The organism is Jeotgalibaca porci (genome assembly GCF_011299095.1).
GTDB classification, from domain to species: domain Bacteria; phylum Bacillota; class Bacilli; order Lactobacillales; family Aerococcaceae; genus Jeotgalibaca; species Jeotgalibaca porci.
This window is the reverse complement of sequence record NZ_CP049889.1, coordinates 337,843-395,513: the sequence shown is the minus strand read 5'-3', so window position 1 is coordinate 395,513 and position 57,671 is coordinate 337,843. Positions and strand designations below refer to the sequence as shown.

Below are 57,671 nucleotides of genomic sequence, written 5' to 3'. Positions count from 1 at the left end.
CTGTCATCGCGCTTGTAGCAACCATTTTAGGCGGCTATCAAGGTGCCTTTATGGTTCCAACCGAAATACTTGCAGAGCAACATTTTCAAACCATTGAAGCGTTCTTCGCAGATACCGATTATTCAGTGGCTTTGTTGACCGGAAGTACGAAGACGAAGGCACGAAGAGAAATTCTCGAACAGTTGGCGGAGGGCTCTTTGGATTTAGTGATTGGAACGCATGCTTTAATTCAAGATGACGTGGTTTTTAATCATTTAGGACTGGTCATTACGGATGAGCAGCACCGTTTTGGTGTCAACCAACGCCAAAAATTGAATGAAAAAGGGACAAACCCGAATGTCTTATACATGACAGCGACGCCTATTCCACGAACCTTGGCCATTACGTTGATGGGTGAGATGGACGTTTCTATTTTGGCGCAAATGCCGGACGGCCGTATTCCGATACGAACAGTTTGGAGTAAGTCCGATCAATTGCTGCAAGCCTTAACCTTTATCGAGAAAGAACTGAGAAAAGGGCGTCAAGCTTATATCATTACACCTTTAATAGAGAAATCAGAACTGATTGACCTAAAAAATGCTGAAGAAATGCATCAGAAGGTGGTCGACTTTTATAAAGGTGAGTGGGAAATCGGTCTTCTTCATGGGAGACAGAAAGCTGAAGAGAAGGATGCTATTATGCATGCCTTCAAAGATAACCGCTATCAGGTACTCGTCTCGACAACCGTTATTGAGGTTGGATTAAACGTCCCGAATGCTACCGTAATGGTTATACAAGATGCTGAAAGATTCGGATTGGCACAACTGCATCAGTTGCGCGGACGGGTTGGACGTGGGAGTGCAGAATCGTATTGTCTATTATTGGCGAATCCTAAAACGGAAATCGGTAAAGAACGGATGCAGATTATGACAGAGTCGACAGATGGCTTCTATTTGAGTCAGAAAGATTTGGAATTAAGAGGTTCAGGTGATGTCTTCGGTGTCAAACAAGCGGGTATGCCGGAGTTTAAATATGCAGATGTCATCAAACATGCGGAAGTGTTAGAAACGGCTAACCGTGACGTTATCCTCATGCTGAGCGATCAGACCTTTTTCGAGGATTCAGACTTTACTTCTTTAAGGAACTACTTAGATTCAGAAGGAAATCTTGCAAAAAAATTTCAATAAAATAACGGAAAAAGATGACATTCACGTGTCGCTTCTCTAAAATAGATTTTAGTGATAAAAGAAAGAAGGTAGGATAATGAAAATAGCAGTCGATGCCATGGGCGGAGATCACGCACCACAAGCAATCGTAGAAGGTATTCTTCTCGCTGCCAAAGAGTATTCAGATGTAGAATTTATTCTGTATGGCGATGGTGAACAGATTAAACCTATTTTGGGAGAGTCATATAATACCGATAAAATTAAAATTGTTCATACAAACGAAAAAATTAACAGTGACGACGAACCTGTCCGTGCTATCCGTTCGAAAAGGGATGCCTCAATGGTCTTAGCTGCGCGTGCCGTTAAAGAAGGAGAAGCAGACGCACTTTTCTCAGCTGGGAATACAGGCGCATTGCTAGCTGCAGGCTTATTAATTATCGGACGTATTAAAGGAATTGATCGACCAGGCTTAATGCCAATCTTACCTGTTATTGGTAAGGATGATCAATTCGTTTTTATGGATGTCGGTGCCAACTCGGACTCTAAACCGGAAAATCTCTTGCAATTTGGTATCTTGGGTTCTTATTACGCACAATTTGTATTAGGAAAAGAGAAACCAAAAGTTGCTTTGTTGAATAATGGTGCGGAAGCAAGTAAGGGAAGCGACCTATCTAAAAAGACTTACGAACTACTAGAAGCAGAAGAATCCTTGCACTTTATCGGAAATATCGAAGCGCGTGAGTTATTATCCGGGGACGCTGATGTTATCGTAACAGATGGCTTTACCGGAAATGCCGTGCTTAAGACAATCGAAGGAACGGCATTTGGCTTGATGAAGCTCATGAAGAGCAGCATTATGTCAGGGGGCGTGAAATCGAAGTTGGGCGGCTTACTAATTAAGGATGCATTGGGTAGTGTGAAAGACACGATGGACTATTCGAAACATGGTGGTGCAGTTTTATTTGGATTACGCGCCCCGGTCGTGAAGACACACGGTTCAGCAGATAAGGTTGCAGTCTACTATACGATTAAGCAAATCAGAAAAATCATCTCATCGCACGTTATTCCTGATTTAGTTACACATTTCGAAACGCACCCGAAAGAGAGCAATTTGAAATAGTATTGGACAAAATATTAGCATAACGGTAAAATAGCTTATGTGAAATTCAAACAGATGTTTTTTTGTTAATCAATGAAACGTATTGGGTAGGAGGTGCTATTTTGTCAGAGAATACAACACTAGAAAGAATTTCTTCAATGATTATTGAACGATTTGGTGTGGACGCGGAGAAAATCTCTCGTGACCTTACATTCCAAGAAGATTTGGGAGCCGACTCACTTGACGTTGTAGAGTTAATTATGGAATTAGAAGACGTATTTTCAATCCAAATTTCCGATGAAGACGCAGAAAAGATTATTACAGTCGGAGATGCAGTTGATTACATCGATTCAGCAAATAACTAAATTCTTTATAAGAGCAACAGGACCTGTTAAGTTTTGGTAATGTTGCTCTTTCTCAAACTATTGTTCGAAAACGGCACTATTTTGAGGTTAAGTTAAGAAATGATGAAAAAAGGGTTGTCTTTCTAATTTTTAGTCAGTATAATGAGAAATATTAATAAACACACTGATGAGTTCAAAATAAACAAGTTATTAAGTCGTTTTTTTGTTAAATAAACAAAAAAATAATTTAAAAGCTTGAAAAAACGAATGTTCATTAGTTAGGAGGAGGGTATCCCATGCAGACAGGGAAACCACTACTGGAGATAAATCATCTCCATACAGCGTTCAGAATAAAAGACGACTATTACGATGCTGTTGACGATGTTTCTTTCACACTAGAGAAGAATGAAATATTAGCAATTGTGGGTGAATCCGGATCAGGTAAGAGTACATTAGCTACTACAATAGTAGGTTTACACAATAAGGCTAATACACGTATCTCCGGTGAAGTTGTGTACCAAGATTTAAATTTAATTGATTTAAACGAAACACTTTACAACCGTATTCGTGGTAACGACATCGGTATGATTTTCCAAGATCCACTGGGAGCATTGAACCCATTGATGACTGTGTCCGATCAAATTGAGGAAGCACTTATTCATCATACAAAAATGGATTCAGCAGCTCGCAAAGCACGTGTTCTTGAATTATTAGACCAAGTGGGAATTCCAAAACCACAACGTGTCGCAAGACAATATCCCCATGAGTTATCCGGTGGGATGCGTCAACGTGTTGTAATCGCTATTGCTTTATCATGTAAGCCACCGATTTTAATCGCTGATGAGCCTACGACAGCGCTTGACGTTACAATCCAAGCACAAATCTTAGATTTAATGAAAGAATTACAAGACGAAATGGAAACAGGAATTATCCTGATTACCCATGACCTTGGTGTTGTTGCTGAAACAGCGGACCGAGTTGCAGTTATGTATGCAGGACAAATTGTTGAAATGGCGACTGCAGAGGAATTATTCACGAATCCGAAGCATCCCTATACGCGTTCATTATTGAAGTCTATTCCGCAATCTGAAGAACTACAAGGTGAGTCACAAGACTTACACGTTATTCAAGGAACTGTTCCTTCATTGAAGAACCTACCGCGAGTAGGCTGTCGTTTTGCAAGCCGTATTCCTTGGATACCGGCTGAAGATCACGAAGAAAATCCAACATTACATGAAATTGCTCCTAATCATTTTGTGAGATGTACATGTCATGAACATTTCCATTTCGAAGGGGAGGCTGAATAATTTGGGTTTTATGCAAATTAAAGATTTAAAAGTACATTATCCGATCAGAAGTGGTTTCTGGAACCGCGTTACAGACCATGTTAACGCTGTTGACGGTGTAAGTATGGAAATCGAAGAAGGAAAAACTTACGGTTTGGTTGGTGAGTCCGGTTCTGGTAAATCTACAATCGGTAAAGCAATCATTGGCTTGGAAAGAATTACAAGTGGACAAGTTATTTATGAAGGCGAAGACGTGACAAACAAAGCGCGTAAACGGACGTCTCCATATAACAGAAACGTTCAAATGATTTTCCAAGACTCCATCTCAAGTTTGAACCCGAGAAAACGTGTTCTGGATATCATCTCAGAGCCGCTTGATAACTTTGAGCGCTTCTCACCGGCTGAAACGAAACGTCGCGTTATTGAATTATTGGATATTGTTGGGTTACCAGAAGATGCTTTATATAAATACTCACATGAGTTCTCTGGTGGACAAAGACAACGTATTGGGGTTGCCCGTGCTGTTGCCACAAATCCAAAATTAATCATCGCTGACGAACCAACCTCTGCACTTGACTTATCTGTACAAGCGCAAGTTTTAAACTTTATGAAACGTATTCAAGAAGAATACAATGTGTCTTACTTATTTATTTCCCATGACTTGGGTGTTGTGAAACACATGTGTGAAGATTTAGCAATTATGTACCGTGGTCGTTTTGTTGAGTTTGGTAATAAACAAGATATTTATTCTAATCCACAGCATATTTATACAAAACGTTTGTTGTCAGCTATTCCAGTTATGGATCCTGTCAACCGTGCGCACCATAGAGCAGCACGTATTGCTGTTGAGCAAGAATATACACAAAATCAAGAGAAATATTATGACGAAAATGGTCGTGTTTACGATCTGACTTCTCTATCCGATACACATAAAGTTGCCATCCGACCAAGCGATATTAAGGGAGGTGCCTAGATTATGTGGAAAACGATATTAAGACGTATTTTAGTTATGATTCCGCAAATTTTTATTTTGAGCTTGCTTGTATTCTTGATGGCACAAATCATGCCGGGAGATCCGTTTACGGGTCTGATTACACCAGACATGGATCCTGCTACAATCGAAAAACTACGTGAAGCAGCCGGATTAAACAATCCGTGGTATGTGCAATATTGGGATTGGATTACGAATGCTATCCAAGGAGACTTTGGAAAGAGCTACACGTACAAAATTCCAGTTGCCGAATTAATTGGCCAACGTGTTGGTAATACAATTTGGTTATCTATCGTATCTTTAATCTTTACATATTTAATCGCACTGCCTTTAGGTATGTATGCAGGCCGTCGTAACGGTTCATGGGGAGACAAAGCAATCAGTTTCTATAACTATGTGAGTTTTGCTATTCCTACTTTCGTTTTTGCACTTTTATTAATCTGGATCTTCGGTTTCACTTTGGGCTGGTTCCCAACAAGAGGAACTGTTGGATCAGGACTTGAAAAAGGTACGTTGGAATACATCTGGAGTCGTTTCTACCACTTGATTCTTCCGGCACTTTCATATGCATTATTAGCAACAACGAGTACGATTCAATATCTGCGTACCGGAGTTATTGATGCGAAGCAAGAAGATTATGTAAAAACTGCCCGTGCAAAAGGTGTTCCAGAAAAAGTTGTTTATAACAAACATATTTTCCGTAACTCTATTTTACCAATCGCTTCATTTTTAGGTTATGACATCACTGGTTTAATTGGTGGATCTATCTTTATCGAACGGATTTTCTCATTCCCTGGGATGGGTCGTCTATTTATCGATTCACTTGGAGCCAGAGACTACAGTGTCATCACCGCTTTAATTCTACTATTTGGATTAACTGCGTTATTCGGTACGTTACTATCTGATATCATCATGAGTATCGTCGATCCGCGTATCCGTATTGAGTAGAAATTAAGAAAGAAATGGAGGTTATAAAATGCTACCTGAAGAAGAAAAAAAACAAGCAAGTGCCGAAGATGTAAATGCGCACTTGGATACATTAGTTGAATCTGCTGAAGAGCAAGGTGCTGTCGTTGGTTTTGCAGTTATCGCTCGTGAGTTTAAAAAAGACAAATTAGCCATGTTCTCCTTAGGCTTATTAATTACTTTGCTGTTAGTTATTTTTATTGGATCATTTGCTTTCTTTGATCAAGATCAAGTGATGCGTGTTCATATCTTGAACCGCTACGAAGCACCGGGGGTTGAATATCTCCTTGGAGCTGACGAAGGTGGTCGTGATGTATTTGGACAGTTGTTTATTGGTGCCCGTAACTCAATTATCATCGGTTTCAGTGTAACGATTATCACTGGTGTCATTGGAATTGGACTAGGAATTATTTCTGGTTACTACGGTGGAATTATCGATAACATTTTGATGCGTATCGTAGACTTTATTATGGTTTTACCTACTAATATGATTATTATTGTTTTTGTATCAATGGTAAGTGAATATAACATTGTGACGTTTGTATTAATCATGAGTGCGTTCAGTTGGGTTGGTAAGGCGCGGATTTTCCGAAGCCGTACGCTATCCGAATCAGAACGAGATTATGTAAATGCATCGAAAACATTGGGTACCAGTGATTTCAAAATAATGTTCCGTGAAGTAATGCCAAACTTGAGTTCATTGATTATCGTTAACTCGACATTGAACTTTGCAGGGAATATCGGTATCGAAACAGGTCTAAGTTTCTTAGGCTTCGGATTACCGCCATCTGTTCCAAGTTTAGGTACACTTATTGGGTTTGCGACATCCCCAGATGTCATCGAGAATAAAACATGGGTTTGGCTGCCAGCATCAATGCTAATTTTAGTGTTAATGTTGAGCATAAACTATGTCGGCCAAGCGTTGCAGCGTGCGGCAGACTCTAAACAAAGATTAGGTTAGGAAAAGGGAGGAAATACAATGTTCAAGAAAAAATTAGGTCTTGTTTCTTTAGCGGCATTTGCGCTAACTCTAGCTGCTTGTACTGGCGGCGAAGGTGAAGAAACGTCATCAACAGATACTTCGGTATCAGAAACAGAATCAACAGCAAACGGTGAGGAAAGCGGTGTTGTTGAGTTCGAAACAGTTATGTCAAACGACGAAGATGCAATCGAAGGTGGAACGTTACGCTATGCAATGGTAGCTAGTTCACCATTCCAAGGTATCTTCAGTCCAGAGTTCTACGAAGATGGGTACGACTCAGAATTAATGGGATTCACACATGAATCACTATTCTCAGTTGACGAAAGCTTCATGTTGTCTCAAGACGGTATGGCTACTTTCGAATTTGACGAAGAAGCTAAAACAATTGCAATCACTTTGAAAGACGATCTTAAATGGTCTGACGGCGAGCCTTTGACAACTGAAGACGTATTGTTCTCGTACGAAGTTATTGGTAGCCCAGAATATACTGGTGTACGTTACGGTGCAGATTTTGAAAACATCGTAGGTATGGCAGAATATAAAGCTGGCGAAGCTGATACAATTTCAGGTATTACAATCACAGACGACCAAAACCTAACAATTGAATACATTGAGGTTAACCCATCAATCCTTCAATCAGGTGGTGGTATCTGGGGTTACCCAATGCCGAAACACCAATTGGAAAACGTAGCAATTGCTGATATGGCAGCTGCACCAGAAGTTCGTAATACGCCAGTAGGAGCAGGTCCATTCCGTGTTAAATCAATTACACCGGGTGAGTCTGTTGAATACGAAGCGAACGAACATTACTGGAAAGGCGCTCCTAAATTGGACGGCGTTATTGTAGATGTTATTGCTCCTGAAACAATCGTTTCAGAAATGAACAATGGTAACTATGACGTAGCTTCTATGCCTACAGATCAATATGACACTTATAAAGATGCTGAGAACTTCAGTCTTCTAGGTCGTCAACAATTGGCTTATACATACTTAGGATTCAAACTGGGTAACTGGGATGCAGAAGCGTCTAAAAACGTTTATAACCCAGATGCTAAAATGGCTGATGTAAACTTGCGTCAAGCAATGGCTTATGCAATTGATAACAATGCAATTGCTGCTGAGTTCTACCAAGGACTACGTGAAAACGCAAAAGGTATGATTCCACCAGTATTCGGTGATTATGTTAACACTGAAATTGAAGGATACTACCAAGATACTGAAAAAGCTGAGCAAATCCTTGATGATGCTGGCTATGTTGATACTGACGGAGACGGCTTCCGTGAAACACCAGAAGGCGAAGAATTAGTAATCAAATTCGCTTCTATGTCAGGTGGTGCTACTGCTGAGCCAATCGCACAGTACTACATCCAAGAATGGGAAAACATCGGATTGAAAGTAGAGTTATCAACTGGTCGTCTAATCGAGTTCCAAGCATTCTACGATATGCTTGAAGCTGATAACGAAGAAATTGATGTTTACCAAGGAGCTTGGGGAACTGGACATGATCCAAACCCAACTGGTCTATACGGCGAAACAGCAGCGTTTAACTACACACGTTATGTGAATGAAGAAAACACTGCAATCTTGAACAAAATCAATTCTCAAGACGCATTTGATCCAGATTTCAAATTTGATGCGTTCAACGAATGGCAAGAGCATATGTTCGAAAACGTTCCTGTAATTCCTACATTGTGGAGATCAGAAGTATTCGCAGTTAATAACCGCGTTAAAAACTATGACATCACTTACGGAACTACAGACGGATGGGAAGTAGTAGAACTTACATCTGAAGCAGCATACTAACATAACCGAACCTAATCTTATGGACTGAGAGAAATCTCAGTCCTTTTTTAATTGGATAGTAGCCAGTCGTACGTGATTATATTCGCCATCTTTTAATGAAAAATGGCTTAATTTGGCGTATAATGAAAAGGTACGGATTTTTAATGACATGGGAGGAGGATACAGAATGAAAGAATTAATAAAAATGATTGAGGATGAGTATGGGATTCAGTTTAAGAATGAAATGTTGTTAGTAGAGGCATTTACCCATTCATCATATGTGAATGAGCATCGTCACCAGAGAATGAAACACAATGAGCGTTTGGAATTTTTAGGGGATGCTGTTTTGGAGATTGCGGTATCGGAATTTCTATTCCATCATTATTCGAATTGGCCAGAAGGAAAGCTGACACGTCTGCGTGCGCAAATTGTATGTGAGCCGAGTTTAGCTCATTTTGCACATGAATGCCGCTTCGATAATTATATTCGCCTTGGAAAAGGGGAAGAGAATATGAATGGTCGGAAGAGACCCGCACTTTTGTGTGATTTGTTTGAAGCCTTTATTGGTGCTTTATTCTTGGACCAAGGAATGAATGCCGCCCAAAAATTTATCAAACAAGTGGTTCTCGACTCCATAAAAGAGGATGCTTTTTCACATGCGATGGATTTCAAAACATTGTTGCAAGAAGAATTACAAAAAAATGGAGATATTTCAATCAAATATGTTCTATTACTAGAAGATGGCCCTTCGCATGCCAAGCGCTTTGAAGTGGCAGTAGAGGCCGACGGAAAAGAATTAGGAAAAGGTGCAGGTACGAGCAAAAAAGCTGCTGAGCAGGCTGCGGCACGGGTTGCTTACCAAGCATTGACGAATAAAGGATAAACACAGCTGGAAAGGATGTTTTATTTGCATTTAGAGAGAATTGAAATGACGGGATTTAAGTCCTTTGCAGATAAAACCGTTATCGAATTTGATAAGGGCGTGACAGCTATTGTCGGCCCAAACGGTAGCGGGAAGAGTAATCTTTCTGAAGCAGTCCGTTGGGTATTGGGAGAACAGTCAGCAAAAAATCTACGTGGTAAAAAAATGAATGACATTGTTTTTGCGGGCTCCCAGTCACGTAAGCCAATTAATATCGCAGAAGTAACCCTCATTTTTAACAATGAAGATCGGACGTTACCGCTCGACTTTTCAGAAGTGAGTCTAACCAGACGGATTAATCGCAATGGTGATTCTGATTGCTTTATTAATCGGAAGCCGTGTCGTCTCAAAGACATCACGGACTTACTTATGGACTCTGGAGTAGGCAAGGACTCTTTCTCAATGATTTCACAAGGGAAAGTAGAGCAGATATTCCAAAATAAACCGGAAGAACGTCGCGCTATATTTGAGGATGCTGCTGGTGTTGCCAAGTATAAAAACCGTAAAACAAGTGCAGAAAGAAAATTATCCGAAACGATGGATCATTTGGACCGCGTTCAGGATATCTTACATGAAATCGAAAATCAAATGGCTCCGTTAGAGAAGCAACGAGATACAGCGGTTTCTTATCAAGAGAAGAAAAAACAATTGAGTGATATAGAAATTGCTTTATTGGCAGTGGAAATCACCGGTTTGAATGAACAGTGGCAAACAGCGAAAAAAGATATCGAAGAATCTGAGAAGGAAATCAGTGCAAAAGAGAAGCGTCAGATTAGCTTGAAGGAAGATTTGAGCGCTCTTAAGCATAATAGCTCCTTGTTTGAACGTGAGTTGAATCTTCTGCAAGACGAGTATGTTGCAACTGTTCGTAAAATTGAGCAGTTGGAGGGACAAAAAAACATACTCGCTCAAAAAGCGGATTTCTCTGCCAAGAATAAAGAAGAACAAGGCCGCGTTCTTGATGAGAAACAACGGTTTATTGAGACAGAAAAAAAACGTGTGAGCGAGCTGTCAGAGCTATTAAAAGAAAAAACGACGCTTCGTAAAGCATTGCAAAAAGAAGTAAGCAGTTTACAAGGGAAAGAAAACCATCTGTCTCAAGATAAAAATAAATGGTTGCAAGAATTACGAGATACGTATATCGAGAAACTACAAGCCCAATCAACGAACCGTAATATAATTGTTCAGAATGAACGTGAAGAGTCCCATTTGGCGGAGCGTTCCGCAGTCTTGTTAAGACGTTTTCGTGAGCGTGAAGAAAAAATCAAGCTCACTCAAGCAGCTGTTGAAGCTTATACGCATACTGTAACGGAAAAGACGAACGAGAAAATACTGACCGGAAAAAGCTTAAGTCAATTGGTTCAAAATTTGGAGAATTCAGAAAATACTTTTTTGGATTATAATCGCCAATTAAATGAGCTGGCGCGTGGGATTCAACAAGCAGAAGCAAGACGTGAGGGCCAACAAGAGTTGGAAGATTCATATGCAAGCTATTTCCAAGGCGTTAAAGAAATTCTAAAACGTAAAGACATGCTTCCCGGTATACATGGTCCGGTTGGTGAGTTGTTCCACGTTCCGGAAGCCTACACGTTAGCTGTGGACACGGCTTTAGGAAATGCCATTCAAAATATCGTTGTAGATAACCCTCAGACAGCCTCCAAAGCGATTCAAGTATTGAAGGCGAATCGTCTTGGACGTGCGACTTTTTATCCATTGACCGTTATTAAAGGCCGTCAAATTCCAGATTATGTCCAACATGATTTGAAAAGTGAGTCAGGTTTTATCGGGATTGCTTCGGATTTAGTTGGCTACGATGAAGTGTATAAGGGAATTGCACAAAACTTATTGGGTACAACCATTATCTCTGAAAACTTGACGGCAGGTTTGGCCATTGCCAAAAAACTCGATAACCGTTACCGGATTGTGTCTCTTGAAGGAGACGTTATCCATGCGGGAGGTTCGATGACTGGTGGAGCTTCCAAACGCCAACAAGGAAGTTCTGTTTTTAGCCGTAAAAACAACATTGAAAAACTGACTGCGTATATCGACGAAAAAACAACAGTCTATAAAAAATTGGAACAACAGCATCATGCGCTTCAAGCTGACGTGAGCGGCTTCCAAAAGAAAAAAGAGCAGCTTCAAGAAACAGCACGTCAAAGTGCTTTTGAACTTGAGAAAGCACAAGAAAGTTTAACGCGGGAACAAGGCGTTTTGGCTTTGCTTAAAAAAGAACATACAGCTGAAGAATTTGATTTAAAAGAAATTAAGCAACAACAAGAAGAAGTAACGAAACTCTTGCGTGAAGCCCGTGACACCAGGGACGTGTTGGCGGAGCAAGTAGTGCGCTTGAAACAGGATATGTCTGATTCGACCTTAAACGAAGAAGAACGTCAGAAATTGTTACAAGGCATTCAGGCCGAGCTCGGACTGAAACAGCAAGAACTTGCGGTCTTGAAAGAACAAGAGAAACAGTTGCATCGTGAAATTGAAACGGTACAAACCAGTATCGAAAAAGAGCAAAACACGATAAAAGCTATCGAAGAAAACATCCAACTCGTCTCGCAACAAGAATCCAGTGAGTTCCAAACGGTTGAAGATGTGCTACATAGTTTAGAAGAAGCACAAGCGACTAAAGCAAAACTTGACACAATCACGGCAGAAAAACGTGCGAATAAACACGATTTGGACGAGCACTCTGAAGAGAAAACAGAAGAGTTGAATGCTCTTTCTGAAATGATTCAAAATGCTCTGGAGAAATTAGCGAAGTTAGAAAGTAATTCCGGGCGACTAGAATCTTCTATCGATCACCATTTGAACCGCCTACTTGAAGCATACGGGATGAATTATGAGTCTGCTATTGCCAATCATTCGCTAAGTTTGCCGATTGCCGAAGCAAAACAAGCCGTCAATATGTTGAAAGTTGAGATTGAAGCACTCGGGCCGATTAATATGGCTGCGATTGAAGAGTATGAACGTATTTCTGAACGTCATGGCTTCCTGAGTGAGCAACAAACGGACTTATTGACTGCCAGACAGTCCTTGTTGACGACAATGGAAGATATGGATGAAGAAGTATCGCAACGCTTCATGACGACATTCAATGCGATTAAAGAACAGTTTGAAAAGACCTTTCCTAAATTATTTGGTGGAGGCAAGGCAACGATTACCATGTCGGATGCATCCAACATTCTTGAGACCGGGATCGATATCATTGCTCAGCCACCAGGCAAGAAGTTACAACATCTGAGTTTATTATCAGGTGGAGAAAAGGCCTTTACAGCCATTGCTTTATTATTTGCGATTATCGAAGTTTCACCGGTACCGTTTTGTATTTTGGATGAGGTTGAAGCTGCACTTGACGAAGCAAACGTGGTTCGTTTTGGGAAGTATTTAGCTTCATTTGAAAATGAGACCCAATTTATCGTCATTACCCATAGAAAAGGAACCATGGAAGAAGCGGACGTTTTATATGGTGTTACGATGCAAGATTCTGGCGTTTCGCGCTTGGCATCGGTTAAATTTGGAGAGTATGAAGAAGAATAGGAGCATTTCCATGATTAAATTAATTGCGCTTGATTTAGATGGCACATTATTAGACAGCCAAAAAAATATCAGCGAAATGAATAAACAAGCCATTCATAAAGCCCTAGCTAAAGGGGTTAAAGTCGTTCTGTGTACCGGTCGACCATTAGGCGGAATTAAACGTTATGTAGATGAACTGGATTTGTTGGGAGAAGAAGATTTCTCAATCACGTATAACGGTGGTCTTGTTCAACGTAACCATGATTCAAAGGTATTATCAGAAAAAACATTATCCTATCAAGATATTCAAACGATTTATCAATTAAGTCAAGATCTTGGTTTACCAATGAATATGTTGGATTTGGAATATGTATATGAACCGGAATATCCAACGGGAAGAGATTCGCTGTATCCCTCATTGATGAGTGCGAGTCTCCCTTTCGTAAAACGCGAAATCGCAAGTTTTGAAGCGGATCACCAATTCAATAAAGTTGTTTTTTGTACAGATCCTGCTTATTTGGATGACGCAATTACCCGCATTCCAGCTGCATTTCACGAGCAGTTTTCTACCATGAAATCACGACCTTTGCTGTATGAAATCATGCATCCAGAAGTTGACAAAGGCAGCGGTATCGCACGTTTGTGTGAATTGATGGGCTTTAGTGCCGACGAAGTAATGGTTTGTGGTGATGAAGAAAATGATGCCGCTATGTTTGATTATGCCGGCGTTGCGGTTGCGATGGAAAATGCGACAGAAGCGATTAAATCCAAAGCAACATATATTACCAAAACGAACGATGAAGATGGCGTTGCACACGCGATTCATAAGTTTGTACTATAATAGTAAAAAGGATGTGAGAGTATGGGATTATTTGATCGCATTAAACGTGCCTTCACTGGTGAGGATGTTGTCCAAGAACCAGTAAACGAAGAGAAACGAATAGTCATTGATAAATTTGACAAAGGCATGGAAAAAACGCGTAAGAGTTTTTCAGACAAACTGAATGAACTTTTTGCCGGTTTCCGTGAAGTTGACGAAGATTTCTTTGACGATTTAGAAGAAGTTTTAATTTCAGCCGATGTCGGATTCGATATGACTATTGCGATCTCTGATGTATTGCGTGAGGAAATGCGTCTGAAACCAGCACGTACCGGAGAGCAAGTGAAGAACTTAATTGTTGAGACATTGGTTGATATTTATGAAAAAGGCCAAATAGGCTTGCCGACAATTAAAGAAAACCCAGATGGCCTTACTGTTGTTTTATTTGTTGGTGTGAATGGTGTCGGTAAGACGACAACAATCGGTAAGTACGCACATAAACTTAAGAGTGAAGGTAAGAAGGTTCTCTTGGCTGCAGGGGATACTTTCCGGGCTGGAGCAATTGAACAGTTGGAAGTATGGGGCGAACGCGTGGGCGTGGATGTCGTAACATCTGATGCCAAGTCTGATCCCGCATCTGTTGTTTTTGACGCTTTGAAAAAAGGATCCACAGAACACTACGACTATTTATTGGTTGATACAGCAGGACGTCTGCAAAACAAAGTAAACTTGATGAAAGAGCTTGAAAAAATCAATCGGATTATTCACAGAGAGATTCCGGGTGGTGCAGCGGAAACATTATTGGTCTTGGACGCAACTACAGGGCAAAATGCACTGATACAAGCGAAGCAATTCAAGGAAACAACCGATGTAACAGGCTTAATTCTGACGAAATTGGATGGAACTGCCAAAGGTGGGGTTATTCTGGCGATTCGTCAAGAAATGGAAATCCCAGTAAAATTTGTAGGTTTGGGTGAAGGAATGAACGATCTGCAAGTGTTCGATCCGGAACAATATATCTACGGCTTGGTAAAAGATTTAGTAGAGAAGAAAGCATAGAATAAAAACCGAGGTTGGGAATGGCAAAACTGCTCCCAACCTCTTCTTTTTGATTATTTATATTGACTTTATGCGGTATAATCGGTATTCTAAAAAGTGATGTAAAGTTCTTTCCTTGACAAGTTTCAAGGGGATAGGAGGCCGAAAGTGGAAATAGAAAAAACAAATTATATGAATACTTTGTTTGAATTTTATGGTGATCTACTGACATCAAAGCAAAAAGGCTACCTCTCGCTTTACTACGGAGATGATTATTCACTCGGTGAAATTGCAGAAGACTTCGAAGTAAGTCGACAAGCTGTTTATGATAATATCAAGCGTACGGAAAAGATATTAACGGATTATGAGGAAAAACTACAGTTGGTTGGAAGCTTTATGTTGCGCAGTGAATTACTGAGTCAATTAAAAGAGTACACAACTGAAAAGTACGCCAGCGACAACGAATTGAGCAGAATCATTCATCAATTAGAATCAATTGACGATTAAATAAAAGGATGTGAACGATAATATGGCATTTGAAGGTCTATCAGAGCGTCTACAAGGCGCCATGACGAAAATCGGTAAAAAAGGTAAAATTACCGAAGCTGATTTAAAAGAAATGATGCGTGAAGTCCGTCTTGCTTTACTCGAAGCCGACGTTAACTTCAAAGTAGTAAAAGATTTCGTTCGTAAAGTTAATGACCGTGCATTGGGCTCTGATGTATTAGAATCACTGTCTCCAGCACAACAAGTTGTTAAAATTGTAAACGAAGAATTAACAGAATTAATGGGTGGCGAACAAGAGCCGTTTGTATTCGCTAAGAAGCCGCCAACAGTTGTTATGATGGTTGGTTTGCAAGGTGCGGGTAAAACTACCACTGCTGGTAAATTAGCTAACTACATGAAGAAACGTGAAAATAAACGTCCTATGTTGGCCGCGGCTGACGTCTACCGTCCAGCAGCAATTGACCAATTGCAAACAATTGGGAAACAATTAGATTTCCCGGTTTATGCAAAAGGAACAGAGGCAAATCCAGTTGACATCGCACGCGAAGCAGTTGAAGAAGCACGCCTAAATGGCCGTGACTTGGTTATCATCGATACGGCTGGTCGTCTGCACGTTGATGAAGTCTTGATGACAGAGCTGAAAAATATTAAAGCAGCTGTCCAACCGGATGAAATCCTCTTTACAGTGGATGCTATGACGGGTCAAGATGCAGTTAATGTGGCAAAAGCCTTTAACGAACAGTTGGGAATTACCGGTGTTATTTTAACCAAACTTGATGGTGATACGCGTGGTGGTTCTGCACTGTCTATTCGCTCCGTAACGGGCAAACCTATTAAGTTTACCGGACAAGGCGAGAAGTTAGATGATATCGAACCGTTCTACCCAGAACGTATGGCTTCCCGTATTTTAGGTATGGGGGACATGTTGACGCTGATTGAAAAAGCACAACAAGACTTCGATGAAGATAAAGCCAAAGAAATGGCTGACAAAATCCGCGAAAATACGTTTGATTTCAATGACTTCATTGATCAAATGGATCAAGTGACCAGTATGGGGCCTTTGGAAGATCTATTGAAGATGATTCCAGGAATGAGTCAAGTACCAGGCCTTGACCAAATGAAGATTGATCCAAAAGATATGGCGCATATGAAAGCCATTGTTCTTTCAATGACGAAACAAGAACGTGAGAATCCTGAATTGTTATCTCAAAGTCGTCGTCGTCGTATTGCGAAAGGTTCCGGTCGTAACTTGGCTGAGGTAAACCGTCTAATTAAACAGTTTAACGAATCGCGCAGCATGATGAATAAGATGTCTAAAGGGAATTTTGCTGGCTTAGAAGGCTTAATGGGCAGCGGTCCAAAAGGCAAATTAAACCAAATTGCGATGAAACAAATGGCGCGCAAAATGAACAAGAAAAAGAAGAAGAAAAAAAAGTAAGCCTGTAAAGAAAAAATACTTTACAAGCACTTATTTAACTGGTATTATATCATTTGTGAGATTTAGAAATTGGAGGTGTATTTAAGAATGGCAGTTAAAATTCGTCTAAAACGTATGGGATCTAAAAGAAATCCTTTTTACCGTGTAGTTGTAGCAGATTCACGTGCTCCTCGTGACGGTCGTTTCATCGAAAAAGTTGGTACTTATAACCCAGTTGTTGAACCAGCTGAAGTAAAATTTGATGAAGAACTAGTCTTGAAATGGTTAGCTGATGGTGCTCAACCGTCTGATACAGTTAGAAACTTACTTTCACAAGAAGGTATCATGAAAAAATTCCACGATTCCAAATCAGCTAAATAAGCTTTTTAGGAAGTAGTCAGTAGCATTGAAATTACCAAAAGGATGGTGGATTACATGCCTGATATTCAAGAATTGATTCTAACCATGATTAAGCCACTCGTTGAATTCAAGGATGAAGTTTCAATTGAGATTAAAGAAACAAATGAGTTTTTTGAATATCATTTGAAGGTTAACCCTGAAGATGTTGGCCGCGTCATCGGTAAACAAGGCCGTGTTGCGAAAGCAATCCGGACAATCGTCTATAGTGTACGAACAAAACAATCAAAGCGTGTGCGTCTTGTCATCGATGGTGGCAACGGCTAACACCGATTGTAAAACACTCAATAATAACAAAACAAAGCGGACATTCAATTGTATAGTTGATCTGTCCCTTTTTTTGTATCAAAATAACTGGAAAGAGGTGGAGGCATGGAACACTATTTTGATGTCGGCACTATCGTTAATACACAAGGACTGAAAGGTGAAGTTCGTGTTATATCTGTAACAGATTTCGCTGAAGAGAGATATAAAAAAGGTTCCAGCTTGATGCTGTTCCAAGACGGCAAAGCTCCGATTGAACTCATCGTTAAAAGCCACCGCAAACATAAGAACTTCGATTTACTAACTTTTGATGGTAAAAATCGAATTGAAGATGTAGAAATTTATAAAGGCGGTACGCTAAAAATAAACGCTGAAGCGCAACACGAACTTGATGAAGAAGAGTTCTATTTCCACGAGATTATCGGAATAGAAATGAAATTGGAATCAGGCGAATCACTAGGTAAGGTGAAAGAAATTCTACCTTTAGGCTCAAATGACGTGTGGGTTGTGCAACGTAAAGGTAAGAAAGACTTATTATTGCCGTATATCAAGGATGTTATCCAAGAAGTAAATATTGCTGAAGGCTACGCGATTGTAACACCATTGGAAGGAATGCTGGAAGAATGAGAATTGATGTATTGACTCTATTTCCGAATATGTTTGAAGGGCCAATGACAGATTCAATTATCGGTAAAGCAGCAGAGAAAGAAATCGTGACGATTACAACGACGAATTTCCGTGAGTTTGCCGACAATAAACATAAAACAGTGGATGACTATCCATTTGGCGGTGGAGCAGGTATGCTTCTAAAAGCACAACCGATTGTGGACGCCATCGGAAATATTGAAACAAATTATCCGGAAACGAAGAAACGTATTATTCTAATGGATCCAGCTGGTAAAAAATATGATCAGGCTTTGGCTGAAGAATTGGCTGAGGAAGAGCATCTTGTTTTTATTTGCGGGCATTATGAAGGTTACGACGAACGCATCAAAGAATTCATCACCGATGAAATTTCCATTGGGGACTTTATCCTGACCGGTGGCGAATTAAGCGCAATGGTTATTATTGATAGTGTGGTGCGTTTACTGCCTGAAACATTAGGAAACACGTTATCCAGTCAAACTGATTCGTTTTCAACCGGTCTATTGGAACACCCGCAATATACACGCCCGCGCGATTTCCGAGGAATGGAAGTTCCAGATGTTTTGGTAAGCGGGAATCATGCCAAGATTGAAGAATGGCAAGAAAAAGAATCCTTGCGGAAAACGTGGCAGAAACGGCCAGATTTGCTGGATGCTCTGACATTAACGAAGCAACAAGAAGCTTGGTTAGAAGAGTTTAAGAAAGCCGAAAAAAAATAAGTTTGTCAATGTAATACCCTTTACAGGCATATTTAATTATGATAAACTCTTACGAGTGGGCAGATAACTGTCCAGAGAAAACGATATTCCGCTGGTAGATATGTCTATGTATGAATATTTGTTGGAAGGAGAAAAAAACATGAACTTAATCGAATCAATTACTCAAGATCAACTACGCAATGACATTCCTGATTTCCGTCCTGGAGATACAGTACGTGTCCATGCTCGTGTTGTTGAGGGCGAGAGAGAACGTATCCAACTTTTCGAAGGCGTTGTAATCAAACGTCGCGGAACAGGCATCAGCGAAACTTACACAGTTCGTAAGATTTCTAACGGTGTTGGTGTTGAGCGTACTTTCCCAATCCACACACCACGTGTTGCTAAACTTGAAGTTGTCCGCTTTGGTAAAGTACGTCGTGCAAAATTGTACTACCTACGCGAACTTCACGGAAAAGCAGCTCGTATTCCAGAGCGTCGTCGTTAATACGAATGCAACAAGAAAGAGCCAGTTTACTGGCTCTTTTTGTTTTATTCTGATTATGATATACTGGAAGAGTATCAACGAAGGGAGCCAGTATATTGAAAATTTTAGAAGAAATTGAAAAGTTATTTGCTGAAAAGAAATTACCCTTAAAAAGACAAGAAATACCAAATAATCAGTCACTTTACCAAGGGACATTCCAAATTGCACCAGGTAAATCAATACCATTTGGAGTCGTTATTGTAAATGGTGAAGAGATGGCTGATTTCCAGATTAGCTTCAAGCGTCTTGCGTATTTATCAAATTATGCAGACAAAGAAAAAATCTTGGATTTGATAAATGATTTGAACAACTCTAAAACATTCTATTACCGCGTATGTTTAGCTGGTGATGGCGAAATTTATATGAAGGCAATGGGTAAAACAACCGAAGATGTCCGTGCAATGTACGAACAATTGGTGATTGGCTCAAGTATTGCCAAACGCGTAATTGAAGAAGTAGAAAAAATTATCGTACCCCCAGCTGAATAACCAACTACCTCCTAAAGTTAAACTTTGGGGGATTTTTTATAGTGAAATCACGTAGGGTGCTAACTCAAAAGCAAAACCAGTTTGAGTTAGCATTTTTCAAAATAAAAAACTGCTCGCACATGTAGGCGGGCAGTTTGAATTTATTTTTTATGGAATAAGAAAGATGTGTCTTCAGCTTCGTCATAGAAAGAGAGCGTCGTATCATCGGATTTGGTAATGGTAATATTATAGCCAAAGCGGTCCTGCAGTGTAATCATATTTTGCTGTGCTTCGACATTATGCAAAGCGATTGGCACAGTATTGAGATAAACAGCCCCTTGGTCGTCAATCTTCAAAACCGTTTCTTCTTCAGCTACCCATTCGCCAATCAAGTCAAAAAGGGACAATGGTTTAAGAGGAATCGTTTTTGATTTTTTACTACTGATTTTCGTTAGCAAGGGCATGATACCAATAAAAAGAGAAAATAAAACAAATAGCTGTTTGCGCACCATTTTAATATTCAAGTCATAGTCATCCTTTTCAATTCATTCTAGCTAAGTATATCTTTTTTTTTCGAAAATACTAGATGTGAAATAATACAAAATGATTACAGATTAAATAAATGTTTCCGTTGCAGTTCCTTAGGGTGCATGCTATCCTAACTATAATGCAAATGAGAAAAAGATTAAAAAGACAAGGTGAAGAGGTAATCGACATGAAAGTTGTGAAATTTGGTGGAAGCTCATTAGCGAGCGGGAAGCAATTAGAGAAGGTTATGAACATTATTAAAGCTGATTCTGACAGAAGAATTGTCATCGTATCAGCTCCAGGTAAAAGAAATGCTGATGATTCTAAAGTGACGGATCAACTGATTGCCTTTGCAAAAGCAGTCATTGCGGGTGATCCCTATGAATCTATTCAAGCAAGCATTTTGAGTCGCTATCAAGAGATTGCAGATGAACTGAATATCCAATCCGATGTGATGGAGAAAATTCATACGCATTTCCGTAAATTATTGGCGACCTCCTTCAGAAGTCCTGCTTTATTAGAAGATGCATTCAAAGCGAGTGGGGAAGATAACCATGCAAAATTGATTGCCGCTTATTTTAATGAATCGGGCTTACCGGCGCGGTATGTCAGCCCGAAAGAAGCAGGAATATACGTGACCAGTCAACCAGGGAATGCGAGTATTTTGCCAGAGTCCTACAATTATCTTTTTCATTTACGAGATAATGAGGAAGTATTGGTGATTCCAGGCTTTTTTGGTTATAACGAAAATGAAGAAATTATTACCTTTTCTCGGGGCGGTTCTGACATCACTGGAGCCATCGTAGCGAACGGTGTCAAGGCAGAACTATATGAAAACTTTACTGACGTGGATGCTATCTACGCAGCCAATCCGAACCATATCGACAATCCTGAAAAGATATATCATTTAACTTACTCCGAAATGCGTGAGCTATCTTATTCTGGCTTCTCCGTATTCCATGATGAGGCTTTGCAGCCAGCATTTAGTGCCAGTGTTCCCGTTCATGTAAAAAATACAAATCGCCCGGATGGTAAAGGTACGCTAATCACGCGTACACGTCCAAAAACGAACCGTATTTTATCGGGCATCGCGAGTTCGTCTGGTTTTGCGAGCATCCATATTACGAAATATTTGATGAACCGAGAAGTCGGATTTATCCGTAAATTAGCGCAGATTTTTGAGGAGCTGGGTTTAAGCATCGAACACATTCCTTCAGGGGTCGATGATATGACGATTGTGATGCGTCGGAATCAACTAACTCCGGGTAAACAGGCAGCGTTGTTATATCGCCTCCAAAACGAATTAAAAGCGGACGATGTTCATATGGAAGCGAATCTCTGCTTAATTATGCTGGTCGGTGAAGGCATGGTTGCTTCTGTAGGTACAACAGCGCGCGCAACCCAAGCATTAGCTGATGCGGGCATTAACTTGAATATGATTACTCAGGGATCTTCGGAAATTAGTATTATGTTTGGGATTGAGGAAGAGAAAGAAGCAACGGCAGTCAAAGTTATTTATGATGCTTTCTTTAACGAATAATCATTAAGTTACTCTAATGATTATCCAGATAAATAGGAAATTAATAGTGATTATGGTATATTAAATGTATCAAACGAATCTTGTTTTAAGATTCAAATTTATCAAAGGTGGCGTTAAATATGTTCAACTTTTTTAAGAAAGATAAAAAGCAAGACCCAGTTTCTGAGAAGAAAAACCTATACGCAGTGGCAAATGGCCGTGTCGTTCCTGTAACAGAAGTTGCAGATCCAGTATTCTCACAAAAAATGATGGGTGACGGTTACGCGGTTATTCCAACTGATGGCGAGATTTATTCACCAGTTGAAGGTAAAGTACTTAGCGTATTCCCAACTAAACATGCAGTAGGCATTCAGTTGGATAACGGCTTGGAAATCTTGCTACATATGGGCTTGGATACGGTTGAATTAAACGGTAAGCCTTTTGACACACATGTTAAAGAGGGCGATGTTTTGACTGCAAGTACACACGTTGCAACTTGTGACTTAGATGCATTGGCTGAAGCAGGTAAAGACAACGCAATGGTTGTTGTAGTTACAAACATGGATAAAGTTCAAGAATTCGAATTAACAGCTTCTGGTGAAGTGACAGCACAAAGTGTTATCGGAACTGTTTTACACAAATAAGCAAAATAAAAACGAAAGAGTTCGGATATTCCGATTCTCTTTCGTTTTTTAGTAGGTTAATATTTAATACACACACATTCTGGCCCGTGGACATCTTTTTGTACAAGCGAAAGGGTACCGTTCTCTTCATTGCGTTTGAATAGCGTCAAGTTATCAGAATCTTGATGTCCAACGATAACATGTGCTTCGTCAGGTGATAAGTTGAAGTCACGTGGTGTGTTTCCTTCAGTTGGTACATATTCAACCAATGATAATGAAAAGTCTGCTTCTACTTTGTATACAACGATTGAATCGTGCCCGCGATTTGAAGCATAGACGAAACGGCCGTCCTTACTGATGCGAATTGCAGCCCCACTGTTAAAGTCGGTATGACTTTCAGGAAGCATAGAGATACGATTTTGGTAACGTAAGCTGCCATCAACTTCGTTATATTCCAAGACTTCTACTTCACAACTCAATTCACCCAATAGATAAACTGTTTTTCCGTTTGGATGGAAAACAAGGTGACGTGGACCTGTTCCAGGTTTAGCCGTATAACGAGAAACTTCAGTTAATGTCCCTTCATCTGAAACTGTGTAGCTGTAAACGCCGTCGGTACCTAAGTCACAAACCATTAAATACTTTTTATCCGGCGTATAATCTGTGTAATGAACATGAGGCGTCTTTTGGTTTTCATGGACACTGCTGCCTTCGTGCTGGACACGATCCGTCAGTTCAATACCGTTTTCTGTTTCTTTATAAACGGATACGTAACCTGCATGATAACTGGCAGTAAATAACAAGCTACGCTCTTCGTCCAAGGCAATGTAGCACGGTGCACTCATTTCAGAATCATTGGAAGCACGTTTCACGTATTGGCCATCTTCTTGGCGCGTAAATGCCGTTACACCACCGCCTTCATTCTCTTTGGAGATTGTATAGAGAGAAGATTTATCAGCATTAAATGTAATGTAAGTAGGGGAGTCTACTTCTGCAATTAGTTTGTAGTCCACTAATTCATTTTTATGTGTATCAAGAGTGATTTGGTGAACACCTTTGCTTTCGCGTTTGGTGTAAGAACCCAAGTATAAAGTGTGTGACATATTCACATTCCTCCAAAAAATATTTTCTTTACATAAGTATAACAAACAAAGCGCGTTTTGCAGCGTAGATATGCTAAAATGAAAGTATCATTTTTTATAAAGGAGCAGTTCAATGAAGAGTACAATTTTGCACATTGGTAAAGATGCAATTAGTATTGATGAACCAATTGTGATTTTATTTGGTGAAAATGCAACAGAAGCAATCCGTGACGTATCAGTCTTGCAAAGATTCGAAGATGCAATCGATTCCTTTGTTTTTCGTGTTGGTGACGCCGTTCATTTTGGAGACCAAGTATACCATGTGTCACATGTGGGTGAAAACGTTGGTGAGAACCTAGTGGAATTAGGACATGTGACGTTTGTATTTGATCCATTTGATCCAGACCATTTCATTGAAACGAGTGTTTATTTAACCCCTCATACCGTTCCGACTATTGAAGAAGGTATGACAATAAATTATCTATCAAAAAGTACAGATGCTTGAAGGGAATAGCCTATGCAAAAGAAAATAATGCGACAAAGACGTTTATCGTGGTTTGAAAAATGGATTCTTAATAATAAAATGGTAACCTCATTAATTATCATACTATTAGTTCTGTTAATCTTACTTGTTTTTTCAAAAGTCTCTTATATGTTGCAACCAATCGGTAGCTTTTTTAGTATTCTTGGATTTCCGCTTGTTTTAAGCGGGATTTTATATTACCTTATGAATCCTTTTGTTAAATGGGCAACTGGAAGAGGGATGAATCGTATTTTGGCGATTGCGATTGCCTTTATTGCCTTTATTATTCTCTTAATTTGGGGCATTGCGATTTTGGTTCCAGTTATTCGGGAACAGACGCTCGGTTTCATCGAGGACTTCCCGCAGTACTGGGTAACGATTAATAATATGTTGTTGAATCTATTTGAATATGACTGGTTTATCGACATTCAACAACAGTTTTCGGATATCAATACCGATATTTTGAACTATATTACCGAATGGGCAAATAATTTCTTAACCAATACAGGTACATGGTTAAGTAGTTTTGTAGGGATTGTAACCAATGTTTTTGTCGGATTAATTACGATGCCCATTATTTTGTATTATCTCTTAAAAGAAGGTGAAAAGTTTCCACAGGCGCTTCTCCAACTGATTCCCAACCGCCACCGGAACTCTTTTGGAACATTATTGGAAAAAATCAACTTACAAGTCAGTCAATATGTACGCGGACAAATTATTGTCGCAACATTTGTTGGGATTATGTTCGTTATTGGTTATTCCATCATTGACTTAAATTATGGTATTGCTTTGGGAATCATGGCCGGGTTCTTAAATATCATTCCTTACTTAGGTTCGTTTATGGCCATGGTTCCAGCGGTTATTGTGGCCTTGGTTGATTCACCTTGGATGCTCATACAAGTACTAATTGTTTTTAGTATTGAGCAGTTTATTGAAGGGCGCGTCATTTCACCGCAAGTACTGGGAAGTAACTTATCAGTCCATCCAGTGACAATCATGATTGTCCTTCTAACTGCAGGAAAACTCTTTGGTATTGTTGGTTTTGTACTGGGAATCCCGGGTTATGCCGTTTTTAAAGTAATTTTTATGCATCTTTTTGAGTGGTATAAATCAGAATCAGGTCTCTATCAAGAAGATGAACAAGAAATGTTTATTGAAACAGAGGATGTTTAAGTAGAAAAAGGGCAGTTCCGATAACGTCGGAATTGCCTTTTTTTGATGTATTACGATTTGTAAGTAAAAGGAATTGACATATATGACAGGTTGTCATATACTTGTAAAAGTCTAAATCGGTAATTTAATTATTACATGCAAAGTAGGTGAAAAAGTGCCAAAGCAAACTTTCTTTAATCTGCCTGATGAAAAGAAAGAAAGGTTATTGAAGGCAGCGTACAGTGAGTTCTCAAAATTCTCTTTGGATGAATCTTCAATAAATGCGATTATACATGAATCTGGTATTTCTCGAGGAAGTTTTTATCAATATTTCGAGGACAAAGAGGATTTGTATTTTTATTGTGCTCACTTGTTGAAAAAAGACGAGAAAGCACAAGTGGATAAATGTTTCGAAGTAGCAGAAGGAAACTTATTTGACGGATTAAAACGAACATTTGATATTTTGTATGATTCCTATACAACTGGTCCAAATAAAGATTTTTATCATCATTTCTTTGTAAATATGACTTATCGTAAGAGTCGAAATATCTATGATGAGAAAAATCAGCAGCCTGTAAAGCCGCATAAACATGAGTATCCGGATATTGTCAGAATGTTAGATCAGTCAACGTTGAACTTCTCATCGGAACAAGAGTTACAAGATTTTTTACAGTATACATTTCAGATAATACATTGGACCATTGCCCGTTCTTTTTTGAAAAAGTTATCCAAAGAAGAAGCGCATGAAGAAGTTAACCAACGTTTAACATGGTTAGAAAATGGGATTATCAAAAATAAAGGAGGCTAACGCATTGTTAAAGTTACTAAAACGCATATCTTGGAAAGCAGCAGTAGGATCAATCCTTTTCATTGTTATCCAAGTTTTTTCAGAATTAAATTTACCAAATATGACGTCTAACATTATCAATAAAGGAATTGCAACGGGAGACGTACAGTTTATCTGGCGCACAGGAGGAGTTATGCTCCTGTTAACACTTATTACCATTATTGCCGCTATTTGTGGTGTGTATATTTCTGCACGTGAATCACAAAGAGTAGGACGCGAATTGCGTTCAGAAATATATACGAAAGTTATGTCATTGTCGAAAGATAAAATTGATACAGTGGGTCAGGCATCCTTGATTACACGTTCAACGAACGACGTTGAACAAATTCAGTTTATCTTTATGATGTTACTGCGTATGATGATGTTCGCACCTATTATGGGTATCGGAGCAGCTGTATTGTCTTATACATTAAGTCCAGATTTGGCTAGTATTTTCTTCATCTCTGTACCGGTTTTAATTGTTCTTCTTGCAGTAATTATGGGATCTGCTATCCCGTTGTTCCGAAAAATGCAAGAAAAAACAGACCGTTTGAACCTAATTTTCCGTGAAGGTTTGACAGGTGTTCGTGTCATTCGAGCCTTTAATAAAAGTAATTACGAGGAATCACGCTTTAAAGATGCAAATGCCGATTACATGCAAAATAACGTGAAAGCAATGACAATTACAAGTTTATTGATGCCTGTTTTGACATTGGTGCTAAGTGCTACAAATATCGCGATTATTTTAATCGGTGGCGAGTATATTGCTATCGGTGCAATGCCGGTTGGTAACTTAGTAGCTTTTATTAACTACTCCGCCATGCTTTTGTTCAGCTTTATGATGCTGTCCATGATGTTGACGATGCTTCCACAAGCACAAGTTTCAGCAGCGCGTATTAATGAAGTATTGGATTTAGAAAGTACAATTGTAGATGGAACAGATCGCTTTAGCGAAGAAAGTATTAAACTAGAGCAGACACAATTACGTTTTGACAACGTTACGTACTCATTCCCCGAAGCGGAACGTCCAGTTCTTCAAGATTTGAATTTTGATATGAAAAAGGGACAAACGTTAGCTATTATCGGAGGAACGGGATCAGGTAAGTCTACGGTCGCAAACTTGATTATGCGTTTTTATGACGCATCAAAAGGCGGCGTGTATATTAATGGTAAAAACGTCCGCGATTTAACTCAACATGATGTTCATGAGCGTGTATCATACGTTCCTCAAAAAGCGAATTTATTCTCCGGAACAATTCGTTCGAATATGTTGGACGGTAAAGAAAATGCAACAGATGAAGAAATTTGGCATGCACTGGAAATTGCACAAGCTAAAGATTTCGTAGAAAGTTTAGAAGCCGGTTTGGATCACGTTGTAGAACAAGGTGGGACGAACTTCTCAGGTGGACAAAGACAACGTCTATGTATTGCAAGAGCAGTTGTAAAAGAACCATCCATCTATGTATTTGACGATTCATTCTCAGCCTTGGATTTTAAAACGGATGCTGCATTGCGTAAAGCATTATTAAATGAAATCACAGATGCTATCGTTGTGATTGTAGCGCAACGTATCAGCACAGTCCGTGATGCTGATTTAATCGTTGTTCTAGAAAACGGAGAGGTTGTCGGCCAAGGTAATCATGATCAACTTGTCGCCGAAAATAACGAAACCTATATGGAAATCATGAATTCACAGTTTAGGGAAGGTGAAGGTCGATGAGACACGGAGGGCCACAAGTAGAGGCGAAACCAAAAGATTTTAAAGGGTCGATAAAACGCCTGTTTAATTATATGGCTGTCAGAAAATGGTTGATGTTGGGAGCTTTTATCCTTTCAGCTATTGCAACTGTCATGCAAATTTTTACACCTAGAATATTAGGTTCAGCAACAACTGTGATTTTTGACGGTTTTAGTGAAGGAATGGTTGGTGGGCGTTATCCAATCGATTTCGCGGCCATTCGGAAAATATTAATTTCGGTAGCTATTTTATATGTAGCTAATGCAGTTTTCCGATATGTCGCACAGTTGACACTCGTTCGTGTTGTACAATCTACAGTTTTCGATTTACGACAAGATTTCAAAGCAAAAATGTCACGCGTGCCGGTAGAGTATTACGATACGAATAGTAACGGTGATATTATGAGTCGGGCGATTAATGACGTTGATAACATTGCACGTCAAATGGTTCAAACAATTAACCAGGCTATTATGAGTGTGGTTCAATTCTTTGGTATATTGATTATGATGTTCTCAATCAGCTGGAAGTTAAGTATTGTTGCGTTGTTAACTGTTCCGTTAAGTGCTTTTATTATTTCACGTATCGCACCGACGTCACGTAAACTTTTCAAAAAGCAACAAACAGAATTAGGACATTTGAACTCTCATATTGAGGAAACATTTGCGGGTCATACTGAGATTGTTAGTTTTAACCGTGAAGAACATGTTATAGAAGAATTTGGTTTTCAAAATGAGAAGCTTTTCGGGATTGCTTGGAAAGCACAATTTTTATCAGGTATTCTGATGCCGTTAATGAACATGGTCAAGAACCTAGGTTATGTTATCGTAGCTGTAATGGGTGGTATTGACGTATCGACTGGTGCTTTAGCATTGGGTGAAGTCCAAGCTTTCCTAACATATACAAACCAATTCTCAGAACCAATGAAACAATTAACAAATATTATGAACACAATCCAGTCCATTGTTGCATCCACTGAACGTATTTTTGAAGTATTGGATGAAGCGGAAATGTTGGATGTGTCAACAGATCAACCAGCAATTGAGACAACAGACAAATTTACTTTTGAAAATGTTCGTTTCGGTTATGCAGGCCAAGAAGACTTGATGACTGATTTTAACCTGAGTGTGAAACCAGGACAGATGGTTGCCATTGTTGGACCGACTGGAGCAGGTAAATCAACGATTATTAACTTGCTTGAGCGATTCTACGATGTGCGCGGTGGAAGCATTAAGCTAGAAGGTGAAGACATCCGTAACATCGATCGTGATGATCTAAGAAGACGTTTTGCGATGGTACTTCAAGATACATGGTTATTTAATGGAACAATCTTTGATAACATTAAATACGGTGCTCACGAAGAAGTTAGCGACGAAGATGTTTACCGTGCATCTAAGATGGCACATGCGGATGAATTTATTCGTACATTGCCAGAGGGTTACAATACAATCTTGAACGAAGATGCAAGTAATATTTCTCAAGGACAACGCCAATTGCTTACAATTGCACGTGCGTTTATTACAGATCCTGAAATCTTGATTCTTGACGAAGCGACTTCAAGTGTCGATACACGTACGGAAGTTTTAATCCAACGTGCTATGCGTCGCTTGTTGGAAGGCAGAACAAGCTTTGTTGTTGCTCACCGTTTGTCAACAATTCGTGATGCGGATAATATTATCGTAATGAACAAGGGTGATATTATTGAAACAGGCACACATGATGAATTAATGGCTTTAGGCGAATTCTACGCTGGTCTGTACAACAGCCAGTTTACAGAAGCTTCTTAATAACGAAAGAAAGAGACAAGGAATGCGAGAGAATTCTCAAAATTTCTTGTCTCTTTCTTTCGTTTGGTGTTATACTTGTTATAGAACAAGCGAGGAGGTTGCAGAAATGATTATCGAAATCGAACCAACTAGTGAAACGCCGATTTATTTACAATTGATGTTTCAAATAAAAAGAGCAGTTGTTACCGGCGAACTTTTATCAGGTGATACTTTACCGAGCGTGAGGGGACTTGCGTCTGAACTGGGTGTTAACATGCATACCGTTAATAAAGCTTATAATTTGTTGACTGATGAGGAAGTCCTGATCAAATCAACAAAAGGCTACAGTGTGCAGGTGGCGGATAAACGCTCAATAAGCGACCGCTTAAAAGAAGAGATGAAAACCAAGCTTGAGACACTTCTGGTTGATGCTTTTATTCACCAACTGCCAGAAGAGGAAGTAACTGCCTGGACACAGGCTATTATGAAAGAATTAAAGAAAGGGGATAAAGCGAATGTGGACATTTAGTATAATGATGTTTGTGATTTTACTTATAACAGGAATTTCGGTTGGAGTCACGCCTTTATTCAGCAGACAATCAACACCATTTGGAGTGAGCATTCCAGCTGAACATCAGAAAAATAGTTTTATTGAAAGTCGAAAAAAACGATTTGCAATCATTAATATAGTCTTAGGTGTGGGACTTTCTCTTCCTCTTTTTATAGCACCCTTTATAGAGAACCAGGAACAATCAGAAATGTTTGCCGGCATTTATGTCACAGCTGCTATCTTAATACTGATGATTGCTAGTTTTACCTTGCAGTTAAAATACCGTAAAGAATTACTCGTTTGGAAAGAAAAACAACCGAATCAAGAGCTGGTTAAACCGAAGATTGCGATTGATACAAAGTATCACGAAACACTGTCCAGTGTCTCTGTCAGCACGTTGTTATGGGGCCAATTATTAATCATTGCCATGACAGTTGGGACGACACTTCTTTACTATAAGCATATCCCGGAACAAATACCGCTAAATTGGGATGTCAACTTTGAACCGAATCATTTTGTTGAAAAAAGTTATCTAACGGCATTGGGATTACCAATGCTACAAGTCATGATGATGCCAGTTATGATTTTTGCCTATTACTCTTTTATCAAATCGCGTCAAAAACTTTCTTCAAAAAATCCGCGTCTTTCAAAAATAAAGAGTCAATTGTTTCGTAGAGCTTGGGGACGTTGTGTGTTACTAATTACTCTTGCAACGCAATTGCTGATAACGTTCATTCATTTTTATTCTATTTTCACTTTACCGTTTGCTCCAGAATGGTTAATGGTTATGACCTTTGTATATCTGGCGATTGTAATGGGTGCGACTTTCTATGTCATGCTAAAATATGGACAATCAGGTGAACGTTTGAAACTAGCCGATGAAGATGAAACGGAAGCATTTTATACCGATGCAGAAGAGGACACGAATTGGAAGCTAGGTATGTTCTATTATAACAAGGAGGATCCTGCTGTTTTTGTTGAAAGACGTTTTGGAATCGGCTCGACATTCAACATGGCTCGCTGGCAATCTTGGTTAGCCTTTGGATTCATCATTTTATTTGCGATAGCGACACTTGTCTGGTCTGTGTTTATATCGTAATCTGCAAAAGAGTGGGGAAAAAGGCTTTTAGATCCGGATCATGTTTGTAAGCTGCTAAAGCAGCAACAGCCATGACAAAGTGGCTATCGGATCCACTGTCATTAACTTAAGGGACTTAACAACTATAGAAAGGGAGCATGCATCCATTGGATGGGTTCTTCCTTTTTTGTCATGACCATTTTTTAAAGTTATCCGAGATGAGACGGAAATGCCCTGCGGTCCGCGGGGGTGCTTTTGTGGTCCCACGGCAGTACACAAGCAACCACGCCGGCCGGAGGGCATTTCCTTTACTAATCCTGAATCACCAAGAATTAAAAAATGCCATGCATGACAATTATCATACATGGCACAAACTATTTTGTTTATTTAACTATCTACTTTAGTAGCTTAGGGATATGATATGCGTTAGGAAATTCAAATCTAAACGCCTTTTTTTCACTATTTTACCTACGCCAACAAATTCTTTTGTTGGTGTCTTTGTATTGCTAAATCGACGATACGTGCAGCTAAATGCGGGTTACGAACTAGTAATGGTCCATGGAAGTATGAACAAAAGACATTTTTGTAGCGTGCGCCTTCAGTACCATCTTCGTTATTGTTGCCTTTGCCTTCTTTAACGACTCCCAATGGTCTCACGCCTTCTTCAAGAAAAGTCCGACCATTATGATTCTCAAAACCGTAGTACGTGTCACCGGACTCTTCATCGTAAATCGTGATATCACCAGTAAAACGACTGTTGACCTGATTTAATGTGTAATGGTTAAGGGCGCCGATACCTTCGAGTCGGACACCTTTCGCATTGATATAATAATGGCCTAATAATTGGAATCCTCCACAAATACCCAGGGTGATACCATCGTTTTCGATATAAGCAGTAAGGGCTTCTTTTTTACTTTGTAAATCACGCGAAACAATCATTTGCTCGTAATCCTGACCGCCACCGAAAAAGACGATATCGAATTCTTCCGGGTCAAATGCTTGATTCAGGCTGATGATTTCAGTCTCGACCTGCACACCTTTTTGACGGGCAATATGTTTGAGCATTAAAACGTTACCGTTATCGCCGTACGTATTCATTAAGTTCCCATATAAATGACAAATTTTTAGTTTCATAACTATTTCATCCTTTCTTGGATGTATCCTTTTTCAGCGAGAGCTTTACGTAAATTTAGCACTGCTGTATAGGTTGCCATGAGATATATTTTTTCTGTAGGTGCATCTTTTAATGAATCAATCAATGTTTCAATCGAATCAGTAGTGACCATTGTTTCTTCCGGAACGCCAGCTACTTTCAGACGAAGTGCCATTTCCTCGCGGCGAATCCCGCTGACACCTACGTAAGGAATAGTGAAATCATTTAATTTCTCGAATTCACCGTCCCAAATCCAGCTGACATCTGTTCCATCAGCAGGGCGGTCGTTCAATACAACACCAATTGAGAAGGGATCTTTCTCGTAATCCAGTAACGCAATAATTTGATTCAACCCAACTGGATTTTTTATTAAGTTTAAGATAACTAGTTTTTCGCCAATTTTAATTGTTTCTTGACGGCCAAATTTTTGTTCAGTTGCAGAGAAACCAGCTTGGATTTCTTCCGGCGTTAATCCAAACTCACGACCGATTGCATAAGCAGCCAGAGCGTTATAAATATTATAGAGTCCCGCAATATTAATCTTAAACGGATGCCCATCAATATGGAACGTGGAGGAATTGTAATCCAAATGCTCGATTGAGGATACTTCATATTTCAATTCTGGGCGCTTAAAGTCACATTTTGGACAGTAATATTTACCCAAGTTCGCATAGGTATTGAATTTATAATGCAAAATACTGTCACACTTCGGACAAAGGACACCATCCGTATTGTAGTGCGCCATTGTTTCGCCGTCTTCCTCATGGTTGAAGCCGAAATAAATGCTTGGATTGACTAAGTCACGTGAGTTGAACATTGGGCTGTCACCGTTTGCCAGAATGATAGCTTCTGGAGCAAGTGCAGCACCCTCAACCATTTTATCGTAAATCGTATAAATTTCGCCAAAGCGGTCCATCTGATCGCGGAATACATTCGTATTAACAATTATCCGCGGTTTTATGTGCTTTGTTACGTGGACGAGACTTGCTTCGTCAACTTCTAAAATCGCCACTTTCTTTCCATTTTTGGAACGTTTTTCCAAGAATGTTGAAATAATTCCTTGCGCCATATTTGCGCCTGTCGGATTCGTCAAGATATCTGGAAATTTTTGTTGCAAAACATGGAAAGCTAAAGAAGTTGTTAAGGTCTTTCCGTTTGTACCTGTGATAATTACGACTTCATACTCATTTGCGAGGTGAGCAAGAACAGACGGGTCAATCTTTGCTGCAAGCTTTCCAGGCAGACTCGTACCGCCTTTTGTAAATGTACGTAATGCCCATTGCGTTCCTTTTCCGACCGTTACGGCCACTGAACCCCGAATACCCATTGTAATCTCTCCTCCATAAAAATTCTCTTTGACATCATAGCACAAAACCCGTTCTTTCTGGAAGTGGTAGCGTGATGATAGTGATAACGCAATAAAGTTTTTAGCCTTTCTTAATAGTTGAAAATGGTAAACGTCTTAAAAAGGAAAGCGAAATATTGACTTTGGACCTATTTATTACTATTATATTACAAGACAAGTTTCGAATGAACAAATGAGCGGGGTGCGACATGGCGCAATTATTTTTTAAGTATGGTGCAATGAATAGTGGGAAAACAATAGAAATTTTGAAGGTTGCTCATAATTATGAGGAACAGAACAAACCCGTTTTGATTTTCACCAGTGCACTGGATGACCGTGACAAGATAGGATATGTCGCTAGTCGTATTGGAATTAAAAGAGAAGCAATTCCTTTGTATCCTGAAACAGATATGTACGAACGCGTATTAAATGAGGAACAAACACCATACTGTATATTAGTAGACGAATCACAATTTTTACTAAAAGAGCATGTTTTGCAAATGGCTAAAATTGTCGATGACTTAAATATACCGGTCATGGCTTTTGGATTAAAAAATGATTTTACGAATACACTCTTTGAAGGCTCGAAGTATTTACTACTTTATGCCGATAAGATTGAAGAAATTAAAACGATTTGTTGGTATTGCCATAAGAAAGCGACAATGAATATGCGTATTGTCGATGGGCGACCTGTCTACACAGGCGAACAAATTCAAATCGGTGGCAATGAAGCCTACGTTCCAGTTTGTCGAAAACATTATTTTGATCCACCCTTGGACTAAAAAAGGGAAGAACGTATACACATTTGAAAAATAGAAGGGTTTTGAAATTATGTTTGACCAATTAGATTCGTTCATCATTCGCTATGATGAATTATCAGAATTACTGAGCGATCCAGAAGTTATTTCTGATACAAGACGTTTTATGGAATTAACCAAAGAAGAAGCAGCGTTACGTCCGAAAGTTGAAGTTTTCCGTCGTTACCAAAGAGTCGAAGAAGAACTTGCAGAAACAGAAGAGATGCTGTCTGAGAGTCTGGACGACGAAATGGCGAAAATGGCTAAAGAAGAGTTGGCGATGCTTAAAACGCACCGTGAAGAATTACAAGAAAAAATTAAGGTTCTTCTTTTACCGGAAGATCCAAATGATGGTAAAAACATTATCATGGAAATTCGTGGTGCAGCCGGTGGTGATGAAGCGGCTTTATTTGCAGGGGATTTATATGAAATGTACACGAAATATGCAGAGTCACAAGGTTGGCGGGTAGAAGTAATGGATGCCAACATTACTGGAATCGGTGGTTATAAAGAAATCATCTTAATGATTACAGGTCAAAGTGTCTTCGCGAAGTTGAAATACGAGAGTGGTGCACACCGTGTGCAACGTGTTCCTTCTACAGAATCACAAGGGCGTGTTCATACATCCACATCTACGGTTGTCGTTATGCCGGAAATGGAAGAAGTAGATATTGATCTGGATGACAAAGATATCCGTGTTGATATCTATCACGCATCTGGAGCAGGTGGACAACACGTTAACAAGACTGCATCAGCTGTACGTTTAACACATATTCCGACTGGGATTGCAGTCGCGATGCAAGATGAACGGTCACAATTGAAAAACCGTGAAAAAGCGATGAAAGTTTTACGTGCACGTGTTTATGATCAGATTTCTTCAGAAGCACAATCAGAATACGATGCAAGCAGAAAATCTGCTGTCGGTACAGGTGACCGTTCAGAACGTATTCGTACCTACAATTTCCCACAAAACCGTGTGACAGACCACCGTATTGGTTTGACAATCCAAAAGTTGGACCAGATTTTAGCTGGGAAAATGGATGAGGTCATTGATGCGTTAATTCTGGCAGATCAAGCGGAAAAGTTGGAGAAATTGAATAATGGAAGTTATTAAAGTGAGAACCTATCAAAAAATATTACAGCAAGCAACTAAGTTACTAGAAGCAAGCCAGTTAAATACGCATATTGCTGAACGTCTGTTGGTGGACCGGTTTGACTGGACGAAAACGGAATTTATTAACCATTTAAGTGAAGAGGTTCCGGATACGGTTTATCTTCAATATTTAGATGATTTGAATGAATTCATACAAGGCAAGCCGTTACAGTACATCGTGGGAAGAGAATGGTTCTACGGGTTACCTTTAACCGTTACTCCGGACACGTTGATTCCACGTCCCGAAACAGAAGAGTTGGTTCACGAAGCCTTGAAGCATTTGAAAGAAATAAAAGGTGAAGAATCTTTACGTATACTGGATATCGGTACAGGATCAGGTGCGATTGCAATTACAATGAAACATGAGCGTCCGTTTGACGATGTAACTGCAACGGATATTTCTGAGCCTGCATTAAAAGTGGCGCAAGAGAATGCTAACATGCATCAATTGGATATTCGTTTCTTGCAAGGTGATTTGTTAGAACCGGTTACTTTAGAAACATTCGATTGTATTATCAGTAATCCACCGTATATTAGTTACAGTGAAACAGATGTGATGGATGAATCTGTGCTAGAGTATGAACCGCATACAGCATTATTTGCTGATAACGAAGGGATTAGCCTTTACGAACGATTGGCATATACTTTACCATTCCATTTGAAAACGGATGGGTGCCTATTCATGGAAATTGGCTATCAACAAGGTGAAAAATTAAAAGAACTCTACCAAAAAGCTTTCCCTGATAAGGAAGTAACAATTCAACAAGATATTAATGGTCTTGATCGCATGTTAATAGTAAAATAAAGATATTAGCAAGGCTGGACATTTGTCCTGCCTTTTTTTTGAAGGGAATGGTCTAAATCATGGAGACACAATTATTTAATCAAGAGTCGATAAGAGAAGCAGGCAATCTTTTGAAGAATGGCGAATTAGTTGCCTTTCCTACCGAAACGGTTTATGGGCTAGGCGCCATAGCTTCGAATGAGGAAGCTGTTGAAAATGTATACACTGTGAAGGGACGACCAAGTGACAATCCTTTGATTGTGCATGTGGCGTCAACAGAAATTGATGAATGGGTAGCGGATGTACCGAAAGTTGCTCGTAAGTTAATGGATAAGTTCTGGCCAGGACCCTTAACCTTAATTTTTAACACAAAAGCAGGTGTCTTTCCTTCGGCGGTGACGGGTGGACAAGAAACAGTTGCGATGCGTATGCCTGACCAAACGCTGGCACTTCAACTGATTAAAGAGGCAGGCTTTCCTATTGTGGGACCGAGTGCCAATACTTCCGGGAAGCCAAGCCCAACGACAGCGCAACATGTCTCACATGATTTGAATGATAAAATAGCTGGCATCGTCGATGGGGGCGAAACAAAAATTGGAGTGGAGTCAACGGTTCTGGATTTAACGGACTCCCGAGGATTGATTATTTTAAGACCAGGAGCAGTGACAAGAGAAGCGCTGCAAATAGTTACAGATCAAAAGGTATGGATGAGTGAGGAAGTCGCGTCTGCTGATGCAACCGACGCGCCTAAAGCACCCGGTATGAAATATATGCATTATTCACCGACACAACCAGTTATTTTGATGCGCGATAATTGGGGAGAGAAAATCGCTGAGCTACTAGCCGCAGGTAACACAATTGGTGTACTTGCTTCTGATGAGCAGATTACCGAGTTGACCGACTTTAGCGAATTGGCTGTTTACTCGTTAGGTTCTCGCACTGATGAAAATGCAGCTTCACAACGCCTATACGCAGGACTGCGTTATTTCGATATGACTAATGTTACTGTTATTTTAGCGGAAGGTTATCCCAAAGATGGTATAGGGGTAGCTTTTATGAACCGATTGGAAAAAGCTGCAAGTAGTATGTATCCTGAATAGTATCTATGCTATACTAACAATGAATTTTTAATCATTTTTTAATATGAAACGGTCCGGGAGGCTGACGCAATGGATAAATTAGTATTTGAGGCAATTGAGAATGAAAAGAAACGTCAAGAAAACGGTATTGAATTAATCGCATCAGAAAACTTCGTGTCTGAAGAAGTTATGGCAGCACAAGGCAGTATCTTAACGAACAAATATGCAGAAGGGTACCCAGGTCGTCGCTACTATGGGGGGTGTGAGTTCGTTGATGTAATCGAGAATTTGGCAATTGATCGCCTAAAAGAAATTTTCGGTGCTGAATACGCAAACGTTCAGCCGCACTCCGGAAGTCAAGCAAATATGGCTGCATATCGTGCTATTTTAGAACCAGGAAGTAAAATTCTTGGGATGGACTTGAATCATGGCGGACATTTAACTCATGGTTCAGCGGTTAACTTTAGTGGTCAATCCTATGACTTTGTGGCTTATGGTGTCGAAAAGGATACGGAAGTCATTGATTATGCGAAAGTAAGAGAAATCGCAATTGCTGAAAAACCACAACTGATTGTAGCGGGAGCCAGTGCCTATCCACGTGCATTGGATTTCAAAAAGTTCAGAGAGATTGCTGACGAAGTCGGCGCTTTATTAATGGTAGATATGGCTCATATCGCCGGTTTATGTGCGACCGGCCACCATCAAAATCCAGTCGATTATGCAGATATTGTTACTTCCACGACGCATAAAACGCTGCGTGGCCCCCGTGGTGGTGTTATTATGGCGAAGAAACGATTAGGTAAGAAGCTAAATTCAGCCATTTTCCCAGGTATTCAAGGCGGACCGTTAGAGCATGTAATTGCAGCGAAAGCAGTGGCTTTTAATGAAGCGTTAGATCCTTCATTCAAAACGTATATTAAACATGTTTTGGAAAATGCAAAAGCAATGGGTGAAGTATTTGCTGCTTCTCAATTCCGTCTGATTAGTGGCGGTACAGATACGCATCTATTATTGTTGGATGTAACAGAATTTGGCTTAAACGGACAAGAAGTCGAAACCTTGTTAGATAGCGTCGGAATTACCGTAAACAAAAACAGCATTCCGTTTGATACGTTACCGCCAAGCAAGACAAGCGGGATACGTATTGGAACACCGGCTATCACGACACGCGGATTTGGTATTGAAGAATCTAAAAAAGTTGCAACTCTCATTATTTCAACACTAGAAAATCGCGATAACAAAGAGAAGTTGGACCAAATAAAAGCTGATGTCTATGCACTTACAGCAGATTTTCCTTTATATGCGAAGAAAGTGAAATAACGCTGGTAAAAGGGGAACCAATCCTTTACAATATAAAAAGTGAAATTTGAGAGGGGAATACAAATGGGACAAGTTACCGTTATGGATCATCCATTGATTCAGCATAAACTAACAATCATTCGTCAAACAACTACAGGAACAAAGGACTTCCGTGAAGTAGTCAGTGAAATTGCAATGTTAATGGCTTATGAAGTTACACGTGATATGCCTTTAGAAGATATCGAAATTGAAACACCACTTGTAAAATCAGTACAAAAAACATTAAGTGGTAAGAAAGTAGCAATTATTCCAATATTACGTGCTGGATTAGGAATGGTAGATGGCTTCTTAGCTATGTTGCCAGCAGCTAAAGTAGGACACGTTGGGCTTTACCGTGACGAAGAAACATTTGAACCACATGAGTACTTCGTGAAATTACCTGCCGACATTAAAGAACGTCAATTATTTGTTGTTGATCCGATGTTAGCTACGGGTGGATCTGCGATTGCAGCTATCGAGGCACTTGAAAAACGTGGTGCGAAACCATCAAACATCAAATTTGTTTGTCTAGTAGCAGCTCCAGAAGGTGTGAAAGTCTTGAAAGAGGCTTATCCGGATGTTGAGATTGTAGTAGCAGCTTTAGATGAGCGTTTAAACGAGAATGGTTATATTCTTCCTGGTTTGGGAGATGCTGGTGACCGTTTGTTCGGTACAAAATAATGATTAAGGAGAGGTTGAGACATTTTGTCTCGGTCTCTTTTTTTAGAATACACCCATTGTAAACGCAATCAAATATAGAGTTCTGAGAATACTACAAAAGAGTATTGATTGGCTTTAATAATTATTCGTCGATAGATTGCTTAGATTGTTTGAATGAAAAGGGGAGTCCTGCTCTCAGAGGAAATTTCTCATTATCAGCTTACTGGACTTATATGCGTACAAGTAAATTGCAATAGCGAAGTTCTTGAGATGGACATTTACTATCACGCATAAGGTGATGTTAACTAGTTGTTCTATCGTCATCCGGTTCACAATATTTTGATATATAAAATGGTACCTATAGTTGAATAAAAAATCTAAAAATATTGTATATCTAAATTTTAACCGAACATTTACAGAAGTTGTGTTGTCAATTTAGTTACAGCTTCAAGTAAATAAAATTTTGAAGTGTTGACAAAAAACTTTGCTAAACTTACGACAAGATGGTATTATTGGCAATGCAAGCGCAACAGAGTGTTTTCATTTTGTCCGCTGACTTGTCTACTTTATTTGAAAAGAGGTGAAACAATTGGAACATGAATCTGTTGTCGTTGAATTCATGGGGATTAGCTTTGACTTAAATATTATTGTTAGTTTGATTGGCACGTGTGCGTTGGTTTTATTGTTTTGTTATATCTGCACTCGAAAATTATCGGTAAGGCCTGGTAAAGCCCAACTTGTGATTGAGTACATTGCAGATTTTGTTAAAAACATGATTTCAAGCTCAATGGACTGGAAAGTTGGCGAGCAGTTTTATCTTTTAGGTTTTACTCTTTTTCTATTTATTTGGGTTGCAAATATGGTAGGTCTGGTTTTAATCCTAAATATAGGTGGATTTTCATATTGGAAAAGCCCCACTGCCAGTCCAGTTGTAACATTGGCCCTTTCGTTGCTCATCATACTGATGACACACTACTTTGGTGTCAGGGAACAAGGCTTTAAAAACTATTTCTTGAATAGTTACATTCGACCTGTCCCGGCTTTATTTCCCATCAAGATTCTGGAAGAGTTCACAAATACACTGACTCTAGCACTCCGTTTATACGGAAACGTCTACGCTGGTGAGATATTACTGGTTCTTATCGCCTCACTAGCCAACTTAGCTGGACCTTTAACATGGATTGTAGGAATTCCTCTGCAAATGGTATGGCAAGGATTCTCTATTTTCATTGGCTCGATCCAAGCATTTGTTTTTACGACCCTTACGATGGTTTACTTATCACATAAAATTGAACATGAATAAAAGGAGCAAACATAATGAATTTTATAGCAGCAGCAATAGCAGTTGCCGGCGCAGCAATTGGAGCTTCGCTAGGTAACGGTAAAGTTATCTCTACAACAATCGAGGCAATTGCAAGACAACCGGAATTACAAAGTCGCCTACAAACGCTGATGTTTATTGGGGTCGGTTTGATTGAAGCTGTTCCTATTATGGCCGTAGTTATTGCTTTCTTACTCATTTTCCAATAAAAAAGAATGTAGAATTAAATAGGAGGATATAGATGAAACTATTATTCATTCTAGGTGCCACTTCAACGGCACTGGGGAATACAATCGTTACCCTCGTATCATTCTTGCTACTGTTTTGGTTAGTTAAGCGTGTTGCTTGGAAACCATTAATGGGAATGTTGGAAGAAAGAGAAAGAGTGATTAATGCCGACTTAGATAAAGCAGCTCAAAATCGCGAAATCTCACAACAACAAAGAAGCGAGACAGAGGTACAATTGCGCGAGGCACGCAATAATGCCAATGAATTATTATCAAAAGCGCAATTAGAAGGTAGCGCATTACAAAAAACGATTATTAAAGAAGCAAATGAAGATGCGCAACGTATCCGTCAACAAGCACAACGCGAAGTTGCTGCAGAGCGTGTCCGTACATTAAATAATATGCGTTCTGAAATCAGTGGATTGTCTATCGATATAGCGGAAAAAATAATTGGTCGTGAATTAACTTCATCTGACCATGAACGTCTAGTTGATGAGTTCATTCAAGGATTGGAAGATTAATATGGATAAAAAAGAAGAAATTATCATCGATAATTATATCGATGAATATCTGGAAGGGAACCGTCCAGCGCTAGTCACGTTGTCTTCGGCAGTGCCTTTAACGCCAGAACAAAAAGAACGTATTCTGACAGCTTTCATGAAGAAAGCGAATATCACGAAAAGTTACGAAGTTGTGGAAATCGTCGATGAAACTCTAATCGGCGGTGTTTGTCTGGAATCTGATAACTTTTTCTTCGATAACACAATTCGAAATAACTTAACGCAATTGAAACAGCATATTTTAGAAGGTAAATAAGATTGAAGAGGTGAAGGGTATGCAAATGAATAAAGAAGAATTACATTCTTTAATCAAAGAAAGAATCAGCTCTTTTCAATCTACTCCTAAAATAGAGGAAATTGGAAAACTGACCTATATCGGTGACGGGATTGCCCGTGCGACCGGCTTAGAGAATGTTTTGAGTGGCGAGTTACTAGAGTTTTCAAACGGAACAATTGGAATGGCTCAAAACCTAGAGAAAAATGATGTCGGTATCGTTATTTTTGGCCCATACGCGACTATTCACGAAGGTGATATCGTCAAGAGAACGGGACGTATTATGGAAGTGCCGGTCGGTGAAGCAATGATTGGACGCGTTGTAGATGCATTGGGAAACCCAATAGATGGACAAGGACCGATTCTTACAACAAATACCCGACCTGCTGAAGCTGAAGCGCCGGGTGTAATGGACCGTCAAACAGTAGCTGAACCGATGCAAACAGGAATCAAAGCAATTGATGCTCTTGTTCCAATTGGGAGAGGGCAACGTGAGTTAATCATAGGTGACCGTAAAACAGGTAAAACATCAATTGCAATTGATACGATTCTAAATCAACGTGGTAAAGATGTTATTTGTATTTATGTTGCGATTGGACAAAAAGAATCGTCCGTTCGTAATCTGACTGAAACTCTGAAAAAACACCGTGCGATGGACTATACAATCGTTGTATCTGCAAGTGCTTCACAACCGGCGCCGATGCTTTATATCGCGCCTTACACTGCAACAGCAATGGCAGAAGAATTTATGTATAACGGTAAGCATGTCTTAATCGTTTATGATGATTTATCTAAACAAGCTGCTGCATACCGGGAAATGTCACTTCTATTGAGAAGACCGCCAGGCCGGGAAGCATACCCGGGAGACATCTTCTATTTGCATTCACGTTTACTAGAACGTTCCGCAAAATTAAGCAATGAATTAGGTGGCGGCTCCATCACTTCCTTGCCGATTGTAGAGACGCAAGCCGGAGATATTTCTGCCTACATTCCGACAAACGTGATTTCTATCACAGATGGTCAAATTTTCTTGGAAAGTGACTTATTCTTTGGGGGTATCCGTCCCGCAATTTCTGCAGGTCTATCCGTATCACGGGTAGGGGGATCCGCACAAACGAAAGCAATGAAGAAAGTTTCTGGAACATTACGTCTAGATTTGGCATCATATCGTGAATTAGAGGCCTTTACACAATTCGGTTCTGATTTGGACGCATCGACGCAACAACGTTTGAATCGCGGGAACCGAACAGTAGAAGTATTAAAACAAGATGTGCACAAACCACTTCCGCTTGAAGAGCAAGTAATCATTTTATTTGCGCTTACAAATGGGTATTTGGATGTTATTCCCGTACGTGACATCGATCGCTTTGAAACAGAGCTTATGAATAATTTGGAGTTCTCACACCCACATCTGTTGGAAGCAATTCGAGAAACCAAGCAATTACCTGATACAGAGGAATTATTAAAAGCAATTGAGGCTTTTGCGAGCGGCTTTGTCCCACATAGCCATTAAGGGGGAGGAACATGGCAGCATCATTAATTGATATCAAAAAACGCATCAAGTCAACACAAAAAACAAGTCAAATAACTAATGCCATGCATATGGTATCAGCCTCCAAGTTGGCTCGGGCTGAGCAAAAAGTTAGAAAGTACCAAATTTACGCGAATAAAATCCGTGAAATTGTAACACATATTGCGGGCCAACAATTGTCAGTCATTGAAGAAAAAGGTCAAAACTTAAACAGAGAACAATTAATCGACTTTCATGACCTTTTAATTGAAAGAAAAGTAGAACGGACCGGCTATTTAATCATTTCAACTGATAAGGGCTTAGCCGGAAGCTACAACTCTTCAATCTTTAAATCAACGCGCCTGATGATTCAGCAAGATCACGCATCAGCTGAAGAATACACAATCATTTCTATTGGTGAGACATTGGCGCATGATTTACAAAAACATGATATTCCAGTTGAACATATTGTGCCTGATCTAAGTGATCAACCATCTTTTGAAGATGTTCGCGGATTAGTATCGTTAATTATCGACTATTACCGAAATGGTGAGTTCGATGAATTATATGTTTGTTATAACCATCATATAAATGCAATCAGCTCAGAGTTTCGAGCGGAAAAAATGTTGCCTTTATCGGATTTGGATACAGATGAAACGAAACAGCGCGCTGTGGAGTACGCATTCGAACCGACGAAGGAAGATATCTTAGAAGTCTTACTGCCGCAATATGCGGAAAGTTTAATTTATGGTGCAATTATCGATGCGAAAGCTTCAGAGCATGCTTCGCGCATGACTGCAATGAAGAGCGCGACCGATAATGCACAAGATTTGATAAAACGCTTGTCACTGGAACAAAACCGAATTCGTCAAGGGGCTATTACCCAAGAGTTAACGGAAATTGTTTCAGATGTCAGTGCGTTAGAATAGAAATAAAGGGGATGCAAAATTACATGAGAAAAGGACATATCGTTCAAGTCATTGGGCCTGTCGTAGATGTTGGCTTTCCCCCTGATGCAGGACTCCCTGATATTCACGATGCACTCGTTTTAGAGAAAAAACGTCCGAATGGTGAAGTCGAAAAAATAGTTTTAGAGGTTGCTTTGCAGATTGGCGATGGGGAAGTTCGAACTATTGCGATGCAGTCGACAGATGGTTTACAACGGGGGACGGAAGTTATCGATACAGGCGGTCCTATTAGTGTGCCGGTTGGTGTAGAAACTTTAGGACGGGTATTTAACGTCTTGGGTGATACAATCGATTTGAAAGAACCATTCCCAGAAAGTTATCCACGCGAAGGTATCCATAAAGAGGCGCCAACGTATGATGAATTAAGCAGTAACTATGAAGTTCTGGAAACAGGAATCAAAGTTATCGATTTATTAGCCCCTTATTTAAAAGGTGGTAAAGTAGGTCTCTTTGGTGGTGCTGGAGTAGGTAAAACAGTCCTAATCCAAGAGTTGATTCATAATATCGTGGAGCAACATGGTGGTATTTCTGTCTTTACCGGTGTAGGAGAACGGACGCGGGAAGGAAACGACCTGTATAACGAAATGCAGGAATCAGGCGTTGGCAAGAAGACTGCAATGGTCTTCGGGCAAATGAATGAGCCGCCAGGTGCGCGTATGCGTGTAGCGTTGACCGGTTTAACAATGGCTGAGCATTTTCGTGATAAAGAAAATCAAGATGTTCTCTTATTTATTGACAATATTTACCGTTTTACGCAAGCAGGATCAGAAATTTCGGCCCTTCTTGGTCGGATGCCCTCTGCTGTAGGGTATCAACCAACCTTAGCGACAGAAATGGGGTCGCTGCAAGAACGAATTGCTTCAACTAAAAACGGCTCCATTACATCCATTCAAGCTATTTATGTACCAGCGGATGACTATACGGATCCGGCTCCGGCAACAACGTTTGCCCACTTGGATGCGACAACCAACTTGGAACGACGCTTAACTGAGCAAGGAATCTATCCGGCTGTTGACCCGTTGGCATCATCATCAAGCGGCTTGTCTCCTGAGATTGTAGGACAAGAGCATTATGAAGTAGCAACTGAAGTGCAACACATTCTGCAACGATACCGAGAGTTACAAGATATTATTGCGATTCTAGGTATGGATGAATTGTCTGAAAATGAGCGAGAAATTGTCGGACGTGCACGTCGCATTCAATTCTTCTTATCACAAAACTTCCATGTTGCTGAAGCATTTACTGGGATTCCTGGTTCTTATGTTTCTGTAAAAGAAACAGTACAGGGATTCAAGGAAATTATCGAAGGTAAACATGACGCTGTTCCGGAAGAAGCTTTCCGAAATGTAGGTACGATAGAAGAAGTTCTCAGAAAAGCTGAAAGCTTGGGTTATAAAGGGGTGTCCTAATATGGCTGAAATGCATGTTTCTGTGATTACACCAGATGGCACCATTTTTGACCATCGGGCGAAGGCAGTCAACGCACAAACAACGTATGGTGGTATTACCATTATGCCAGGCCATATGCCGATCATTGTGCCGCTGGCAATCGGCGAACTACGTGTAACCCGTATTACTGAATCAGATGATAGTGAAAATTATATCGCGGTAAGCGGTGGTATTATGGAAGTTGAAGCGGATCAAATTAATATTATTGCGAATACCGCTGAACGTTCGCGTGACATTGACTTAGACAGGGCAGAAAATGCCAAAAAAGAAGCCGAAGCATCCATGATACGAGCACGGGATGCCAAGAATAAAATAGAATTCAACCGTGCGCGTGTCGCTTTGGCTAAAGCCGTCAACCGGATCGGCGTATCCGAAAAACGACTGTAATGTAAGAAAGGGACCAGAACAATGCACAACTGTTCTGGTTTTTTTGTCTTTTAAACGGAGTCTGTATCCTGGTAAGTCTCAAGTAGAATGCAGTTTTTCTATTCTACTTGATAGTTCTCTGGGATAACCTTCACTTATTTAACTTTATTGCGCCGCATAAGACTATTTATTTGTAAATATGAAAAGAGTCTTTATAATACGAGGTAGAAGTCTATAGAGTTTTATAATGAAGGAATTCTAAATATTTTGTTTCGAATTCTTTAAAAATTGTAGCTTCTATTCTTTTTTGAAAAGGTTTATGTTAATATAGTTTGAGACTATGGGGAGGTGTGCATGATGAATACAATGATTTCATTCGGAATGCTGGAAATAATCTCTCATATGGTATTTATTTTTTTGTCTTTTTGGGCATTAAAGGCTACTAGAATCGAAACTTGGATAAGAAAGAACCATGTTCCCGAAGCGCGTCTCTTATATTTTTTCATCGCTATTGCTTTAGGATATAACGTTAGTTCTTTTTTTATTTCATTCATAACCGTTTCACGAAACGTGGCTTTTCTAATTACAAACTAACAACGCATATTAAATCATAATTGACAGAACGATTTGAGTTTTATGAAAACTCCAGGCGCGATTCACAAATTTCGGAGGGATATTTTAATGGAAAAAATGATTGTCAGAGGCGGTAACCGTCTTGTTGGAACAGTGAGAGCAGAAGGTGCTAAGAACGCTGTGCTTCCAATTGTCGCCGCAACTATCTTGGCATCTAAGGGTAAAACGACGTTGAAAAACGTTCCGGTATTATCTGATGTATATACAATTAATAATGTTTTAAGAAACATTAATATTGATATTGATTTTAACGAAGAGACTAACACTGTAGAAGTAGATGCAACGGGTAATGTAAGTTGGGAAACACCGTTTGAATACGTTAGTAAGATGAGAGCTTCTATTGTAGTTATGGGCCCATTGTTGGCTCGCCTAGGAAGAGCAAGAGTTGCTTTACCAGGTGGATGTGCAATTGGTACTCGTCCAATCGACTTACACTTAAAAGGTTTTGAAGCAATGGGTGCTTCTATTAAAATCGAGAATGGTTATGTTGAAGCTGTCGCTGAAAAACTGTATGGCGCTCGTATTTACTTGGACTTCCCAAGTGTAGGAGCCACACAAAACCTTATGATGGGCGCTGTATACGCTGAAGGTACAACTGTACTGGAAAACGTTGCACGTGAGCCGGAAATCGTTGACCTAGCTCGTTTCCTAAATAGCATGGGTGCTAAAGTACATGGAGCTGGTACAGAAACAATCCGTATTGAGGGTGTTGAAGAACTAGTGGGTGTCACACACTCAATTATTCCTGACCGTATTGAAACAGGCACATTTATGGTTGCAGCGGCTGTTACAAACGGCAATATCTTCATCGAAGATGCGATTGCTGAACATAACAAACCCTTGATTTCTAAACTGAAAGAAATGGGCGTTTCAATTGAAGAAGAAGGGGACGGTCTACGTGTTGTTGGACCGAAGCAATTACGGGCAACGGATGTTAAGACAATGCCACATCCTGGCTTCCCCACTGATATGCAGGCACAAATGACAATCGCTCAGCTGGTTTCGCAAGGGACAAGCACAATGACAGAAACAGTTTTTGAGAACCGCTTCATGCATCTTGAAGAAATGCGCCGTATGAATGCAAACTTCAAAGTAGAAGGACAAACGGTCTTGTTATATGGAAATTCTTCATTCCAAGGCGCTGAAGTAGCAGCCACAGACTTACGTGCTGCAGCAGCATTGATTATTGCTGGATTAGTATCTTCTGGATACACACGCGTAACGAACTTAAAACATCTAGATCGTGGATATTATAATTTTGACAAAAAGCTTCGTAATCTTGGAGCGGACATCGAGCGTATCGATGAAAGTAACGAAAAAGCACTTTCTTCCCAAGAATTGGCTGCCTTGTTTGCATAGTTTTAATATTTACAATTAAATTCAGGGGGAAAACAACTTGGCAAAAGATATTGGTATCGACTTAGGTACTGCTAACGTGTTGATTCATGTGAAGGGCAAAGGAATTGTCTTAAATGAACCTTCAGTCGTTGCAGTAGATACTGCGACGAACCGCGTCCTAGCAGTAGGAGCAGAAGCTTACCGAATGGTTGGACGTACACCTTCCAACATTAAAGTTATTCAGCCGTTAAAAGGTGGCGTAATCGCTGACTTTGACATCACCGAAGCAATGTTAACGCATTTCATTGATCGTTTGAATGTGAAAGGCTTGCTAACGAAGCCGAATATTTTGATTTGCTGTCCAACAAATATTACTACAATTGAACAAAAAGCAATTATCGAAGCGGCTGAAAAGAGCGGCGGAAAAAATGTTTATTTAGAAGAAGAACCGAAAGTTGCTGCAGTTGGTGCAGGACTGGATATTTTCCAACCAAACGGAAATATGGTTATTGATATTGGTGGGGGAACGAGTGATATTGCTGTTCTTTCATTGGGCGGTATCGTTACAAGCAGCTCATTGAAACAAGCAGGGGACAAACTTGACACAGATATCATGAACTTCGTAAAACGTGAACATAAATTGCTAATTGGTGAAAGAACATCAGAGCAAATTAAAAAAGAAATCGGTACGGCGTTAGAACCTGAGAAGGTAATAGGAATGGAAATTCGCGGCCGTGACATGGTAACAGGCTTACCACGTACAATTACGATTAATTCAAGAGAAGTTTATAGTGCAATGCACGAAACCTTGATGAACATTGTTGAGCAGGCAAAAGAGGTTCTTGAAACAACGCCGCCTGAATTGGGTGCAGATATCATTAACACCGGAATCGTTTTAACTGGTGGGGGTTCATTGATCAATGGAATTGAAGAGTTGTTCAGCAGCGAATTGGGAGTACCTGTATTTGCAGCAACTGAAGCACTTGATTCTGTTGTCTTGGGAACGGGAATCTTGTTGGAGAACATTGGTAAAAAACGTAATAAAAAAGATGGGTTCTTCAGTAGATTATTTAAATCAAACTAATTGTAAAGGAAGTTCATTATGAAATTCGACTTTAAACCGATATTTAAAGCTCTATTCTGGATCGTATTTTTTGTAGCCTTGGCGCTGGTTCTGTTCTTCGCTGGTTTGGCTATCGGATACGGTGTTTTAGGTGATGGAGAAATGATGGATGTCTTTAAGTATGAAACATGGCAACACATCCTGGATTATATTCGTTAGTTGAAAATTAGTAGTGACCAAAAGGGCCGAGACGTATGTCTCGGCTCTTTCTTCTTTTCGAATAAGGAGATGTCCAAGTCGGAACTAGAATAACAAAATGACTCTTCTAGTTCTGATTTAGTGGGCTGGGAGTATCTAATACGTAAGCCTGAACGATTAGAAAAAACATTGCTTTTTCTAATCGAATGGTGTTATAATAAGAACGTTGTTGTCGCCTTAGTGTAATGGATATCACGTAAGATTCCGGTTCTTGCGATGGGGGTTCGATTCCCTCAGGCGACGTCATGTATATTGATTCCCCATCTTGACTCAGTCAGGGTGGGGGTTTCTTTTTAGGCGTTATATTATCCAATAAACGCTAACTTTGTTAGAATAGTAAAAGGTCAGACAAATCAATTGACCATTTTTGACCAATGGTGTACAATTACAAATGAATAAGATAATATTTCTTGATTAGGAGGAAATCTTTTATGAACTTAATACCTACAGTAATTGAACAAACTTCTCGTGGCGAACGTGCTTACGATATTTATTCACGTCTTTTGAAAGACCGTATCATTATGATTTCAGGCCCAATTGATGACAATCTTGCTAACTCGGTTATTGCACAATTGTTATTCTTGGATGCACAAGATCCTGAAAAAGATATTTATATCTACATTAACTCACCAGGTGGATCTGTATCAGCAGGTCTAGCTATCTACGATACAATGAACTTTGTTAAATCTGATGTACAAACAATTGCTATGGGAATGGCAGCATCTATGGGTAGTTTCTTATTAACAGCTGGAACAAAAGGCAAACGTTTTGCTTTGCCAAATGCTGAAATTATGATTCACCAACCATTAGGTGGGGCGCAAGGACAAGCAACAGAAATCGAAATCGCTGCACGTCACATCTTAGCAACACGCGAACGTTTGAATAAAATCTTGGTTGAAAGAACAGGTCAACCATTGGAAGTCATTGAACGCGATACAGATCGTGATAACTACATGACAGCACAACAAGCTAAAGAGTACGGCTTGATTGATGAAGTGATGGAAAGTTCAAAAAGCTTAAAGTAAAATGAGAAAAATGAAAGAAGTATCTAACTTTTTTAAGGTTAGGTACTTCTTTTATATTTTAAACGTGGTAAAATGAAAGCGGAAACAACCGCATCGCTGTAATCTTTGACGGTATCGGGACGCGAAGTGACCCGATAGAGTGTGTACTTTTTTGCCTAAAATGATACAAATGAGTTGAAATAGTTACACAACATTGGTAGAATAAACATTGTAAGGTAAAGAAATGCAACGCTCTTAAGCATAGAAGACATCTGTGCAACAGTACGGAGCGCAGAGGTTGGAACATTTCTGATTTGTTGGTCGTTTTTAGACCTACTGAGGAAGTGAGGGATGATATGAAAGATGCAATTTCTGTCTTACAAAAAGTAATTCCTGATTTATTGTCGCATTTAACACATCGCTATCGGATACTGGAAGTAATAAATTTGCAGTCACCGATTGGCCGACGGGCATTATCAGAAATTACGTCTATTTCAGAAAGGTCTCTTCGAACTGAAACGGACTATTTGAAAAACCAAGGATTACTTTTTAGCACTAAAGCGGGTATGTCGCTTACCTTAAAGGGAAAGAAAGTTTTTCATGAACTTGAAGGTATTTTAGACCGTATGTTAACGATGGACCGTAAAGAGGAAGCATTAGCTAAAAAGTTAAACCTCCAATTTTGCCGCATTGTACCCGGAGATACAGATGATTCAAAAGAGATTCTGGACATTTTAGGTGAGCATGCAGTAGAAGTGTTTGACGAATTGTTACCGGAAGGTGCGTTCGTTGTCGCAGTAGCCGGCGGGAGCACGATGCTCGCAATGGCACAGCATATGACCACTGAGTTATCAGAGCAAAGACACTTCACTTTTGTACCGGCTCGAGGTGGTTTGGGTGACCTTATGGCAATTCAAGCAAACTCAGTGAGTGATTCAATGGCACAAGCAACAGGTGGCTCAAATACAGCGTTATTTGTACCCGACGATTTAAGCGAAGAAGCATTGAATTTACTGAAAAATGAGCCATCAATACTTCAAACAATGAACCTGATGAAACAGGCGAATTGCTTGTTATACAGTATTGGAAGTGCTAAAGTGATGATGGAAAGACGCAAAATGCCGGCTGAACTCAAAGCCATTTTGGTTGAGAAACAAGCAGTAGGCGAAGCATTTGGATGTTACTTTGATGACAAAGGGCGGATTGTTCACCGCTTATCACGCTTTGGACTCCAGATAGAAGACGTTGCCGCGATTCCTTATGCAATAGCCATAGCAGGAGGAAGTTCGAAAGCCAACGCAATTCAAGCTTATTCACATATTGCACCAGAACATACATGGCTGGTTACAGATGAAGGTGCAGCTAATTCGATTTTAAAAGGGATAACCCTTTAAAATATATTTTATTATCCTGAAGGAGGATTTTTTAAATGACAGTAAAAGTAGCGATTAATGGTTTTGGACGTATTGGACGTTTAGCACTACGCCGTATTTTGGAATCTAACACAGAATTGGAAGTTGTAGCTATCAACGACCTTACAGATAACGATGACCTAGCTTACTTATTGAAATATGATACAGCTCAAGGACGTTTCCCTTATTCTGTAGCAATCGAAGGTGACGATTTAGTAGTAGATGGTAAAGCTATCAAATCTTACGCTGAAAGAGATGCTAAAAACTTACCATGGGGCGAGTTAGGAATTGATATCGTTCTAGAATGTACAGGTTTCTATGTATCAGTAGAAAAATCTCAAGCACATATCGACGCTGGAGCAAAACGCGTATTGATCTCTGCACCTGCATCAGGCGATTTGAAAACAATCGTTTACGGTGTTAACCATGAGGCAATCGAATCTTCAGATGTAATCGTATCTGCAGCTTCATGTACAACAAACTGCTTGGCACCAATGGCAAACACTTTGAATTCTGAATTCGGAATCAAACGTGCTTTGATGTCAACAATCCATGCTTACACTGCTACACAAGCTATGCAAGATGCTCCAGGCGGACGTAAAAACCGTGCAGGTGCAGCTAACGCTATTCCAGCATCAACTGGTGCTGCTAAAGCAGTAGGTAAAGTAATTCCTGAATTGAACGGTAAAATTGACGGTACTGCAGTACGTGTACCAACAATCACTGGATCAATGGTTGAATTGTACTCAGTTCTAGAAAGAGATGTAACTGTAGAAGAAGTTAACGCAGCTATGAAAGCAGCATCTTCTGACGCATTCATCTACGAAACAGATGAAATTGTATCTTCAGACGTAATCGGCGTTCCAGCTGGTTCAATCTTCGATGCAACTCAAACAAAGATCATGGAAGCTAACGGTGGCCAATTGGTTAAGACTGTTTCTTGGTATGATAACGAGTACGGTTTCGTTGGAAACATGGTAAGCACGCTAGCTTACATGGCTTCAAAATAATTTAAGAATTTAACTCGTAAAAGGCGGGAAGCGTCGCGCTTCTCGCCTTTTTACACGATTATGAAGCGGAGGGTTTAATTTTATGACAAAGAAAGTTGTTACAGACCTAGCTGTTGCTGGTAAAAAAGTACTTGTTCGTGCAGATTTCAACGTACCAATGAAAGATGGCGAAATTACAAACGATAACCGTATCGTTCAAGCAATGCCAACAATTGAGTATTTGATTGAAAACAATGCCAAAGTAATTCTTTTCTCTCACTTGGGTAAAGTTAAAACTGAAGAAGACAAAGCTAAATTGAGCTTACGTCCGGTTGCTACACGCTTGGCTTCATTACTAAATAAAGAAGTGAAGTTTGTACCTGAAACACGTGGCGAAGAACTAGAAGAAGCAATCAATGCACTTAAAGATGGCGAAGTTCTTGTTTTCGAAAACACACGTTTTGAAGATGTAGACGGCAAGAAAGAAAGTAAAAACGATCCTGAATTAGGAAAATACTGGGCAAGCCTAGGTGACCTATTTGTCAATGACGCATTTGGAACGGCTCACCGTGCCCATGCATCAAACATCGGGGTTGCTTCTCACTTGGAATCAGCAGCTGGCTTCTTGATGGATAAAGAAATTAAATTCATCGGTGGTGCGGTTGATGAACCACAACGTCCTTTCGTAGCTATTTTGGGTGGAGCGAAAGTTTCGGATAAAATCGGCGTAATCGAAAACTTGCTAGAAAAAGCTGATAAAGTTATTATCGGTGGCGGTATGGCTTATACATTCGCTAAAGCACAAGGAAAAGAAATTGGCGGCTCTTTACTAGAAGCTGACAAAATTGACTTGGCTAAAGAATTGATGGCTCGCGCTGGCGATAAATTAATTTTACCTATTGATGCAACAATCGCTTCTGATTTCAGCAACGATGCTGTAGAAGGCACTGTTCCAATGGACGAAATCCCAGCTGATATGCAAGCTTTGGATATCGGACCTGAAACAATCAAGTTGTTCGAAAAAGAACTTGAAGGTGCTAAGACAGTTGTATGGAATGGTCCTATGGGCGTTTTCGAATTCGAGAACTTTGCTAAAGGAACAATCGGTGTTTGTGAAGCAATCGCTAAGTTAGACGATGCTACAACAATTATCGGTGGTGGTGACTCAGCAGCTGCCGCAATGCAATTAGGCTACGCAGATGACTTTACTCACATCTCTACAGGTGGTGGAGCATCTCTAGAATACCTAGAAGGTAAAGAATTACCAGGCGTTGCATCAATTTCTGATAAATAATTTTCAGGGTTGATAGAAGGAGGAATATCATGAGAAAACCAATTATTGCAGGTAACTGGAAAATGAATAAAACAGCAGCAGAAGCGCAAGCTTTTGTAGAAGCTGTAAAAAACGCAATTCCAAGTAATGAAGCAGTAGATTCTGTTATCGGTTCTCCAACTTTATACTTGGAAAAAATGGTTAGCGACCGTGAAGGAACTGAACTTAAAGTTGCAGCACAAAACTGCTACTTTGAAGATGCAGGTGCTTTTACAGGCGAAGTTAGCCCGAACGCTTTAGGAGATTTAGGTGTTGATTACGTAATCATCGGCCACTCTGAAAGACGCGAGTACTTCCATGAAACAGATGAAGACATCAATAAAAAAGCGCATGCTATTTTCCGTAATGGTATGATTCCAATCGTTTGCTGTGGGGAAACACTAGAGCAACGTGAAGCTGGCGAAACAGCTGAATGGATCAAAGGTCAAATTACGAATGCATTGAAAGATTTAACAGAAGGACAAGTTTCTGAACTTGTTATCGCTTATGAACCAATCTGGGCAATCGGAACAGGTAAATCATCTTCTGCTGAAGAAGCGGATGAAACATGCGGCGTTGTTCGTGAAACAGTTCGTGAATTGTACAATGGTGCAACTGCGGATGCTGTACGTATTCAATACGGTGGTTCTGTTAAACCAGAAAACATTGCTGAGTACATGGCAAAATCAAACATTGACGGTGCTTTAGTTGGTGGAGCAAGTCTTGAAGCTGAATCCTTCTTGAAATTATTGGAGGCAGTTAAATAATGAATAAGAAACCTGTTGCAATCATCATTCTTGATGGTTTTGGTTGCCGCGACGAGGTTATTGGTAACGCCGTTGCGCAAGCAAAAAAACCTAATTTTGACCGCTACTGGAATTCTTATGCGCATGCAACAATGGCAGCTTCTGGATTGGCTGTAGGTCTTCCAGAAGGTCAAATGGGTAACTCTGAAGTTGGGCATACCAACATTGGAGCTGGCCGTGTTGTATACCAAAGTCTGACACGTATTGACAAAGCAATCCAAGATGGCGAATTTCTAACGAATGACGCATTAAAAGGTGCTTATCAACACGCAATCGATAATGGTTCTGCTCTACATTTATTCGGTTTGGTATCTGACGGTGGCGTTCATAGTCAATTAGGGCATATTCTTGCTTTAATCGAGAGTGCACATCAAAAAGGTGTGAAGAAACTTTATCTTCATGCTTTCATGGATGGCCGTGATGTGGATCCGCACGCAGGTGCGAGCTACATCGAAACAATCGAAAATAAAATGGCAGAAGTCGGCTTAGGTGAAATAGCGACAGTTTCTGGTCGTTATTACGCAATGGACCGTGACAAACGTTGGGAACGTGTGAACTTGGCCTATGATGCAGTGATGCATGGCGAAGGTCCAGCATTCCCTTCAGCACAAGCGGTTATTGAACAAAGCTATGCGAATAACGTAACGGATGAGTTCATCATGCCAAGCGTTATCGTTAAAGACGGTTTGCCAGTAGGAACAGTTAAAGATAATGATTCAGCTATCTTCTTTAACTTCCGTCCTGACCGAGCTATTCAACTTTCTAATGCATTTAGTAACGTAGAATGGACAGAGTTTGATCGTGGTATGCGTCCACAAAACATTAAGTTTGTGACAATGACGTTATACCAAGATACAGTCCTTGCTGATGTTGCTTTCCCGCCAATCGGGATGGAAAATGTATTAGCAGAAGTATTGAGTAATCATGGTAAGGCACAACTTCATGCTGCTGAAACTGAAAAATATCCGCACGTAACGTTCTTTATGAACGGTGGACAACATGAACCATTTGAAGGCGAAGATCGTATCTTGATTCCTTCACCAAAAGTGGCAACATATGATTTGAAACCTGAAATGAGTGCTTACGAACTAGGAGATGCTCTAAGTTCAGCTATCGACGAAGACAAGTATGATGCAATCATCTTGAACTTCGCAAACCCGGACATGGTCGGTCACTCTGGTATGTTGGAACCAACTATCAAAGCAATCGAAGCAGTGGACGAGAACCTCGGTAAAGTTGTTGATAATATCATTGCACACGGTGGCTACGCGATTATTTTCGCTGACCATGGTAACGCAGATACAATGATGACACCTGAAGGTACACCGCACACTGCACATACAACCGTTCCGGTTCCATTAATTGTTACTAAACCTGGTATCACATTACGCACAGATGGTAAGTTGGCGGATGTCGCTCCAACTATGCTTGATTTGATGGGTGTTCCTCAACCTGAGGAAATGACAGGTGAAAGTTTAATCGTAAAAGGGTAACCAATTACGAGATTGAGTTGCAATATACTCAAAAGTTGTCTAAAATTAACTTGTAAAACAAATTATTGTTTTAAAAAAAGGAGAGAATAGAATGCCATTCATTACAGATATTTTGGCTAGAGAAGTACTTGATTCACGCGGTAACCCAACAATTGAGGTTGAAGTTTACACAGAAGGTGGCGCATTTGGTCGCGGTATGGTTCCTTCAGGAGCTTCTACTGGTGAGCACGAAGCAGTAGAACTACGTGACGGAGACAAAGACCGTTACCTAGGAAAAGGTGTTCAAAAAGCTGTTGAGAACGTTGAATTAATCGCTGACGCGCTTATCGGTTTTGACGTAAGAGACCAACTAGCTATCGACCAAACAATGATCGCTTTAGATGGAACTCCTAACAAAGGTAAATTGGGTGCGAACGCTATTCTTGGTGTTTCCATCGCTGTTGCTCATGCAGCTGCAGAATACCTAGATGTACCATTGTACCAATACTTAGGTGGATTCAACTCTAAAGTATTGCCAACTCCAATGATGAACATCATCAATGGTGGATCTCACTCATCTGCACCAATCGCTTTCCAAGAATTCATGATTCTTCCAGTTGGCGCACCTACATTCAAAGAAGCACTACGTTGGGGAGCAGAAATCTTCCACAAACTAGCTTCAATCCTTAAAGCTCGCGGACTAGATACATCTGTTGGTGACGAAGGTGGATTTGCTCCACGTTTCGAAGGAACTGAAGACGGTGTTGAAACAATTCTAGAAGCAATCAAAGCTGTTGGTTTAGAGCCAGGTAAAGATGTATTCTTAGGTTTTGACTGTGCTGCATCAGAATTCTACGAAGACGGTATTTACAACTACGCTAAATTCGAAGGTGAAAACGGTGCTAAACGTACTGCTGCTGAACAAGTAGATTTCCTAGAAGAATTAGTTAACAAATACCCAATCATCTCTATTGAAGATGGTATGGACGAAAACGACTGGGACGGCTGGAAACTATTGACAGAACGTCTAGGCGAAAGAGTTCAATTAGTTGGTGACGACTTGTTCGTTACAAACACTGAAATCCTAGCAAAAGGTATCAAAAACCATATCGGTAACTCAATCCTAATCAAAGTTAACCAAATCGGTACTTTGACAGAAACA

Annotated in this window: 58 protein-coding genes and 1 tRNA gene (2 of these 59 only partly in view); 55 read left to right on the top strand and 4 right to left on the bottom strand. The window is 39.9% G+C overall.

Annotated elements, in window-relative coordinates; genetic code table 11:
- From recG to G7058_RS02005, 20 genes are all read left to right on the top strand, one after another.
- A protein-coding gene (gene recG / locus G7058_RS02100; protein ID WP_166061988.1) for an ATP-dependent DNA helicase RecG crosses the window boundary here: on the top strand, positions 1-1,166 show its 3' portion. The gene continues 880 nt to the left of window position 1, outside the view; the window shows 1,166 of its 2,046 coding nt (coding positions 881-2,046); its start codon lies beyond the left edge, outside the window; its stop codon occupies positions 1,164-1,166.
- Between the two features lie 76 nt (positions 1,167-1,242).
- Positions 1,243-2,265 carry a phosphate acyltransferase PlsX gene (plsX, locus tag G7058_RS02095; protein WP_166061987.1) on the top strand — a complete coding sequence of 341 codons (1,023 nt, stop codon included), beginning with the start codon at positions 1,243-1,245 and terminating at the stop codon, positions 2,263-2,265.
- A gap of 101 nt (positions 2,266-2,366) precedes the next feature.
- Positions 2,367-2,609: an acyl carrier protein gene (acpP, locus tag G7058_RS02090; protein ID WP_166061986.1), complete on the top strand. Its 243-nt coding sequence runs from the start codon at positions 2,367-2,369 to the stop codon at positions 2,607-2,609.
- Between the two features lie 275 nt (positions 2,610-2,884).
- Positions 2,885-3,895 (top strand): ABC transporter ATP-binding protein, encoded by a 1,011-nt coding sequence (locus G7058_RS02085; protein WP_166061985.1) that lies wholly within the window; start codon positions 2,885-2,887, stop codon positions 3,893-3,895.
- 10 nt (positions 3,896-3,905) lie between these two features.
- On the top strand, positions 3,906-4,847 hold the full coding sequence (locus G7058_RS02080; protein ID WP_166063684.1) for an ATP-binding cassette domain-containing protein: 942 nt from the start codon (positions 3,906-3,908) through the stop codon (positions 4,845-4,847).
- 3 nt (positions 4,848-4,850) lie between these two features.
- Positions 4,851-5,813 carry an oligopeptide ABC transporter permease gene (gene opp4B, locus G7058_RS02075; protein WP_166061984.1) on the top strand — a complete coding sequence of 321 codons (963 nt, stop codon included), beginning with the start codon at positions 4,851-4,853 and terminating at the stop codon, positions 5,811-5,813.
- A gap of 28 nt (positions 5,814-5,841) precedes the next feature.
- Complete coding sequence (locus tag G7058_RS02070) at positions 5,842-6,792, top strand: ABC transporter permease (protein WP_166061983.1); 951 nt, start codon at positions 5,842-5,844, stop codon at positions 6,790-6,792.
- A gap of 18 nt (positions 6,793-6,810) precedes the next feature.
- Complete coding sequence (gene opp4A / locus G7058_RS02065) at positions 6,811-8,616, top strand: oligopeptide ABC transporter substrate-binding protein (protein ID WP_166061982.1); 1,806 nt, start codon at positions 6,811-6,813, stop codon at positions 8,614-8,616.
- A 166-nt stretch (positions 8,617-8,782) separates the two neighbouring features.
- Positions 8,783-9,478, top strand: coding sequence for a ribonuclease III (rnc, locus tag G7058_RS02060; protein ID WP_166061981.1), 696 nt, complete (start codon positions 8,783-8,785; stop codon positions 9,476-9,478).
- Between the two features lie 24 nt (positions 9,479-9,502).
- Complete coding sequence (smc, locus tag G7058_RS02055) at positions 9,503-13,060, top strand: chromosome segregation protein SMC (RefSeq protein ID WP_166061980.1); 3,558 nt, start codon at positions 9,503-9,505, stop codon at positions 13,058-13,060.
- Positions 13,061-13,070: 10 nt separating this feature from the next.
- Positions 13,071-13,880 (top strand): sugar-phosphatase, encoded by an 810-nt coding sequence (gene yidA / locus G7058_RS02050; protein ID WP_166061979.1) that lies wholly within the window; start codon positions 13,071-13,073, stop codon positions 13,878-13,880.
- Positions 13,881-13,901: 21 nt separating this feature from the next.
- On the top strand, positions 13,902-14,918 hold the full coding sequence (gene ftsY, locus G7058_RS02045) for a signal recognition particle-docking protein FtsY (RefSeq protein ID WP_166061978.1): 1,017 nt from the start codon (positions 13,902-13,904) through the stop codon (positions 14,916-14,918).
- A gap of 147 nt (positions 14,919-15,065) precedes the next feature.
- Positions 15,066-15,404, top strand: a complete 339-nt coding sequence (locus tag G7058_RS02040; RefSeq protein WP_166061977.1) for a putative DNA-binding protein — start codon at positions 15,066-15,068, stop codon at positions 15,402-15,404.
- Positions 15,405-15,426: 22 nt separating this feature from the next.
- Positions 15,427-16,842, top strand: a complete 1,416-nt coding sequence (gene ffh / locus G7058_RS02035; RefSeq protein WP_166061976.1) for a signal recognition particle protein — start codon at positions 15,427-15,429, stop codon at positions 16,840-16,842.
- An 87-nt stretch (positions 16,843-16,929) separates the two neighbouring features.
- Complete coding sequence (rpsP, locus tag G7058_RS02030) at positions 16,930-17,202, top strand: 30S ribosomal protein S16 (RefSeq protein ID WP_166061975.1); 273 nt, start codon at positions 16,930-16,932, stop codon at positions 17,200-17,202.
- 54 nt (positions 17,203-17,256) lie between these two features.
- Positions 17,257-17,505, top strand: coding sequence for a KH domain-containing protein (locus tag G7058_RS02025; RefSeq protein WP_166061974.1), 249 nt, complete (start codon positions 17,257-17,259; stop codon positions 17,503-17,505).
- Positions 17,506-17,610: 105 nt separating this feature from the next.
- Complete coding sequence (rimM, locus tag G7058_RS02020) at positions 17,611-18,129, top strand: ribosome maturation factor RimM (RefSeq protein ID WP_166061973.1); 519 nt, start codon at positions 17,611-17,613, stop codon at positions 18,127-18,129.
- Positions 18,126-18,866 (top strand): tRNA (guanosine(37)-N1)-methyltransferase TrmD, encoded by a 741-nt coding sequence (gene trmD / locus G7058_RS02015; RefSeq protein WP_166061972.1) that lies wholly within the window; start codon positions 18,126-18,128, stop codon positions 18,864-18,866. The genes rimM and trmD overlap by 4 nt, the downstream gene beginning before the upstream one ends.
- Before the next feature lie 139 nt (positions 18,867-19,005).
- Positions 19,006-19,350 (top strand): 50S ribosomal protein L19, encoded by a 345-nt coding sequence (rplS, locus tag G7058_RS02010; RefSeq protein WP_166061971.1) that lies wholly within the window; start codon positions 19,006-19,008, stop codon positions 19,348-19,350.
- A gap of 95 nt (positions 19,351-19,445) precedes the next feature.
- On the top strand, positions 19,446-19,877 hold the full coding sequence (locus G7058_RS02005) for a hypothetical protein (protein WP_227004474.1): 432 nt from the start codon (positions 19,446-19,448) through the stop codon (positions 19,875-19,877).
- 140 nt (positions 19,878-20,017) lie between these two features.
- On the opposite strand, the gene G7058_RS02000 is transcribed toward G7058_RS02005, so the two are convergent.
- Positions 20,018-20,380, bottom strand: a complete 363-nt coding sequence (locus G7058_RS02000) for a DUF4828 domain-containing protein (protein ID WP_166061970.1) — start codon at positions 20,378-20,380, stop codon at positions 20,018-20,020.
- Between the two features lie 191 nt (positions 20,381-20,571).
- On the opposite strand from G7058_RS02000, the gene G7058_RS01995 reads away from it, so the two are divergent.
- Both G7058_RS01995 and G7058_RS01990 read left to right on the top strand, forming a co-directional pair.
- Positions 20,572-21,924 (top strand): aspartate kinase, encoded by a 1,353-nt coding sequence (locus G7058_RS01995; RefSeq protein WP_166061969.1) that lies wholly within the window; start codon positions 20,572-20,574, stop codon positions 21,922-21,924.
- A 119-nt stretch (positions 21,925-22,043) separates the two neighbouring features.
- A complete protein-coding gene (locus G7058_RS01990) occupies positions 22,044-22,547 on the top strand; it encodes a PTS sugar transporter subunit IIA (RefSeq protein WP_166061968.1) in 504 nt (167 codons plus the stop codon).
- Between the two features lie 56 nt (positions 22,548-22,603).
- On the opposite strand, the gene G7058_RS01985 is transcribed toward G7058_RS01990, so the two are convergent.
- Entirely contained in the window at positions 22,604-23,629 is a 1,026-nt protein-coding gene (locus G7058_RS01985; protein WP_166061967.1) for a lactonase family protein, read from the bottom strand.
- Positions 23,630-23,741: 112 nt separating this feature from the next.
- Here G7058_RS01985 and G7058_RS01980 point away from each other — a divergent pair, with 112 nt between their 5' ends.
- The 7 genes from G7058_RS01980 (at position 23,742) to G7058_RS01950 (ending at position 31,259) form a co-directional block, all read left to right on the top strand.
- Positions 23,742-24,113, top strand: coding sequence for a PTS glucitol/sorbitol transporter subunit IIA (locus G7058_RS01980; protein ID WP_166061966.1), 372 nt, complete (start codon positions 23,742-23,744; stop codon positions 24,111-24,113).
- Between the two features lie 12 nt (positions 24,114-24,125).
- A complete protein-coding gene (locus G7058_RS01975) occupies positions 24,126-25,304 on the top strand; it encodes an AI-2E family transporter (RefSeq protein ID WP_166061965.1) in 1,179 nt (392 codons plus the stop codon).
- 154 nt (positions 25,305-25,458) lie between these two features.
- Entirely contained in the window at positions 25,459-26,091 is a 633-nt protein-coding gene (locus tag G7058_RS01970; protein ID WP_166061964.1) for a TetR/AcrR family transcriptional regulator, read from the top strand.
- Between the two features lie 4 nt (positions 26,092-26,095).
- Positions 26,096-27,829, top strand: coding sequence for an ABC transporter ATP-binding protein (locus tag G7058_RS01965; RefSeq protein ID WP_166061963.1), 1,734 nt, complete (start codon positions 26,096-26,098; stop codon positions 27,827-27,829).
- Entirely contained in the window at positions 27,826-29,631 is a 1,806-nt protein-coding gene (locus tag G7058_RS01960) for an ABC transporter ATP-binding protein (RefSeq protein ID WP_166061962.1), read from the top strand. Before G7058_RS01965 ends, G7058_RS01960 begins: the two co-directional genes overlap by 4 nt.
- 106 nt (positions 29,632-29,737) lie before the next feature.
- On the top strand, positions 29,738-30,139 hold the full coding sequence (locus G7058_RS01955) for a GntR family transcriptional regulator (RefSeq protein ID WP_166061961.1): 402 nt from the start codon (positions 29,738-29,740) through the stop codon (positions 30,137-30,139).
- Positions 30,126-31,259, top strand: coding sequence for a DUF1648 domain-containing protein (locus tag G7058_RS01950; protein ID WP_166061960.1), 1,134 nt, complete (start codon positions 30,126-30,128; stop codon positions 31,257-31,259). The genes G7058_RS01955 and G7058_RS01950 overlap by 14 nt, the downstream gene beginning before the upstream one ends.
- A 447-nt stretch (positions 31,260-31,706) precedes the next feature.
- Here G7058_RS01950 and G7058_RS01945 read toward each other — a convergent pair whose 3' ends face one another.
- Both G7058_RS01945 and G7058_RS01940 read right to left on the bottom strand, forming a co-directional pair.
- A complete protein-coding gene (locus G7058_RS01945) occupies positions 31,707-32,372 on the bottom strand; it encodes a type 1 glutamine amidotransferase (RefSeq protein ID WP_166061959.1) in 666 nt (221 codons plus the stop codon).
- A 2-nt stretch (positions 32,373-32,374) separates the two neighbouring features.
- Entirely contained in the window at positions 32,375-33,718 is a 1,344-nt protein-coding gene (locus G7058_RS01940; RefSeq protein WP_166061958.1) for a Mur ligase family protein, read from the bottom strand.
- Positions 33,719-33,945: 227 nt separating this feature from the next.
- On the opposite strand from G7058_RS01940, the gene G7058_RS01935 reads away from it, so the two are divergent.
- From G7058_RS01935 to eno, 26 genes are all read left to right on the top strand, one after another.
- Positions 33,946-34,518, top strand: coding sequence for a thymidine kinase (locus G7058_RS01935; protein ID WP_166061957.1), 573 nt, complete (start codon positions 33,946-33,948; stop codon positions 34,516-34,518).
- Positions 34,519-34,567: 49 nt separating this feature from the next.
- Positions 34,568-35,647, top strand: coding sequence for a peptide chain release factor 1 (gene prfA, locus G7058_RS01930; protein ID WP_166061956.1), 1,080 nt, complete (start codon positions 34,568-34,570; stop codon positions 35,645-35,647).
- Complete coding sequence (gene prmC / locus G7058_RS01925) at positions 35,634-36,491, top strand: peptide chain release factor N(5)-glutamine methyltransferase (RefSeq protein WP_166061954.1); 858 nt, start codon at positions 35,634-35,636, stop codon at positions 36,489-36,491. Before prfA ends, prmC begins: the two co-directional genes overlap by 14 nt.
- Before the next feature lie 59 nt (positions 36,492-36,550).
- Positions 36,551-37,570 (top strand): L-threonylcarbamoyladenylate synthase, encoded by a 1,020-nt coding sequence (locus G7058_RS01920; protein ID WP_166061953.1) that lies wholly within the window; start codon positions 36,551-36,553, stop codon positions 37,568-37,570.
- A gap of 69 nt (positions 37,571-37,639) precedes the next feature.
- On the top strand, positions 37,640-38,869 hold the full coding sequence (locus G7058_RS01915; RefSeq protein WP_166061952.1) for a serine hydroxymethyltransferase: 1,230 nt from the start codon (positions 37,640-37,642) through the stop codon (positions 38,867-38,869).
- Positions 38,870-38,932: 63 nt separating this feature from the next.
- Positions 38,933-39,568 carry a uracil phosphoribosyltransferase gene (gene upp, locus G7058_RS01910; protein ID WP_166061951.1) on the top strand — a complete coding sequence of 212 codons (636 nt, stop codon included), beginning with the start codon at positions 38,933-38,935 and terminating at the stop codon, positions 39,566-39,568.
- A 568-nt stretch (positions 39,569-40,136) separates the two neighbouring features.
- Positions 40,137-40,850, top strand: coding sequence for a F0F1 ATP synthase subunit A (atpB, locus tag G7058_RS01905; protein WP_166061950.1), 714 nt, complete (start codon positions 40,137-40,139; stop codon positions 40,848-40,850).
- 14 nt (positions 40,851-40,864) lie between these two features.
- Positions 40,865-41,077, top strand: a complete 213-nt coding sequence (gene atpE / locus G7058_RS01900; RefSeq protein ID WP_076765617.1) for a F0F1 ATP synthase subunit C — start codon at positions 40,865-40,867, stop codon at positions 41,075-41,077.
- Between the two features lie 32 nt (positions 41,078-41,109).
- Positions 41,110-41,616, top strand: a complete 507-nt coding sequence (atpF, locus tag G7058_RS01895; RefSeq protein WP_166061949.1) for a F0F1 ATP synthase subunit B — start codon at positions 41,110-41,112, stop codon at positions 41,614-41,616.
- Position 41,617: 1 nt separating this feature from the next.
- A complete protein-coding gene (locus G7058_RS01890; RefSeq protein WP_166061948.1) occupies positions 41,618-41,911 on the top strand; it encodes a F0F1 ATP synthase subunit delta in 294 nt (97 codons plus the stop codon).
- Positions 41,912-41,930: 19 nt separating this feature from the next.
- Positions 41,931-43,442 carry a F0F1 ATP synthase subunit alpha gene (gene atpA / locus G7058_RS01885; RefSeq protein WP_166061947.1) on the top strand — a complete coding sequence of 504 codons (1,512 nt, stop codon included), beginning with the start codon at positions 41,931-41,933 and terminating at the stop codon, positions 43,440-43,442.
- A gap of 11 nt (positions 43,443-43,453) precedes the next feature.
- Complete coding sequence (locus tag G7058_RS01880; protein ID WP_166061946.1) at positions 43,454-44,368, top strand: F0F1 ATP synthase subunit gamma; 915 nt, start codon at positions 43,454-43,456, stop codon at positions 44,366-44,368.
- A gap of 23 nt (positions 44,369-44,391) precedes the next feature.
- Positions 44,392-45,816, top strand: a complete 1,425-nt coding sequence (atpD, locus tag G7058_RS01875; protein ID WP_166061945.1) for a F0F1 ATP synthase subunit beta — start codon at positions 44,392-44,394, stop codon at positions 45,814-45,816.
- A gap of 1 nt (position 45,817) precedes the next feature.
- Positions 45,818-46,243 (top strand): F0F1 ATP synthase subunit epsilon, encoded by a 426-nt coding sequence (locus G7058_RS01870; protein WP_166061944.1) that lies wholly within the window; start codon positions 45,818-45,820, stop codon positions 46,241-46,243.
- Between the two features lie 336 nt (positions 46,244-46,579).
- The gene (locus G7058_RS01865; RefSeq protein WP_166061943.1) at positions 46,580-46,816 is read left to right on the top strand and encodes a DUF1146 family protein; all 237 of its coding nucleotides are present in this window, start codon (positions 46,580-46,582) and stop codon (positions 46,814-46,816) included.
- A gap of 87 nt (positions 46,817-46,903) precedes the next feature.
- A complete protein-coding gene (murA, locus tag G7058_RS01860) occupies positions 46,904-48,214 on the top strand; it encodes a UDP-N-acetylglucosamine 1-carboxyvinyltransferase (protein WP_166061942.1) in 1,311 nt (436 codons plus the stop codon).
- Between the two features lie 37 nt (positions 48,215-48,251).
- Positions 48,252-49,277, top strand: a complete 1,026-nt coding sequence (mreB, locus tag G7058_RS01855; RefSeq protein ID WP_166061941.1) for a rod shape-determining protein — start codon at positions 48,252-48,254, stop codon at positions 49,275-49,277.
- Positions 49,278-49,295: 18 nt separating this feature from the next.
- Complete coding sequence (locus tag G7058_RS01850) at positions 49,296-49,475, top strand: DNA-directed RNA polymerase subunit beta (RefSeq protein WP_166061940.1); 180 nt, start codon at positions 49,296-49,298, stop codon at positions 49,473-49,475.
- A gap of 210 nt (positions 49,476-49,685) precedes the next feature.
- Positions 49,686-49,757 (top strand) — tRNA-Arg (locus G7058_RS01845).
- 188 nt (positions 49,758-49,945) lie between these two features.
- Positions 49,946-50,539 carry an ATP-dependent Clp endopeptidase proteolytic subunit ClpP gene (gene clpP / locus G7058_RS01840; protein ID WP_166061939.1) on the top strand — a complete coding sequence of 198 codons (594 nt, stop codon included), beginning with the start codon at positions 49,946-49,948 and terminating at the stop codon, positions 50,537-50,539.
- Between the two features lie 335 nt (positions 50,540-50,874).
- Positions 50,875-51,912 carry a sugar-binding transcriptional regulator gene (locus tag G7058_RS01835; protein ID WP_166061938.1) on the top strand — a complete coding sequence of 346 codons (1,038 nt, stop codon included), beginning with the start codon at positions 50,875-50,877 and terminating at the stop codon, positions 51,910-51,912.
- A 35-nt stretch (positions 51,913-51,947) separates the two neighbouring features.
- A complete protein-coding gene (gene gap / locus G7058_RS01830; protein ID WP_166061937.1) occupies positions 51,948-52,940 on the top strand; it encodes a type I glyceraldehyde-3-phosphate dehydrogenase in 993 nt (330 codons plus the stop codon).
- A gap of 82 nt (positions 52,941-53,022) precedes the next feature.
- Entirely contained in the window at positions 53,023-54,213 is a 1,191-nt protein-coding gene (locus G7058_RS01825; RefSeq protein ID WP_166061936.1) for a phosphoglycerate kinase, read from the top strand.
- Between the two features lie 29 nt (positions 54,214-54,242).
- Positions 54,243-54,998, top strand: coding sequence for a triose-phosphate isomerase (tpiA, locus tag G7058_RS01820; RefSeq protein WP_166061935.1), 756 nt, complete (start codon positions 54,243-54,245; stop codon positions 54,996-54,998).
- Positions 54,998-56,530: a 2,3-bisphosphoglycerate-independent phosphoglycerate mutase gene (gene gpmI, locus G7058_RS01815; protein ID WP_166061934.1), complete on the top strand. Its 1,533-nt coding sequence runs from the start codon at positions 54,998-55,000 to the stop codon at positions 56,528-56,530. The genes tpiA and gpmI overlap by 1 nt, the downstream gene beginning before the upstream one ends.
- 91 nt (positions 56,531-56,621) lie before the next feature.
- Positions 56,622-57,671, top strand: partial view of a phosphopyruvate hydratase gene (gene eno, locus G7058_RS01810; protein WP_166061933.1) — the 5' portion only. The gene runs 249 nt beyond the window's last position; 1,050 of the gene's 1,299 nt are visible here — the first part of the coding sequence; its start codon is at positions 56,622-56,624; its stop codon lies off the right edge, out of view.

Excerpts from the sequence above, each read along its gene's own strand:
- G7058_RS01940 (WP_166061958.1), bottom strand. The coding sequence starts at position 33,718 with ATGGGTATTCGGGGTTCAGTGGCCGTAACGGTCGGAAAAGGAACGCAA.
- rplS (WP_166061971.1), top strand. The coding sequence starts at position 19,006 with ATGAACTTAATCGAATCAATTACTCAAGATCAACTACGCAATGACATT.
- atpE (WP_076765617.1), top strand. The coding sequence starts at position 40,865 with ATGAATTTTATAGCAGCAGCAATAGCAGTTGCCGGCGCAGCAATTGGA.
- G7058_RS01890 (WP_166061948.1), top strand. The coding sequence starts at position 41,618 with ATGGATAAAAAAGAAGAAATTATCATCGATAATTATATCGATGAATAT.
- G7058_RS01980 (WP_166061966.1), top strand. The coding sequence starts at position 23,742 with ATGAAGAGTACAATTTTGCACATTGGTAAAGATGCAATTAGTATTGAT.
- gap (WP_166061937.1), top strand. The coding sequence starts at position 51,948 with ATGACAGTAAAAGTAGCGATTAATGGTTTTGGACGTATTGGACGTTTA.
- G7058_RS01915 (WP_166061952.1), top strand. The coding sequence starts at position 37,640 with ATGGATAAATTAGTATTTGAGGCAATTGAGAATGAAAAGAAACGTCAA.
- G7058_RS01975 (WP_166061965.1), top strand. The coding sequence starts at position 24,126 with ATGCAAAAGAAAATAATGCGACAAAGACGTTTATCGTGGTTTGAAAAA.
- rnc (WP_166061981.1), top strand. The coding sequence starts at position 8,783 with ATGAAAGAATTAATAAAAATGATTGAGGATGAGTATGGGATTCAGTTT.
- tpiA (WP_166061935.1), top strand. The coding sequence starts at position 54,243 with ATGAGAAAACCAATTATTGCAGGTAACTGGAAAATGAATAAAACAGCA.
- trmD (WP_166061972.1), top strand. The coding sequence starts at position 18,126 with ATGAGAATTGATGTATTGACTCTATTTCCGAATATGTTTGAAGGGCCA.
- G7058_RS02025 (WP_166061974.1), top strand. The coding sequence starts at position 17,257 with ATGCCTGATATTCAAGAATTGATTCTAACCATGATTAAGCCACTCGTT.
- G7058_RS01945 (WP_166061959.1), bottom strand. The coding sequence starts at position 32,372 with ATGAAACTAAAAATTTGTCATTTATATGGGAACTTAATGAATACGTAC.
- G7058_RS01850 (WP_166061940.1), top strand. The coding sequence starts at position 49,296 with ATGAAATTCGACTTTAAACCGATATTTAAAGCTCTATTCTGGATCGTA.
- rimM (WP_166061973.1), top strand. The coding sequence starts at position 17,611 with ATGGAACACTATTTTGATGTCGGCACTATCGTTAATACACAAGGACTG.
- G7058_RS01870 (WP_166061944.1), top strand. The coding sequence starts at position 45,818 with ATGGCTGAAATGCATGTTTCTGTGATTACACCAGATGGCACCATTTTT.
- prfA (WP_166061956.1), top strand. The coding sequence starts at position 34,568 with ATGTTTGACCAATTAGATTCGTTCATCATTCGCTATGATGAATTATCA.
- G7058_RS01960 (WP_166061962.1), top strand. The coding sequence starts at position 27,826 with ATGAGACACGGAGGGCCACAAGTAGAGGCGAAACCAAAAGATTTTAAA.
- G7058_RS01950 (WP_166061960.1), top strand. The coding sequence starts at position 30,126 with ATGTGGACATTTAGTATAATGATGTTTGTGATTTTACTTATAACAGGA.
- upp (WP_166061951.1), top strand. The coding sequence starts at position 38,933 with ATGGGACAAGTTACCGTTATGGATCATCCATTGATTCAGCATAAACTA.
- G7058_RS01920 (WP_166061953.1), top strand. The coding sequence starts at position 36,551 with ATGGAGACACAATTATTTAATCAAGAGTCGATAAGAGAAGCAGGCAAT.
- G7058_RS01880 (WP_166061946.1), top strand. The coding sequence starts at position 43,454 with ATGGCAGCATCATTAATTGATATCAAAAAACGCATCAAGTCAACACAA.
- atpF (WP_166061949.1), top strand. The coding sequence starts at position 41,110 with ATGAAACTATTATTCATTCTAGGTGCCACTTCAACGGCACTGGGGAAT.
- ffh (WP_166061976.1), top strand. The coding sequence starts at position 15,427 with ATGGCATTTGAAGGTCTATCAGAGCGTCTACAAGGCGCCATGACGAAA.
- G7058_RS01955 (WP_166061961.1), top strand. The coding sequence starts at position 29,738 with ATGATTATCGAAATCGAACCAACTAGTGAAACGCCGATTTATTTACAA.
- ftsY (WP_166061978.1), top strand. The coding sequence starts at position 13,902 with ATGGGATTATTTGATCGCATTAAACGTGCCTTCACTGGTGAGGATGTT.
- prmC (WP_166061954.1), top strand. The coding sequence starts at position 35,634 with ATGGAAGTTATTAAAGTGAGAACCTATCAAAAAATATTACAGCAAGCA.
- G7058_RS01865 (WP_166061943.1), top strand. The coding sequence starts at position 46,580 with ATGAATACAATGATTTCATTCGGAATGCTGGAAATAATCTCTCATATG.
- G7058_RS01835 (WP_166061938.1), top strand. The coding sequence starts at position 50,875 with ATGAAAGATGCAATTTCTGTCTTACAAAAAGTAATTCCTGATTTATTG.
- G7058_RS01990 (WP_166061968.1), top strand. The coding sequence starts at position 22,044 with ATGTTCAACTTTTTTAAGAAAGATAAAAAGCAAGACCCAGTTTCTGAG.
- G7058_RS01825 (WP_166061936.1), top strand. The coding sequence starts at position 53,023 with ATGACAAAGAAAGTTGTTACAGACCTAGCTGTTGCTGGTAAAAAAGTA.
- plsX (WP_166061987.1), top strand. The coding sequence starts at position 1,243 with ATGAAAATAGCAGTCGATGCCATGGGCGGAGATCACGCACCACAAGCA.
- G7058_RS02085 (WP_166061985.1), top strand. The coding sequence starts at position 2,885 with ATGCAGACAGGGAAACCACTACTGGAGATAAATCATCTCCATACAGCG.
- opp4B (WP_166061984.1), top strand. The coding sequence starts at position 4,851 with ATGTGGAAAACGATATTAAGACGTATTTTAGTTATGATTCCGCAAATT.
- rpsP (WP_166061975.1), top strand. The coding sequence starts at position 16,930 with ATGGCAGTTAAAATTCGTCTAAAACGTATGGGATCTAAAAGAAATCCT.
- gpmI (WP_166061934.1), top strand. The coding sequence starts at position 54,998 with ATGAATAAGAAACCTGTTGCAATCATCATTCTTGATGGTTTTGGTTGC.
- G7058_RS01985 (WP_166061967.1), bottom strand. The coding sequence starts at position 23,629 with ATGTCACACACTTTATACTTGGGTTCTTACACCAAACGCGAAAGCAAA.
- G7058_RS02070 (WP_166061983.1), top strand. The coding sequence starts at position 5,842 with ATGCTACCTGAAGAAGAAAAAAAACAAGCAAGTGCCGAAGATGTAAAT.
- opp4A (WP_166061982.1), top strand. The coding sequence starts at position 6,811 with ATGTTCAAGAAAAAATTAGGTCTTGTTTCTTTAGCGGCATTTGCGCTA.
- G7058_RS02080 (WP_166063684.1), top strand. The coding sequence starts at position 3,906 with ATGCAAATTAAAGATTTAAAAGTACATTATCCGATCAGAAGTGGTTTC.
- atpA (WP_166061947.1), top strand. The coding sequence starts at position 41,931 with ATGCAAATGAATAAAGAAGAATTACATTCTTTAATCAAAGAAAGAATC.
- G7058_RS01935 (WP_166061957.1), top strand. The coding sequence starts at position 33,946 with ATGGCGCAATTATTTTTTAAGTATGGTGCAATGAATAGTGGGAAAACA.
- G7058_RS01995 (WP_166061969.1), top strand. The coding sequence starts at position 20,572 with ATGAAAGTTGTGAAATTTGGTGGAAGCTCATTAGCGAGCGGGAAGCAA.
- murA (WP_166061942.1), top strand. The coding sequence starts at position 46,904 with ATGGAAAAAATGATTGTCAGAGGCGGTAACCGTCTTGTTGGAACAGTG.
- yidA (WP_166061979.1), top strand. The coding sequence starts at position 13,071 with ATGATTAAATTAATTGCGCTTGATTTAGATGGCACATTATTAGACAGC.
- atpD (WP_166061945.1), top strand. The coding sequence starts at position 44,392 with ATGAGAAAAGGACATATCGTTCAAGTCATTGGGCCTGTCGTAGATGTT.
- clpP (WP_166061939.1), top strand. The coding sequence starts at position 49,946 with ATGAACTTAATACCTACAGTAATTGAACAAACTTCTCGTGGCGAACGT.